The organism is Arcicella aurantiaca, assembly GCF_003148625.1.
GTDB classification, from domain to species: Bacteria; Bacteroidota; Bacteroidia; order Cytophagales; family Spirosomataceae; genus Arcicella; species Arcicella aurantiaca.
Genome location: NZ_QGGO01000004.1, coordinates 1 through 57,671, shown reverse-complemented (window position 1 = coordinate 57,671; position 57,671 = coordinate 1). Strand labels below are relative to the sequence as shown.

Annotated in this window: 42 protein-coding genes and 1 pseudogene (1 of these 43 running past the window's edge); 27 read left to right on the top strand and 16 right to left on the bottom strand. The window is 34.8% G+C overall.

What is annotated here, in order from left to right:
- The 6 genes from LV89_RS04735 to LV89_RS04710 all read right to left on the bottom strand — a co-directional run.
- On the bottom strand, positions 1–180 hold the beginning of the coding sequence (locus tag LV89_RS04735) for a CotH kinase family protein (RefSeq protein WP_109741725.1). The gene continues 1,467 nt to the left of window position 1, outside the view; the window shows 180 of its 1,647 coding nt (coding positions 1–180); the start codon lies at positions 178–180; its stop codon lies beyond the left edge, outside the window.
- Positions 181–496: 316 nt separating this feature from the next.
- Positions 497–3,733: a hypothetical protein gene (locus tag LV89_RS04730; RefSeq protein ID WP_146199077.1), complete on the bottom strand. Its 3,237-nt coding sequence runs from the start codon at positions 3,731–3,733 to the stop codon at positions 497–499.
- Between the two features lie 98 nt (positions 3,734–3,831).
- On the bottom strand, positions 3,832–4,893 hold the full coding sequence (locus tag LV89_RS04725) for an NAD(P)/FAD-dependent oxidoreductase (protein ID WP_109741723.1): 1,062 nt from the start codon (positions 4,891–4,893) through the stop codon (positions 3,832–3,834).
- A gap of 63 nt (positions 4,894–4,956) precedes the next feature.
- Positions 4,957–5,880 carry an RpnC/YadD family protein gene (locus LV89_RS04720; protein ID WP_109741722.1) on the bottom strand — a complete coding sequence of 308 codons (924 nt, stop codon included), beginning with the start codon at positions 5,878–5,880 and terminating at the stop codon, positions 4,957–4,959.
- Between the two features lie 48 nt (positions 5,881–5,928).
- Positions 5,929–6,612, bottom strand: a complete 684-nt coding sequence (gene cmk / locus LV89_RS04715; RefSeq protein WP_109741721.1) for a (d)CMP kinase — start codon at positions 6,610–6,612, stop codon at positions 5,929–5,931.
- A 110-nt stretch (positions 6,613–6,722) separates the two neighbouring features.
- Complete coding sequence (locus tag LV89_RS04710; protein ID WP_109741720.1) at positions 6,723–7,676, bottom strand: hypothetical protein; 954 nt, start codon at positions 7,674–7,676, stop codon at positions 6,723–6,725.
- A 266-nt stretch (positions 7,677–7,942) separates the two neighbouring features.
- Between LV89_RS04710 and ade the strand changes: the two genes are divergently transcribed.
- The 13 genes from ade to LV89_RS04640 all read left to right on the top strand — a co-directional run bounded on the left by ade (position 7,943) and on the right by LV89_RS04640 (position 28,354).
- On the top strand, positions 7,943–9,589 hold the full coding sequence (gene ade, locus LV89_RS04705; RefSeq protein WP_109741719.1) for an adenine deaminase: 1,647 nt from the start codon (positions 7,943–7,945) through the stop codon (positions 9,587–9,589).
- A 364-nt stretch (positions 9,590–9,953) separates the two neighbouring features.
- Complete coding sequence (locus LV89_RS04700) at positions 9,954–13,190, top strand: SusC/RagA family TonB-linked outer membrane protein (RefSeq protein WP_109741718.1); 3,237 nt, start codon at positions 9,954–9,956, stop codon at positions 13,188–13,190.
- A gap of 24 nt (positions 13,191–13,214) precedes the next feature.
- Entirely contained in the window at positions 13,215–14,654 is a 1,440-nt protein-coding gene (locus LV89_RS04695) for a SusD/RagB family nutrient-binding outer membrane lipoprotein (protein ID WP_109741717.1), read from the top strand.
- Positions 14,655–14,697: 43 nt separating this feature from the next.
- Positions 14,698–15,639 carry a DUF1735 domain-containing protein gene (locus LV89_RS04690; protein ID WP_109741716.1) on the top strand — a complete coding sequence of 314 codons (942 nt, stop codon included), beginning with the start codon at positions 14,698–14,700 and terminating at the stop codon, positions 15,637–15,639.
- 124 nt (positions 15,640–15,763) lie between these two features.
- Positions 15,764–16,891 (top strand): MBL fold metallo-hydrolase, encoded by a 1,128-nt coding sequence (locus LV89_RS04685; protein WP_109741715.1) that lies wholly within the window; start codon positions 15,764–15,766, stop codon positions 16,889–16,891.
- 362 nt (positions 16,892–17,253) lie between these two features.
- Positions 17,254–17,604 carry a hypothetical protein gene (locus tag LV89_RS04680; RefSeq protein WP_109741714.1) on the top strand — a complete coding sequence of 117 codons (351 nt, stop codon included), beginning with the start codon at positions 17,254–17,256 and terminating at the stop codon, positions 17,602–17,604.
- 153 nt (positions 17,605–17,757) lie between these two features.
- Positions 17,758–20,283: a YbcC family protein gene (locus LV89_RS04675; protein WP_109741713.1), complete on the top strand. Its 2,526-nt coding sequence runs from the start codon at positions 17,758–17,760 to the stop codon at positions 20,281–20,283.
- A gap of 11 nt (positions 20,284–20,294) precedes the next feature.
- On the top strand, positions 20,295–22,166 hold the full coding sequence (locus LV89_RS04670) for a proton-conducting transporter transmembrane domain-containing protein (RefSeq protein ID WP_109741712.1): 1,872 nt from the start codon (positions 20,295–20,297) through the stop codon (positions 22,164–22,166).
- Positions 22,167–22,313: 147 nt separating this feature from the next.
- A complete protein-coding gene (locus tag LV89_RS04665; RefSeq protein WP_109741923.1) occupies positions 22,314–23,105 on the top strand; it encodes a DUF2490 domain-containing protein in 792 nt (263 codons plus the stop codon).
- A gap of 47 nt (positions 23,106–23,152) precedes the next feature.
- Positions 23,153–24,739: a SulP family inorganic anion transporter gene (locus tag LV89_RS04660; protein WP_109741711.1), complete on the top strand. Its 1,587-nt coding sequence runs from the start codon at positions 23,153–23,155 to the stop codon at positions 24,737–24,739.
- A 538-nt stretch (positions 24,740–25,277) separates the two neighbouring features.
- On the top strand, positions 25,278–25,646 hold the full coding sequence (locus LV89_RS04650; protein ID WP_146199076.1) for a hypothetical protein: 369 nt from the start codon (positions 25,278–25,280) through the stop codon (positions 25,644–25,646).
- Between the two features lie 190 nt (positions 25,647–25,836).
- Positions 25,837–27,105 (top strand): TolC family protein, encoded by a 1,269-nt coding sequence (locus LV89_RS04645; protein WP_109741708.1) that lies wholly within the window; start codon positions 25,837–25,839, stop codon positions 27,103–27,105.
- A 157-nt stretch (positions 27,106–27,262) separates the two neighbouring features.
- The gene (locus tag LV89_RS04640; RefSeq protein WP_109741707.1) at positions 27,263–28,354 is read left to right on the top strand and encodes an efflux RND transporter periplasmic adaptor subunit; all 1,092 of its coding nucleotides are present in this window, start codon (positions 27,263–27,265) and stop codon (positions 28,352–28,354) included.
- A gap of 1 nt (position 28,355) precedes the next feature.
- On the opposite strand, the gene LV89_RS04635 is transcribed toward LV89_RS04640, so the two are convergent.
- Positions 28,356–28,712, bottom strand: a complete 357-nt coding sequence (locus LV89_RS04635) for a DUF5615 family PIN-like protein (RefSeq protein WP_109741706.1) — start codon at positions 28,710–28,712, stop codon at positions 28,356–28,358.
- The gene (locus LV89_RS04630) at positions 28,713–28,940 is read right to left on the bottom strand and encodes a DUF433 domain-containing protein (protein ID WP_109741705.1); all 228 of its coding nucleotides are present in this window, start codon (positions 28,938–28,940) and stop codon (positions 28,713–28,715) included.
- A 38-nt stretch (positions 28,941–28,978) separates the two neighbouring features.
- Between LV89_RS04630 and LV89_RS04625 the strand changes: the two genes are divergently transcribed.
- The 4 genes from LV89_RS04625 to LV89_RS04610 all read left to right on the top strand — a co-directional run bounded on the left by LV89_RS04625 (position 28,979) and on the right by LV89_RS04610 (position 35,314).
- Complete coding sequence (locus LV89_RS04625) at positions 28,979–32,074, top strand: efflux RND transporter permease subunit (protein ID WP_109741704.1); 3,096 nt, start codon at positions 28,979–28,981, stop codon at positions 32,072–32,074.
- Positions 32,075–32,159: 85 nt separating this feature from the next.
- Positions 32,160–32,516 carry a hypothetical protein gene (locus tag LV89_RS04620; protein WP_158279510.1) on the top strand — a complete coding sequence of 119 codons (357 nt, stop codon included), beginning with the start codon at positions 32,160–32,162 and terminating at the stop codon, positions 32,514–32,516.
- A 487-nt stretch (positions 32,517–33,003) separates the two neighbouring features.
- The gene (locus LV89_RS04615) at positions 33,004–34,575 is read left to right on the top strand and encodes a SulP family inorganic anion transporter (RefSeq protein ID WP_109741702.1); all 1,572 of its coding nucleotides are present in this window, start codon (positions 33,004–33,006) and stop codon (positions 34,573–34,575) included.
- 73 nt (positions 34,576–34,648) lie between these two features.
- A complete protein-coding gene (locus tag LV89_RS04610; protein WP_109741701.1) occupies positions 34,649–35,314 on the top strand; it encodes a carbonic anhydrase in 666 nt (221 codons plus the stop codon).
- Positions 35,315–35,360: 46 nt separating this feature from the next.
- Here LV89_RS04610 and LV89_RS04605 read toward each other — a convergent pair whose 3' ends face one another.
- Entirely contained in the window at positions 35,361–36,131 is a 771-nt protein-coding gene (locus LV89_RS04605) for an NUDIX hydrolase (RefSeq protein WP_109741700.1), read from the bottom strand.
- A gap of 317 nt (positions 36,132–36,448) precedes the next feature.
- Here LV89_RS04605 and LV89_RS04600 point away from each other — a divergent pair, with 317 nt between their 5' ends.
- Positions 36,449–37,195: a hypothetical protein gene (locus LV89_RS04600; RefSeq protein ID WP_109741699.1), complete on the top strand. Its 747-nt coding sequence runs from the start codon at positions 36,449–36,451 to the stop codon at positions 37,193–37,195.
- A 177-nt stretch (positions 37,196–37,372) separates the two neighbouring features.
- On the opposite strand, the gene nagB is transcribed toward LV89_RS04600, so the two are convergent.
- Both nagB and LV89_RS04590 read right to left on the bottom strand, forming a co-directional pair.
- Entirely contained in the window at positions 37,373–39,274 is a 1,902-nt protein-coding gene (nagB, locus tag LV89_RS04595; RefSeq protein ID WP_109741698.1) for a glucosamine-6-phosphate deaminase, read from the bottom strand.
- A gap of 84 nt (positions 39,275–39,358) precedes the next feature.
- Positions 39,359–39,559, bottom strand: a complete 201-nt coding sequence (locus LV89_RS04590; protein WP_109741697.1) for a helix-turn-helix transcriptional regulator — start codon at positions 39,557–39,559, stop codon at positions 39,359–39,361.
- 579 nt (positions 39,560–40,138) lie between these two features.
- Between LV89_RS04590 and LV89_RS04585 the strand changes: the two genes are divergently transcribed.
- The 6 genes from LV89_RS04585 (at position 40,139) to LV89_RS04560 (ending at position 46,675) form a co-directional block, all read left to right on the top strand.
- Positions 40,139–42,550: a TonB-dependent receptor gene (locus tag LV89_RS04585; RefSeq protein WP_109741696.1), complete on the top strand. Its 2,412-nt coding sequence runs from the start codon at positions 40,139–40,141 to the stop codon at positions 42,548–42,550.
- A 103-nt stretch (positions 42,551–42,653) separates the two neighbouring features.
- Positions 42,654–43,619 carry a DUF4249 domain-containing protein gene (locus tag LV89_RS04580; RefSeq protein ID WP_109741695.1) on the top strand — a complete coding sequence of 322 codons (966 nt, stop codon included), beginning with the start codon at positions 42,654–42,656 and terminating at the stop codon, positions 43,617–43,619.
- A gap of 209 nt (positions 43,620–43,828) precedes the next feature.
- The gene (locus LV89_RS04575) at positions 43,829–44,365 is read left to right on the top strand and encodes a DUF8685 domain-containing protein (protein WP_109741694.1); all 537 of its coding nucleotides are present in this window, start codon (positions 43,829–43,831) and stop codon (positions 44,363–44,365) included.
- Positions 44,366–44,529: 164 nt separating this feature from the next.
- The gene (locus tag LV89_RS04570; protein WP_109741693.1) at positions 44,530–45,126 is read left to right on the top strand and encodes a Crp/Fnr family transcriptional regulator; all 597 of its coding nucleotides are present in this window, start codon (positions 44,530–44,532) and stop codon (positions 45,124–45,126) included.
- Positions 45,127–45,189: 63 nt separating this feature from the next.
- Positions 45,190–46,095, top strand: a complete 906-nt coding sequence (locus tag LV89_RS04565) for a DMT family transporter (protein WP_109741692.1) — start codon at positions 45,190–45,192, stop codon at positions 46,093–46,095.
- Between the two features lie 82 nt (positions 46,096–46,177).
- Positions 46,178–46,675: an acyl-CoA carboxylase biotin carboxyl carrier protein subunit gene (locus tag LV89_RS04560; protein ID WP_109741691.1), complete on the top strand. Its 498-nt coding sequence runs from the start codon at positions 46,178–46,180 to the stop codon at positions 46,673–46,675.
- 344 nt (positions 46,676–47,019) lie between these two features.
- Here LV89_RS04560 and LV89_RS04555 read toward each other — a convergent pair whose 3' ends face one another.
- Together LV89_RS04555 and LV89_RS04550 are read right to left on the bottom strand one after the other, a co-directional pair.
- Positions 47,020–50,151 carry an SdrD B-like domain-containing protein gene (locus LV89_RS04555; protein ID WP_109741690.1) on the bottom strand — a complete coding sequence of 1,044 codons (3,132 nt, stop codon included), beginning with the start codon at positions 50,149–50,151 and terminating at the stop codon, positions 47,020–47,022.
- Between the two features lie 176 nt (positions 50,152–50,327).
- Positions 50,328–51,026 carry a fatty acid desaturase gene (locus tag LV89_RS04550; protein ID WP_109741689.1) on the bottom strand — a complete coding sequence of 233 codons (699 nt, stop codon included), beginning with the start codon at positions 51,024–51,026 and terminating at the stop codon, positions 50,328–50,330.
- Positions 51,027–51,170: 144 nt separating this feature from the next.
- Here LV89_RS04550 and LV89_RS04545 point away from each other — a divergent pair, with 144 nt between their 5' ends.
- On the top strand, positions 51,171–51,737 hold the full coding sequence (locus LV89_RS04545) for a hypothetical protein (protein WP_109741688.1): 567 nt from the start codon (positions 51,171–51,173) through the stop codon (positions 51,735–51,737).
- A gap of 108 nt (positions 51,738–51,845) precedes the next feature.
- Positions 51,846–53,021, top strand: a complete 1,176-nt coding sequence (locus LV89_RS04540; RefSeq protein WP_109741687.1) for a class I SAM-dependent methyltransferase — start codon at positions 51,846–51,848, stop codon at positions 53,019–53,021.
- A 218-nt stretch (positions 53,022–53,239) separates the two neighbouring features.
- Here the strand turns inward: LV89_RS04540 and LV89_RS04535 are convergent, their stop codons facing one another.
- Together LV89_RS04535 and LV89_RS04530 are read right to left on the bottom strand one after the other, a co-directional pair.
- Positions 53,240–54,535, bottom strand: coding sequence for a DUF2851 family protein (locus tag LV89_RS04535; RefSeq protein WP_109741686.1), 1,296 nt, complete (start codon positions 54,533–54,535; stop codon positions 53,240–53,242).
- 273 nt (positions 54,536–54,808) lie between these two features.
- Complete coding sequence (locus LV89_RS04530) at positions 54,809–56,131, bottom strand: alpha-L-fucosidase (RefSeq protein ID WP_109741685.1); 1,323 nt, start codon at positions 56,129–56,131, stop codon at positions 54,809–54,811.
- A 192-nt stretch (positions 56,132–56,323) separates the two neighbouring features.
- On the opposite strand from LV89_RS04530, the gene LV89_RS04525 reads away from it, so the two are divergent.
- A complete protein-coding gene (locus tag LV89_RS04525; protein WP_109741684.1) occupies positions 56,324–57,418 on the top strand; it encodes a hypothetical protein in 1,095 nt (364 codons plus the stop codon).
- Here LV89_RS04525 and LV89_RS25015 read toward each other — a convergent pair.
- Positions 57,384–57,671 (bottom strand): annotated as a pseudogene (locus tag LV89_RS25015) (IS4-like element ISLpn9 family transposase); the annotation flags it as partial. The gene LV89_RS04525 and the pseudogene LV89_RS25015 sit on opposite strands and share 35 nt — an antisense overlap.

The window sequence follows — 57,671 nt, the reverse complement described above, 5'->3', positions numbered from 1 at the left end:
ATTGGTGCTTGAACCATTGTTAATTATCTCTAAATCTGCCAAAATTTTAGGTTCATCGTATATTACATTTCCGTTTGTATTTACCTTGATAATGGGTAAGTTAGTTGATACTTGGCTTTGTGCATTTGTTTTTAAAATACAGAAGAATGCCAAGATAAAAAGGGTATAAAATAGTTTCATAGAGTTGTTTTTGAATATGATAAAATGGTATAAACGAAGGTAATTGACTGAATGCGAACCTTTATCCTGTTGAGCGGGAAGGGAAAATCTATATATTGAAAATGGAGTAAATAAAAATAGGAAATGGATTATTTTCGAAACGATGTTCTACAATAATTCATTTCCTATCATTAATAATACAGACTTAATACACTGTTTAATAAGTTATTTCAACTTCCCGAAAGTAGAAATAACTTTCGGGAAGTCCCCTAATCAAACATTTTAGGATAAAAATTATTCAGAAAACTTATTAAACAGTGTACTAAAGTCTGTGTTACTAAAAATCGTAACCCAAAGTAATATAAGAAATTGGAGCTTTAACTTCTTTGTTTTCCCAACCCCAACCAATGTCATATTTGATGAAATAACCCAACAATGTGGTTCTTGCACCAACGCCATAACCAATCAAGAATGGGTTTCTGAAATCTGTAACCGTTGCTTGAAAAGGTAACGTTCCTCCTCCAATTACACTGGTATTGAATCCATTTTTACGTGCAAATGGGCCAACGCCCGTCCAAGCAGTTCCAATATCTGTAAAGGTATTTATCTGTAAATTTTTGAAGAAATTATTATAGATTGGTCCGTTGTAAAGATATTTTGCAATCGGAAATCTTAGTTCAATATTCATCGCTAAATGGCTCGTTCCTGATAATTTATTGACATTAAAGCCTCTTAATGGTGTTGAATAATCTAAAAAGAAAACATCTTTATTGTCAATTCTTGAGCTACTAAATGGATTATTAACGTCGGTTCTGTTTTCGTATTGACATTCTAACCAATTATCCATTCCGCCCATAACAGTTTGTTTTGGGGCATTTCCGAAAGAATGTCCACCCGAAACACGACCAGCTAAAATAACCCCTCTGCCAAAACGAACATAATGACGAAGGTCTGCATAGAAGCGATTGAAGCCATCTTGGCTATTGGTCAAACCTGTGTAATGGTCGAAACGAAGGCGGAAACGAGTACCTTCCAATTGATTTATGCCATGACTAATCGTATTGTCATACACAAATTCGGCTCTTCCGCCTGCATAATCTGCAAAGCCGTCTGGAGCAGGGAGATTTACCAAATCTAAAAAGCGGTTGGTTGTATAAGAGGGCGAAATCGTTATTCGGGTATTTGTATTGATTGGATACGAAGCCGAAAGGGTAACTTTATTGAATCTATATTTCTTAAAACTTTGCTCATCTTCTTCAGCAATGGTGCGGCGGTCATAACGAATACTATAATCAATTCTGTTAGCTAAATACGAATATTGCCCCCACAAATCAGAGTTTTTTAAGTTGGGTGTAATAAAAATACCTCCTTGCAAATGATGATTTTCGAGCAAATCATTCATGTTGATTGTTCCTTTCAAGCCAAAACCACGTTGTGGAAGTGGGTCAATCATAAAATCAAGGTCAGTGTTATTGACAACGAAAGGATTGTTGTAGTCAATGGGACCTCGGAGCTTAATATTTTCTTTACGATTTTGTTTAGAAGCAATGATTTTCTCAACCTTATTCTTTTTATCATTTTTAGAAGAACCACTAATTGAGCTTTCGCTTTTCTTCGAGAACGTACCTGAATCAAACTGATAATTGTCTGTGTCTATTTCTCCAGATTCTAAAATTATTTTAGATTTTACGGGTGTTATTACTTCGGCAGCAACAATTTTATTCGTTGCATTTTCAGTTTTTGTTTTATCATTAACAGGTGTAATGTTATTAGAAAGTCCAAATAATTTGATATTTCTTCCTGTATAAATCAAATCGTTTTTAGGGCTGAAATTTGCGTTTGCTTTAAAAGCAATAAATTCGGCATTTGGCTCTAATGCTTTAAAAACCAATCCTTTTGAGATGGGAGAATAATCAAAATCGTCAATGTCCGTTTTAGAATCCGTCATTTGTACTGCCGTCGAATCACCTGCATTTAGTCTATAAACGTTACGGATTCCTTTTTCATCACTCAAAAAATAGACTGAATTTCCGTCAGCAACAATTGGGTTTGTGATATTCCCGAAAGAGTCAACTAATCGTTTTACGACATCAGGTTTAACTTTCCCTTCGTGAAGAAACAAGTTGAATTTATTGTTTAAGGTTTTATAAGAACCTTTATCAATTTCTAAAGAATCTTTTAAACGATTTGACGTAAACATGAATTTGCCTGCCGAACCTACAAATCGAGGACTTAAATCATCATAAATATCGTTAGTCAATTGTTGTTCTTTTCCTCTGGCAATATCATAAAGAAATAAATCATTTTGACCTTTACTGATAGCACTCAAAATGAGCGTAGTACCATTGTCTGAAATATCAAAATCTTGAACTTGGTCGAAATTTTTGAAAACCTTTTTCGTTGCAAATTTTCCTGTTAAATCCTTTTCGGTAATATCATTATAAACATTCAAAATTACATTTCCCTGACTTTCATAAACAACCGCTAAACTTCCGCCTTTTGTCCATGATAAAAGTGGCGTATTATAATCAATTGATTGGTGAAGTGTTTTGTAGCCCGAAGTGAATAAAGTAACGTTGTTTTTGGTTTTCAAATCCATGATTTCTACACTGGCACGACCTAATTCATTTTTTGAATATGCCAAAAACGCACCATCTGGACTTATTTTGAATTTGTTGATTCTTTCAGGATTATTAAATTTTGATTCTTTAACCTTAAAATCATAGTTGATAGAAGTGTATTTTGAAGCAGTAGTTTCTGCCATTGCAGCATAATATTCACGCCATTCTTTCAAAAATTTGCTAAATGGCATTCCGATTGTACTTGAAATTGAGGTTTGTTCATTTCGGATAATTCTGGTAAGATTTAGAATATTCGCAATATTATCTTTTCCATATTTTTCAGCTACAAAATTCCAAATGGCTTGTCCAACTAAAACCGATTCTTTCCCATTGGTTTGGCTTGGGCGTTTGAGGTTTTTGGTCAGGATAACGTCTCTCAGATAAGAATCCATTTCTGTACTCCAACCTTCTGAAATATAGGCTGTTATTCCATTCATAAACCAGTCAGGGACACTTAAAAGTAAAGAATTTTGCAAGGATTCTTTGATACTCCCACCATAAAGCATATCATGAACGAAGACATGAGAAATTTCACGAACTAAATCTTTTCTGAACGAAACAGAATTGCCCGCATAAGCAATTTCAATGCGTGATTTAGCCAAATTTTCTTCTTTGATTTCTCTTTCACTTGATAAATTCAAGCCAACATTGCTTTGGTTGAGGTCTTGTGTAGAAGTGTAAATAAATATTTTGGTACGACTAAAAGGCGAGTATCCCAAAACTTCTGTGATACGGTCAAAATCTGTTTCAGCTAATTGAGCAGCCAATGTAGCCGTTTGTTGCCCGCCATCATAAAAGTAAACTTCAAAGTTTTGTGAAGTTAAAACCTGCCATTTAAAAGGTCGGAATTGAATCCTGTTCTTTCCAAATGGTTCTTGGGAAGGGAAATAATTCTGAGCCTCAGTAAAGAAGGTCGTCAAAAACAAGGATATGAATAGTAAACTTTTTTTCATTGCAAAATAATTCAGGTATTAGGTATCAGAAGATAGGTTTGATTATTTTCTAAGTTTTAACATTACGTAATAATTTTCAGAATGGATGCTTTTAAAAATTAAACCTTATCAACGCCTAAATATAACGAAGCAAAACGATTTATATTGACTTCGGACTGAAGTTCTTTTTGATAGACTAAAAAATCGACAAATTGTTTGGCAAAATATGGTGCAAGAGATACCCCTTTTGACCCCAATCCATTAAAAATACCAATATTTTTAATCTCTGGATGTAAACCAATTAAAGGTCGGCGGTCTTTGGTGGCAGGGCGTACACCTGCATTATGGGCTAATATACGCATAGAAGGCTTCATTAGTTTTTGATATTTTTCTATCAAATCGTTTTTGCCTTGTTCGGTGGGCGTAAAATCTAAATCATGCCAACTGTATGTTGCACCAAGTCTAAATTTATTTTCACCCAATGGAACGACAAATGCACCTTGATTAATGATTTCTTTTAGTTCGATATTTTCAATTTCAATATCTAAAATTTCACCTTTTACGGGATTGAATGGAAGGTAGTTAAAGTGTGGATTATTGCGTCCCTCAAAACCTTCACAAAATATGACTTTTTGATTTTCGTACTCGTTTTTTAGCGAAAAATTTTCCTCTTTCAAAATTCCTTTTTCTAAAAAATAGCTTCTAAAAGCCGACAACATAACTTTTAAATCTACCCAACCCGAATGTTTGGTAGTAACACCGCCCAATTGACTATTGACAATGTTTTGATACTTCACATTATCGAAAGTCAATGTTCCAAAATCAGAAAAATCGTCGGGAACGTGGTCGCTTTTAAAATATTTTTGAGAATCCTCATTCACGAAAGGTCTATAAATGGCTTGTGGGTGAAAGAATTTAGCGTTTAATTCTTTTTCTAATTGAGCGTAGAAATATTCTAAAAAAGGGAATAATTTATCAGCTAACCATGTTTTTACTAATTTTCTACCCGTTACAGGATTATAAAGTCCAGCCGCAACTTTTGAAGAAGAAGGAAATTCTGGTGTATCAATAATTTGAACTTCTTGTCCTTCCTGTAAAAGAAAATATGCCAAAATAGACCCCGCAAGTCCTTGTCCGATAATGATAAATTTTGCTGATGAATTAATTTGAACGTCGTTCATTAAAGATTAAATTAAATGCAAAAAGCCCAATTTATGGTTGGGCTTTTAATGTTGAATATTTTTTTATGAAATGAATTTCTTAACTGTATCAATTGGATAGTCCAACATTTCTGCAATAGATTCTGCCGAAAAACCTTTATTAAAAAGTTTCTGACAACTTTCTTGCATAAACTCATTCATTACTTTCTGAGTTACTTCTTTTGTTACTTTTTTAGTAACTCTTTCAGTTGCTTGTCGAATTCTTTCTTCCTGTATTGCTTCTATTATACCCATTGGTCTTGCTGTTTGATTAATGGAGTCAATTTCTGAGTCCAATTTAGGTAATAATTCGGAATTTTCAAATGTCACATACGTTTTGATGAAAGAACAGAGTTTTCCAAAAGTATCCTTGTGAAATCCCTTTTTGTTGAGTCTTCTCGCTAAATCAAGTTTGAGTGAAAATAGATTTTCATCTGTCAATTTATTCTTTTTCAAACCATACCACGCTGTTTCCATTACGATAGCAAAAGGGTTTTCACTCATTTGAAAATCGTTAGGTTGATGGTCTGAAAGTTTAAATGTTTTATATGAAAAACGAATATCCGTCTCTAAAAATGAATTTTCGAAATTATTAGGTCTGAAATTGGGAATATCATCGGTAAATAACGCTAATGCTCCAATTCGTTGTTTGTATTTATCAAAAATTCTGTAATAGTAAGTGAACATTCTTTCAGAGAAATGTTTGTCTTCATAGCCCTGAACTTCAATATGAATTAGAATCCATTTTTCTTTTCCTTCGTTGGTAAATACTTTCACCAACTTATCTGCAATTCGATTTTTACTTGGAGATGGGATACTAATCTGTTCCAGTTCTTTATCCAAGAAAATAAAACCTTTCGAAAAATCAAAAAGGTGGAAATCGTTAGGATAGAAATATATTAGGAAATCTTCGAATAAATCTTCAATAATTCCTTTCCATAAAATATCTCTACTGATACTTTCTTTCATAGAACAATGTTTAAATTTTTATTAGGTGATGACTTTGGGGGTATTATTCTACAACCGAGCCAAAACAGAATCATGCAATTGAATTACAAAATCGACTTGCTCGTCGATTGTCATAAATGATGTATCCATTAAAACGGCATCATTAGCTTGGCTTAGAGGTCCTTCTTCTCTTGTTGAGTCAATAATATCTCTTTTCTTCAGATTTTCTATGATGACATCTAAATCAACCATTTCGCCTTTTGAGAGCAACTCTTGCTGACGACGCCCTGCACGAATTGTTGGGTCGGCAGTCATAAAAACCTTTACTTCTGCATCTGGAAAAACCTTTGTGCCAATATCTCTTCCGTCCATTACAACGCCACGATGTTTTGCCATTTTTTGTTGTTGAGCCACCATTGCTTTTCTTACAACTGTAATTGCACTCACTTCTGAAACCATTTGAGAAATGTACATTTTCCTGATTTCTTCTTCAACATTCAATCCATTCAAATAAACGTCACTCGCCCCACGATGTTCGTTAAAATGGAAAGTTATATGGACTTCCGAAAGTGCTTTTTCAACTTCTTTAGGATTGGTAAGTGTGATGTGATTTTCGTGAAAATATAAGCTTACCGCTCTATACATTGCTCCTGTATCAATAAAAGCGTATCCTAATTTTTTAGCTACTTGCTTTGCGGTGGTGCTTTTGCCACAACTCGAATGACCATCAAGAGCAATAATTGTTTTCTTCATGTTTGTGATTTTTGTTTGCAAAGATAGAGGAAAAGGGCAATTCGGAAAATTTACGCATTAAAAAGCCAAACCTTTTTGGGTTTGGCTTTTCGTATTTCATAAAGAAAAATTTACTTCTGAACTTTCAAATCAAAGGTAATAGTACCGTTGAAATCGGTAGTTCCCGCTGTAATTTTGGTTACTTTTATCAAGCCTTTCTTATTTCTACCATTCAAGAATGCGTATGTTTTTCCAACTTCAGCTACAATGTCTTGTGCTGTTGCTGGAATTGTTAAACCTCCCAAAATTGCATCATTCGCTGTTACGAAATCAACAGTAGTTGGAGCTAATACAAAATACGTTGCTAAACCTCCCGCAGTGCTTCCGCCTCCACAAACTGTATTTGATGTAGGAATTGTAGTAGAAAGACCTAATGCTGCTCTACGTGGGTTTGATAAAAATGTAGGTTTAACCGACGGCGAACCTAAAGCTGCATAAGTAATATCTACGTATCTGATATTTGAATCTAAGTCACACACTTTGTATAAATCACCTGTGGCAGATGCAAGTCTTGATGCTGCGGCATTTGACTGAGCTCCGAGTGTAACGTTTTGCCAAGAAGCAATTTGAGCTTCCGAAGCAATATTTACAATCAAAGTCTTACGAGTTACCTTGTCCTTATTGTCATAAACATCACAATGAATATACACTTTTCCAGAAGTTGGCGAAACTGTATAATCAATTGTTTGGGTTTGTTCATCAATGTTTTTCAACTTGATTTCAAACAAAGGTTGGTCTGTTTTTCCACGATAATTTGCCTTGTCAGTAATGAAAATACGCATAATACGTGGTTTTTCACCTGTTGGCGTTTTTTTGATGATTAAGGAAACATTTACATTGTCGCCACTGGCAGCGGTTACCGTTCCAGTTTTGTTAGTCAACGAATCGGTAAATGCGATGTCTAATGTTCCGTCTGCAAGGGGTAATGTTAGGTCGTCGGTTACTGGTTGTACATCGGGAGTAATTCCACAAGAAGTCATCAAAGCAACAATAATAGCAAGGAATAAAAATGATATTTTTTTCATAATGCAAGAGTAGTCCCAATTGATAAAATAGAGTTTTTGTTAAAAAGACCCATGCTTCGGGACAGTGAAAAGCATGAACATTTATGATTATTTTAATAGAATAACGTGTTGAATATTAGGAGATTAATTTATTCTCAATCAGTAGTTGACGATTGATTTGGCGTGCATTAGCGAAGAATTTAGCTACGAAATTAACAATTTATAACGTAAAATAGTGTATTTATGCAATATAGGATTCAAACTTCATCTGGAAAACATCATTTAAAATGCAAGTAACAGCGAATATTATTAACATTTTTGAACGTACAATTCAATACGGTACTATTACAATTGAAAATGGATTTATCCAAAAAATTGAGATAGAATCCACAACGGAAAAATCAGATTGTCCATATATTCTTTCGGGCTTTGTAGATGCCCATGTTCACATAGAAAGTTCAATGCTTACTCCTGCACAATTTGCTCGTTTAGCGGTTGTTCATGGAACGGTTGCAACCATTTCTGACCCTCATGAAATTGGCAATGTGTTAGGAAAAGCAGGCGTTGAATACATGATTGAAAATGCTCGTCAAACACCTTTCAAATTTTGTTTTGGAGCTCCTTCATGTGTACCTGCAACTATTTTTGAAACGGCAGGAGCAACCATAACGCCCGATGATATTGAGGATTTATTTAAGAACTATACAGAAATTGGCTATTTAGCGGAGGTGATGAATTTTCCAGGTGTGTTGAATCAAGACCCTGACATGATGGCGAAAATTGCTTTGGCAAAACGCTACCAGAAACCTGTTGACGGTCATGCTCCAGGTTTGCGTGGAGACGATGCTCGAAGATATATAGAAGCGGGTTGTGAAACTGACCACGAATGTTTTACGGCAGAAGAAGCTTTAGATAAATTGAAATACGGCATGAAAATCTTGATTAGAGAAGGTTCGGCTGCCAAAAACTTTGAAGCATTAATAGGACTATTGCCCGACCATTACCAAAATATGATGTTTTGTTCAGACGATAAACATCCTGATAATTTAGTAGAAGGACATATCAATCAATTAGTAAAAAGAGCTTTAAGTAAATACCCAGAATTATTATTTGAAATTCTGCAAGTGGCATCTGTCAATCCTATTTTACATTATCATTTACCCGTAGGGTTACTCCGTGAAGGCGACCCCGCCGATTTTATTATGGTGGAAGATTTAACAGCGTTTACCGTTTTGCGAACTTATATTAATGGAGAAATTGTTGCTGAAAATGGAAGCTCTAATATTTCAAATTTGCCAAGTAAGATTGTCAATAACTTTAATTGTAAGCTAAAACAAATCAAAGATTTTCAAGTTTTGACTTCGGAAGAGGGTACGAAAATCAAGGTAATTGAAGTGCTTGATGGACAATTGATAACGTTAAAATCAGAAGCTAATTATAAAAGTGTAGGAAATAATATTGTATCTGATGTAGAAAATGATATTCTGAAAATAACTGTCGTAAACCGTTATCAAAATGTTCCGCCAGCGGTAGCATTTATTAAAAATTTTGGATTAAAACAAGGTGCAATAGCCTCATCAGTTGCACATGATTCTCATAATATTATTGCGGTAGGAGTGGATGATGCCTCAATTTGTGAAGCTGTTAATTTAATTATAGAAGCACAAGGGGGAGTTTCTTGTTTTGATGGACAAAATCAAAAAAGTGTCTTGAAATTACCAATAGCAGGCATAATGAGCGGTGAAGACGGCTATGAGGTCGCCAAAGAATATTCTGCAATTGACCGTTTTGCCAAAGATTTAGGCTGTACTTTACAATCACCCTTTATGAGTCTTTCGTTTATGGCATTATTAGTGATTCCGAACCTCAAATTATCTGATTTAGGATTATTTGATGGAGAAAATTTTTCATTTACGAGTATATTTGTGAAATAATTATTAATTTTAAATCTGAAAGCTTAACATTATTATAAAATAATAAGTTAAAACAGATTAATATTTTCATTAACTAAAACTAAAAATTCCCCAAACATCTCCTTTATTGGTATGTGTAATCTATATGATTATATATACATCTCTAAATCCTTGTATTTTATAAATTATATGAATTTACCATTTAACAGGTTGTAATTTATCTACTACTTATTAATTAGATTAACATATCGTAAAATTCTGCAATTTAAACATTAGCGTAATGATACTGCCATCGTTAGGTCATGACGCCTGTATGCTGTTTAGTCAAGATTACACTTTCAAATTTGTAATATTTCAAAATCAATTAACTTAAACCAAACACAAAATGAGAAAACTCTTACTCATTATTACTGTGCTATTTTTTGGGCTTGCGTTACACACCAACGCTCAGGATAGACAAGTTTCAGGAAAGGTGGTATCTGCTGAAGATAATTCGCCATTACCTGGAGTTAGTATTGCCGTGAAGGGGACTTCACGAGGAACAACGACTGGTGCAGACGGTAGCTTCAAAATCAGCGTGGGTAGTGGTGCTTCACTTACATTTTCTTTTGTTGGCTTTGATAGTAAAACCATATCGGTTGGTAATCAGACTGTTATCAATGTTGCTCTTGGCTCAAATGCGTCACAGTTACAAGAAGTTGTAGTTACTGCTCTTGGTGAAAGACGTTCAGAAAAAGCTCTTTCATATTCGGTTCAGAGTGTTAAAGAAGAACAATTAAACACTATTCGTCAAACCAACTTAAACAATGCTTTAGCGGGTAAAATTGCAGGTATTCAAGTAAGAAGTCAGTCTTCTGTTGCCTTAGGACGTGATGCTTCTATCAGAATTAGAGGTGCAGGTTCTCTTTCGGATAAAGCTCCATTGTATATATTGGATGGAACACCAGTTGGTTCTTCAGATATTAACTTAGATGACGTTGAGTCTGTTTCTGTATTGAAAGGACCAAGTGCAACAGCTCTTTATGGACAAAGAGGTGATGCAGGTGTTATCTTGATGACTTCTAAAAAAGGAGTTGTTAAAAAGGGAATTGGGCTTGAAGTAAATCAAAGTGTTTATGTAGATAATGTTTATATTTTACCAAGTTATCAAAACTCTTATGCTGGAGGTTCTTCTGCTGATTTGATTAAGTTCAATTATCAAGATGGTATGCCAACAGCTTGGAAAGCATTGGATGGTAAATATTATCATGATTATTCTGATGATGCTTCATGGGGACCAAGAATGGTAGGTCAAGAATATATTCCTTGGTATTCGTGGTATCCGGGAACTCAATATTCTGGAAAAACTGAGAAATTGACACCTCAGCCAAATAATATTAGAGATTTCTTCGAGTCTCAGGTAGCGACAAATACAAACTTGAACTTCTCTAAAGCAGGTGAGAATTTTTCAACTCGTATTTCATTGACAGGTACAAATCAGAATGGTATGTTGTATAATTCAAAAGGTACGAAATATACAATTGCTTCTCAAACAACGATTGATTTAAGTAAAAACTTAACGGTAGGTATCAATTTCAATTATGTTGATTATACCATTAATGGTCAATTTGATGATGCTTATTCAAATCAATCAACTGGGTCTTTTAACTCTTGGTTTCATAGAAACGTAGATATGGGCAAAGTGAAAGAATTGAAAGATTTACGTTCTCCAGAAGGAATTTTGGCAAGCTGGAATCATAATAACCCTTCTTCGTATGATGCAAGTAATCCTGTGGCATTTTACGGTGCAAACTATTGGTATAATTTCCATAGTTATTTTGACAATGTTAAATATACTGAGAATAGAAAAAGACTTTTTGGTGATATTAATTTGACGTATAAATTTAATGACCATCTTAAAGTAGCAGGTTTTGCACGTATTAATAGAGGAGCAACTACTTTTGAAAGTGCTATTCCAAGTATTTTACAAACAAGTGCTACTCAAACGGGTCTTAAAGCAAGTTATGCTTTAGTTGAATACCAAGGGAACTTTGTAAACAATAGATGGACTCCTAATGAAAATAACTATGAATTAATTGCTACTTACAACAATAAATTTAATGATACTTATAGCGTTGATTTAATTGCTGGTGGAAACATTCGTCAGGATACATACCGTGTATTATCAAGTAATACTGTTGATGGTTTAATTGTTCCTGATTATTTTGCTTTAAGTAACTCGGTTTCAACACCAGTTGTGTCTTCTTTTAGATCTAAAAAAGAAGTAAGAAGTATTTATGCAAGAGCATCATTGGGTTATAAAGATATGATTTTCTTAGAAGGGTCACTTCGTAATGATAATAGTTCTGCTCTTCCAGCGGGTGCAAATTCTTATACTTATCCTTCTATTGGCGGTAGTTTTGTAGCAAGTGAATTATTGAAAGATAAAATTCCTGCTTTATCATTTGCAAAAGTAAGAGGTAGCTGGGCTCAAGTTGGGTCTGACTTAGACCCTTATTTATTATCATTAAATTATACTTTAGGTACAGATAAATTTAATGGTAATGCAGTTATGGGTACACCAAATGCCATTGTTGATGCTAATATCAAACCAGCTTTATCATCTTCTTATGAATTTGGTATTGACTTGAAATTCTTTAAGAATAGATATGGTTTGGCCGTTACTTATTATAATGAAGACAAAATTAACGAAATCTTAAACGTACCTGTTTCTGGAGCAAGTGGATTTACTTCAAAATTGATTAACGCTGGGCAATTAACAAGAAATGGTTTAGAAATCAGCATAGATGCAACGCCTGTGAAGACTAAAGATGTTACTTGGACTTCTACTTTGAACTTTGCTAAAAATACCTCTAAAATTGTTTCTTTAGCTGACGGTGTAGAGACTGTTACAGCTCGTGATGCAAGTGGAAGCTTGGCTAATGGTGCATTCTCTGCAAGTTCTGGAGCTTCGACTATTCACCAAATTGGTTTAGGTTGGGGACAAATCAGAGGTGGTGGATTTACTTATAAAGATGGCGTAAAAGTGGTAGATGAAAGCGGTCTTTATGTCCAAAATCCTGCACAATATTTAGGTAGTGTTCTTCCAGACTTTACGGGTGGTTGGGTAAACCAAGTGACTTATAAAGATTTTACATTGAGTGCCAATGTTGAGTTCTCGAAGGGTGGTAAATACTTCTCTCTATCTGATAGCTGGGGTACTTATTCAGGTTTGTTAGAAAAAACAGCAGGAATGAATGATAAAGGAAATCCAATTCGTGATGCTGTTGCTGATGGTGGTGGTGTACACGTAGTAGGTGTAACCAAAGAAGGTAAAGCCGTTGATACTTATGTAGATGCTCAAACGTATTATCATCAATTCCGTAATAGAAACATTGCAGAAGAGTTTGTCCATGATTTAGACTTTATCAAATTACGTGAAGTGAGTATTGGTTATAAAATTCCATTGAAAGGTAAAAAAGTGTTACAAACTGCAACTGTTTCATTTGTGGCTCGTAACCCTTGGTTAATCTATGCAAAAAATAGAAATTATGACCCTTCTGAATTGTCAACAATCTATGGTGAAAATGGTCAGTTCCCAGGAACAAGATCATTCGGTGTTAACGTAAGATTAGGATTCTAATTATTTCTTTAAAATTTTAGTAAAATGAAGATAAATAAAAACATCATAAAAACGTTAGGTCTTACTTCTGTGCTTTTTGCTGCATCAAGTTGTAGTCTAACTGATTTTGGAGATATGAATGTAACTCCAAATGCAATTGCCACGCCTGTAACATCTGCTTTGCTAACGAACTCATTAATAGCAATGGATGGTCCTGCTACAACAGGAGGACTTTTAGGCTCTTTGTATTGTCAATATATTTCAGAAACTCAATATACAGAATCATCAAACTACTCTACTCAACAAGTAGCTTGGGATGGTATATATGCAGGAATGTTATATGACTTACAAAATATCATCAATCAAAACTCAAACGCTGCTACGGCTGTTTATGCCTCTAATAATGGGTCTAATAAGAACCAAATTGCGATTGCAAGAATTATCAAGGCTTATACATTCTTAACCATGACTGACCGTTGGGGTGACATTCCTATGTCGGAGGCATTGCAAGAGAAAATCAATCCTAAATATGATTCTCAGCAGGAAGTCTATACAGCTCTATTTAAAGAATTAAAAGAAGCTGCTGCTCAATTTGATGGCGGTGTTGCGGTAAAAGGTGATATCCTTTTCGCTGGAGATGCTACTAAATGGAAAAAGTTTGCAAACTCTCTTCGTTTGGTTATGGCTTTGCGTATTTCTAAAATTGACCCAACAACAGGTAAGGCTCAATTTATTGATGCTTTATCAGGTGGTGTAATCGATGCAAATGCTGATAATGCTGCAATTACTTATCCGGGTGGAACTTTCAAAAACCCTTGGTTTTCTTTATATGATGGACGTAAAGATTATGCTTTGAGTTCTCAATTTGCTACAATCTTGAGTGATAACCAAGATGCAAGGTTGCAAACTGCCGCTGCTCCAAATGGTAAAGGACAAATTGCTCCAATGCCTTATGGTTTGACTCGTGATGTGGCAACTTCTGCAACTTATGCTGACTTTTCTTTTGTATTAGCACCTGCTCTTCGTGCAGCTACTTCTCAATCTTTCATTCTGACAGCCGCTCATGCTTATCTTGCAAGAGCTGAAGCTGCTCAATTAGGTTGGACAAGCGAGAACGTTAAGGATATGTATAGCAAAGGAATTGAAATGTCTTGGAAACAATGGGGTGTTTTTGACCAAACTAAGTTTAATACTTTCATGACTTCTGCTAATATTGATTTGGCTTCTAACGCAATGACGAAAATCCAGACACAACGTTATGTAGCATTTTTCCCAGACGGAAATATGGGATGGGCTGAATGGCGTAGAACAGGAGTGCCTGCTTTGAAACCTTCTGTAAATGCAACGAATAGTAGTAAACAAATCCCTCGTCGTTATGCTTATGGAACAAACGAATCAACAATCAATGGTGTTAATTATAAAGCAGCTGCTGCAAAATTAACTGGTGGCGATACACAAGATTCAAGAGTTTGGTGGGATAAGTAATAGGGTATTATTATAATTTATATCAAAATAAATTTGTAAAAAAATGAGAAAATATTTCAAATCAATCAAAATTTTACCCCTTGTAATGCTTGCATTAACATTTGCTTGCGTTCAAGAAGGTTCAGATATTATATCAGGGAAAGGCGATAATTTTGTGAAAATTCCTACGGGAGGCGAGGAACTAAATATCGTAGGTGTTGATTTGGTGGCAGGCGATAAAACTATTGATCTTTTTGAAGTAGTTAGAGAGGCAAATTCAATCTCTGAATTAGCTAATAACTCGCTTAACATAAGTTTACAGCTTAATGATGCCGCTATTACGGCATACAATACTGCACATCAGACAACTTTCACTCCACTACCTACCAATTTATATAAATTGTCGGAAACGGAGGTTGCTATGAAAGGTGGAGATTTTGCCAGAACAATCAAATTAACATTTGACCCAACAAAATTAGACGCTTCTAAAACGTATGCAATTGCAGTTAAAATTGCAAATGCAGGAGCTTATAAATTAAGAAATGGTTTGTCAACTGCTATTTTTCAGGTGATTGCTAAAAACCGATTTGATGCCGTTTATACAACTACTGGTACAATGGTTGACTTGGCTAATGCAGCTCTTACAGGTAACTATCCTACTGAAATGGAGTTAGTAACTGATGGAGCGTTGAAAGTAATTATGAGAGATAAGGCTTTGTCTTCAAATCCATTCCATTCTATCTTGAATGCAGGTTCTCTTTCATATTATGGTGCTTTTGGTTTAGCTATTAATTTCAAAGAAGATAATACTGTTGCAAGTATTATTAATGTGTATGGGCAGCCAGCTTCTAATGGTCGTTCTGCTGAATTAGACCCATCTGGTGTAAATAAATGGGACCCTGCGACAAAAACTTTGAAAATTAAATATTGGATGAACCAACCATCTGTAATTACTCCTCACCGTGTAAGTTTTGATGAAACATTCACTTTCAAAGCTAAACGATAGATTTCAAAGAATTAGCTATTAAAAAAAGGCTCGTCGAAAGATGAGCCTTTTTTGTTGCTAAATGGGATGAAAAATATGTCTTTTTTGTTAGCATTTAAAACACGCTAAAAATGTGTAGTTAATTATGAAACGAAGAAAGTTTATTAAAAATACTGTTGCGATAACGGCTGTTTCCACACTCGGAGGGGGAATCCTTTTATCTCAAAAAAGACAAATGAAACAAATAACTAAAAACGCTGCATTAGAAACAGTTTGGGGAGAATGGGAGAAAAACGGTGGAAACCCCACTGATGAAAATGGATTATTCTTGAATATGGATACCGTTGGTTATGAGAAAGCTTCATTTGGAAATGTATTAAAATGGCAGACTTCTAAAAACCCTTTCAAAGAACGAAAAAACAACCAAACACAAGGAACACAGGTCATTAAAGATGATTCATTTTTGAATGGTACAGATGATGTTATTGTAATGTTGGGTCATGCCACAATTTTTATTCGTTTAGCAGGAAAACGCATTTTAATTGACCCACTTTTAGGAAATGTTCCTGTGCCTTATATGGAATTTCTGTCGTCAAGCAAACGGTTTTCTGAATTCCCGATTGACCCTCAGAAACTAACTAATCTGGATTATATTCTCATTTCTCATTCGCATTATGACCATTGTGATAAGAACAGCTTGAAACTACTTCAGAAGCAAAATCCAAATGCGAAGGTTTTGACAGGTTTGAAAATGCAATCATTACTTCAAAATTGGATGCCAAATCATGAAATTCAAGAAGCTGGTTGGTTTCAGAAATATAAAACAGATAATAATCTTGAAATCGTATTTGTTCCCTCATGTCATTGGTCGAACCGTGGAATGAATGATGCCAATGAAACGCTTTGGGGTGGTTTTATCTTAAAATCAGCGACTAAAACCATTTATTTTGGTGGAGATTCGGGCTATGGAAATGGCACACATTTTAAGAAAATAGGAGAGTTGTTTCCCAATATAGATGTTGCCATAATTGGTGCAGGTGCTTTTGCTCCAACTTGGTTTATGAAATATAATCACCAAGAGCCTAATGACACTGTTCGTGCTTTTAAAGACTGTAAAGCAAAGCATTTAATTCCTTTTCATTTTGGAACATTCGATTTATCTGATGAACCTCTGAACGAACCTGCCATCGTTTTAGAAAAACTCAAAGCAGAAAATAAAATTGGAGCTGATGAATTAAAAATTGTAAAGTTTGGAGAAGTTGTGTTGGTGTAAATGGAGATAAATTTTAATGGGAAATCCTCAAAATACTCCATTTTAAAAGATAGCTTTGAAATCCTGCATCATCCACCTGAAATGATAGAAGCATTACCATTTATTTGTCCTTGACAATACGACGATACTATTAACAGAAGAGTAATCGTTTGTTTCATAATTCGATAGGTTTATTGACTGATGATGTAAAATAACCTAAATATTGAAGGACTTAAAAACTGTAAACTCAATAGTAGAATTGAAAAAAATGTTAAAAAGGATTCTGTTTCTCAAAAAAATTATATCTTTGTATTAGAAAAATATCAACATTCTTTAAATAGTACAATAAATTATCGGCTGAGTATTAAATTTGGCTTTTTTGAATGAATAAATTTAGAAACATATTCGTTTTGCTTATCTCATTATTATTGATTAATAATGGAATAGCGAAGAATTTGTCGAATAATTTTTCAGAAAAAAAGACTGTTGTTGTCAACGAAAATCATCACCCAACTACGTTAAGCACTTTTGTTGATGATACATTTCCTGATGAAGACTTTGACCTTGAAGAAGATTCGGACGACTCGGATGATGATGACTACGTACATATTTTAACGACAAAAAATGTTGTTATTTTTGATGAACATACCAACACACATTTATATTCTTATTCCTTTTCCAATCATTCCGTAAAGCGTTTTATCCTTTACTGCTCGCTTAAATTACACTGCTAATTTTTCTCGATTTCTTGCTATTCTTCAATTCATAAGAGTTGAAGCACTTTTCTCGTTATTTTCATTTGGTGTTTAGCCACTTATAACCACATTATAAGGCTAAAAACCGTTTGCGAAAATAATTGTGGTTAATTTCTAAACTGCTGATTTTCAATGAGTACAAAAACGGTATCTCACAACAAACACGTGTTTGATGAAAAAGAAGTGATTCATGAGTTAAAGCATTTTTTGCCTGCTCAAAATCCTTTAAAAGACTTTGTTCATCATAATACACTCCATGCTTTTCAAGATATGAAATTCTTTGAAGGCATAAGAAGAGCATCTGAAATTTTTGGGTATAATGTGTCTTTATCGTTGGATGAATACAGAGCATTATATGCACAAGGGCGTATCAGAGAGGATGTTCTTGATAAAATTTTATTAGAAAAATTTGGGGCAAGTAATGTCAAAAATTGGAAAAATAAATTGGTTTCAGAAACCTATGAAGCCAATTTTTTACCAAGAATTGGGAATTTAAGAGCCAATTGGAAAAAGTCTTATCAAATAGATTTGGATTCAATGGTGCATCCAACGCTTTTTAGAATAATCTGTGGTTTTCTTGACCAAGGAATTGCTATTTGGGGTTTTCCAGAAAAAGATAAAGGCTTTTTAGATTCTCTCAAAGAAATGGAGAGAAATAGCTATTCGAGTTATTTTAGAGGAAAAAGAGCCAAAGATTTATTGTTAAAAACGGATTGTAGAATTAAAGATTTACTCCAAATTTTGGTAGGAGACGAATCTCTCTATACGCAATATTTATACGACCAACAATTTGCTCATCAAGGTTGGTCTGGGATGGTTTCTGCGGTGGAAGATTTTCCAGAAACGCTTTTGGATTCTCGTAAAATTTCATTGCAAGATGCTATCACGTTTGAGTTATTGCTTGAAATTGACGCCATAGATTTTCATTGTGGAAATAATTGGTCGCCTTTATCTCAAAATTTGAGTGATAAACCAATTGATTTATTTGCAGACGTTGAAGAAACTGAAGTTCATAAAGTCTTGAAAATTTGGCAAGAAGCTTTTGAATGGACTTATTATGATGAAGTTTTAGCAGGAATTAAGCTAAAGAACGCTACAAGTAAACCTGCTCACGAGCTTACTTTTCAGGCAATGTTTTGTATTGATGATAGAGAGTGTTCAATTCGTCGATATTTGGAACAGTTTGATACTTCTTGCGAGACTTTTGGAACACCGGGTTTCTTTGGTGTTGAATTTTTCTTTCAACCAGAAGGAGGTCAATTCTATACAAAAGTTTGTCCAGCTCCTGTAACGCCTAAATATTTGGTGAAAGAGAAAAATGAGGTTGCATTTAAAGGTGTTAAACTTAAAAAAGACCTTCACTTTTCTAAACATTCTCATTCATTTTATAGTGGTTGGTTGATTTCACAGACTTTAGGTTTTTGGTCGGCTGTCAAACTATTTGGTAGTATTTTCCGTCCATCTATGAGTCCAGCAACATCTTCGTCCTTCAAACACATGGACAAACACGCTGGCTTGACGGTACAACATACACATCATGAGCAAGAAGAAAACGGTTTACAAGTAGGTTTTGAAATCAACGAAATGGTTGACCGTGTAGAAGGTACTTTGAAAAGTATTGGATTGGTCAAAGATTTTGCTCCTATTGTTTATGTGGTTGGTCATGGGGCAAGTAGTGTCAATAATCCTCACTTTGCGGCGTATGATTGTGGTGCTTGTTGTGGACGTGCGGGTTCTGCCAATGCACGTGTATTGAGCGAAATGGCAAATAAACCAGAAGTGAGAACTATGCTGAGAGAAAGAGGTATTGACATTCCTGACACAACACAATTTGTGGGAGCATTGCACGATACCACTCGTGATGAAGTTGCCTTTTTTGATGAAAAATTGCTTTCAGAAGCCAATTATGCGAATCATTTGAAATACGAGAAAATTTTTGAAAAATCATTGGACTATAATGCCAAAGAGCGTTCAAGAAGATTTGAGTCAATTGCTACGAATTTGACTCCTGCGATGATTCATGAGAAAATCAAAATTCGTTCAGTTTCCTTGTTTGAACCACGTCCAGAATTAAATCATGCTACCAATGCTTTGTGTATTGTGGGTCGTAGAAATTTGACCAAAGGCTTATTCTTGGATAGGCGTTCGTTCCTTAATTCTTACGATTATTCTATCGACCCAGAAGGAAAATACCTTTTCAATATCATGAAAGCCGCCGCTCCAGTTTGCGGAGGTATCAATTTGGAATATTATTTCTCAAGAGTGGATAATCAGAAGTTGGGAGCAGGAACAAAATTGCCACATAACGTAATGGGTTTGATTGGTGTTGCCAACGGAATTGATGGAGATTTAAGACCGGGATTACCAAGCCAAATGATTGAAGTGCATGACCCTGTGAGAATCCTTTTTATCGTTGAACATTTCCCTGATGTGGTTTTGGATACCATCAAGCGTTTGTACGCAACTTACGAATGGTTTATCAATGAATGGGTGAATTTGGTAGTGGTAAATCCTGAGACAAAAGAGTTGTTTTCTTTCCAAAAAGGGGAATTTGTACCCTACAATCCTTTGACGAAAGACTTACAAAAGATTTCAGACATCACGCCTTTATTGGAATCAACACAGGATAATTTCCCAGTTTATCTCATTGGTGCATAAACATTAATTTCATGACTCAATTACTTAATTATTTTATATTATTGCCAGTTTTCGGGTTTTTAATAAGCTTATTAATTCCTGATAAAAAAGAGACTTTTATTTCGTCTGTGGCATTTGGAACGGTTGGTTTACATTTAGTGAGTGCTATTCTTTTTGCCATTTCGTGGTTTATAAAAGGTTGTCCAACGCTAAATGTGAAAGATATTGACGTTTTCAGAACAACAGGATATGACTTTTTTGTGGATTTATATTTAGATAAAATCACGATAGTTTATCTTCTGGTTGGAGCGTTATTGACTTTCATGGTAACTATTTACAGCCGTTATTATCTTCACCGTGAAGCTGGCTATAAGCGTTTTTATAATACCATTTTATTTTTCTATGTGGGTTATAACGTAGCGATTTTCTCAGGAAATCTCGAAACGCTTTTCATCGGTTGGGAAGTTTTAGGTTTGTCTTCATTCTTATTAATTGCTTTTTATCGTGAGCGTTATTTGCCCGTTAAAAATGCGGTGAAAGTATTCTCAATATACCGAATTGGCGACGTAGGTTTGATTTTAGCTATGTGGATGAGCCATCATTTATGGCACGAAAACATCACTTTTTTGAAATTGAATAATTTTGAATTAGTCCACGAACACTTACAAAGTCATTCGTTTATAGGTGTTTTCATTTCGTTAATGATTTTGATAACTGCCGCTGCCAAATCGGCACAATTACCATTTTCTTCTTGGTTGCCAAGAGCAATGGAAGGTCCAACGCCTTCAACAGCTATTTTCTATGGTTCGTTGTCGGTGCATTTAGGCGTGTTTTTATTGATGAGAACCTTCTCTTTTTGGGAACAACAAACTTCTGTAAGAATTCTTATCGGACTTTTGGGTTTATCTACGGCAATTATTACAACGGGTATTGCTCGTGTACAGTCATCTGTGAAAAGTCAAATTGCCTATGCTTCGATTTCTCAAATTGGTTTAATTTTTATAGAAGTCGCTCTTGGGTTTGAAAATTTAGCTCTTTTTCATTTTGCAGGAAATGCCTTTCTAAGAACATACCAATTATTGGTTTCTCCGTCGGTGGCGAGTTATTTGATTCGTGAACAATTCTATAATTTTTCACCGCATGAAAGCTCAGTTGAAGTATCTATTTTCTCGAAAAAATTGCAAAACACTTTTTACATTTTGTGTACCAAAGAATGGAATTTAGATTCTTTTATGTATCGCTTATTGTGGAATCCTTTGAAATGGGGAGGCAATAAACTCAATTTCATGACACTCCGTCGGGTTTTGATATTCTTCTCGGTTGTGTATGGCGTGGGGCTTTTCTGTGTGCATCATAAAGAATTAATTTCACCAACTATTCAAGCGTATTTGCCTGTCACTTTTGCAACTATTGGTTTAATCATGGTTTTGAAGGCGTTTACAGAAAGAAGACGTGCCACGATGAGTTGGGTTTTAGTGGTGATGAATCACTTTTGGATTGCTTTGGCGGTTTCGTTCAATGAGTTATTCACTTTCAATCAAGTCTATTTGTATTTGAGTGGCGTTGTGGTGGCAGGTGCTTTTGGCTTTTTCTGTTTACGAAAACTAAAATCGCATGAAAACACCATTGACTTAGACCAATTTCATGGACATTCATACAAACACCCAAAATTAGCTTTCTTGTTTTTATTAGCCTGTTTGGGTATTTCGGGCTTCCCAATTACGCCAACATTTGTGGGCGAAGATTTAATATTTACACATATTCATGAAAATCAAATCGTCTTAGCCTCATTTGTTTCTTTGAGCCTAATTATCGACGGTTTGGCAATTATCAGAATTTACGCAAGAGTATTTATTGGACCACATACAAAATCTCAGCATGAGGTAGCGTATAGAAGTAGTTAAAAAATAAGGGAGGTTTTGCATATCAAAAATTTAGATAGTTCCAGTTTCAACGCTGTCAGAGTTCAAAATCCTGCCAGCGTTAGGGGATAAATTTCTTAAGTTGATAGCAATGATATGCGATATGCTCCTACAAAAAATCAAAAATTCATGCAAACTCACATAAATAAGTTTTTAATTATCAGCGTATTAGCGTTAACGATATCATCAAAAACCTATACGCAAACGTCAAGTCAAAATAATGACATTTGGTTACATTATTTCGGTAAAAATATGCTAACTAAAAAGTTGTCATTCACCCTTGAAGGAGTTGCCAGATTTGCCAATGGATTCAGTGAAAAACAACAATATTTCATTCGTCCATCCATAGATTATCAGCTTACGAAGCATTTGGTTGGAAGTTTAGGGTATTCGCATTATGCAACTTATGTGTATGGAAGCCCTGCTATTAATAAAACAACCATTCCTGAAAATCATATTTGGTTACAAGCACAGTTTACGCATCAGTTTGGAGATTTGAAAATTACGAACCGATTGAGAGATGAAAATAGATACGTAGGAATTGCCGTAAAAGAAGCAGATGGTAGCTATGCAATCGACCGCTATGCGTACAGAAACCGTTTTCGTTATATGCTTTTATTGAATTATCCTTTGATAAAAGATGAGAAGAAAGCCACCAAATTATTCGGGATTTTGGGCGACGAAGCATTTTTCAATTTGGGTTCAATTAAGTCAACACCCAATGCAGATTCAGACGTTGGAGCAACTTTTATGAATCAGAATAGAATTATTGCAGGTTTTGGGTACAACATCAATCCGCATCATCAAATTCAGTTGAGTTACATTCATCAAAACGTTTGGAATTTCACTGATACTATTGAAGAAAGTAACCCAACGGTTAGATTATCTTATTATACCAATTTTTCATTTGCCAAGAAGTAAGTCATTGAAATTCAGTCACAAAATAGAATATTAAACAAACAACATTCATGGAAATTAAAAATAAATTAACATTGCCTAAAGATGGTATCGAAGGGCTTAAAGAGAATTTCTCGACAGATGCCATTTCTGGCTTTATTGTATTTTTATTAGCATTGCCTTTGAGTTTGGGTATTGCCAAAGCATCAGAATTCCCGCCAATTATGGGACTTATCACGGCTATCATTGGTGGTATTGTGGTGAGTTTACTTTCGGGTTCTCGCTTAACGATAAAAGGCCCAGCGGCAGGTTTAATAGTCATTGTAGCAGGGGCAGTATCTGAATTTGGCGGTGGCGAAACAGGCTGGCACTTAGCTTTAGGAGCAATGGTGGTTGCAGGAATTGTCCAAATCCTTTTTGGGGTTTTCAAATTGGGTAAATTAGCCGATTTCTTCCCGCTTTCAGCTATTCACGGAATGTTGGCAGCTATTGGTTTAATCATTATTGCCAAACAAATTCCTGTATTATTAGACGTAAATCCAGCCATGACTAAAGGAAAAGGTCCATTCGGATTATTGGCGTCTATTCCAGAGTTTTTATTGCATCTCGACCCAAAAGCTACATTAATTGGCGTGATAAGTTTAGCCATTATGTTGGGTTGGCCTTTTATCAAAAATCCATTAATCAAGAAAATTCCTGCTCCTTTGGTAGTGTTATTGATTGCCATTCCTGCCGAATTAATGATGGATTTCCAAACAACAGAACCTGCTTATGCCCTTGTTCATATCGGAAATTTATTGGATAATGTAAAAGTAAACGTTGATTTTTCTGGATTTGCTCAAACGGGTGTTTTTGTGAAATATGTAATTATGTTTGCCTTAGTTGGAACATTAGAATCATTATTGACCGTAAAAGCTATTGATATGTTAGACCCATATCGTCGTAAATCTGATACAAATAAAGACCTTATTGCGGTAGGAATTGGAAATACTTTAGCGGCTATTTTAGGAGGTTTACCAATGATTTCAGAAGTTGCTCGTAGTTCGTCAAATGTGGGGAATGGAGCTAAAACTCGTTGGGCAAATTTCTTCCACGGATTTTTCATTTTGGTATTCTTATTATTGGCTTCTCATCTTATCGAATTGATTCCAAATACTGCTTTGGCAGCCATGTTGATTACGGTTGGTATTAAGTTGGCTCACCCAAGAGAATTTATACAGACCTTCAAAATCGGTAAGGAACAATTAGCTATATTTTTAGTGACAATTTTCTTTACACTTTATGAAGATTTATTGGTTGGTATTGCCGCAGGTATTGTCTTACAAATCTTGATTAATATTGTTGATTGGGATTTATTAAAAACGCTTTTTGTTACGCCTACGGAAGTTTCATTTACGGATGATGAATATTTAGTAGAAATTGATAAATCGGCAGTTTTTAGTAACTATATGGGCATTAAAAGCAAATTGGAGGCTATTCCTCCAGGATTTAACGTAACCATCGACCTAAAAAATACACGTATGATTGACCACTCTGTGATGGAAAATTTACACCATTTTGAGCATGATTATGCGGCTACTGGTGGTAAAGTAACTATCATTGGTCACGAAAATCATACGCCTGTTTCAGACCATAAATTGGCTGCTCGAAAAGGATAAAATATTTAAAATTAACAAATAAGTAAGGCTTGTAATTCAGCGATTAATATTGCTAAGTAAGAGAACAAATTAATTGATAATATAGATATTGTCATTATGACGTAGGGGCGTATCGCATACCAATGCTGTCAACTTAACAAATTTATCCGCCTAACGCTGACATGGGTTTGAACCCTGACAGCGTTGAAACTGGAATTATCTAAATTTTGGAACAATTCAAAAGACACTAAATTGACTGCATTGGTATCGCATACGCCCCTACACAATATCAATTTATTTATTTCAAATATTTATGTGTTTGGTTTTTAGCGAATTATAAAATTTAAAATATAGTTTAAATTTCGAACGTTTATCCTTATTGACGCAATACAAATAATGACTTCAATAATCGCAAGACGGCGGTTTTTCCCCGTCTGCAATTTACGTTGATAAGTATTAGTTAAAACCTCATCTTTACTTAATTGTATTTTTTGAATAATATTTGTACTTTTGTAATACGAATTAATGCCCAATATTTGGGGTAAAATGGTAACAAAAAATGAAACTCCCTGTTTTTCAAAAATATTTCTTCTCATTGTTATTACTCATCGGAGTGATAACTGGAAAAGACGTATTAAATTCTGGGAGTGAAGGTTTGCTAAAATCTTCAAAAAGCATTTTATCGTTACAAATAAATCATCAAAAACATACGCCCATTATTGCGGTGGCGGCTTGTAATTTTGTTGAAGAAAATGAAAATACTGAAGATACGGAAACGCATTTTAGCTTTCCATTTGATGTTCAAACTTCAGATTTTTTAACTTTTGCTGGCTCTGAAATTAGTGGCAGCGTATCATCTCCTTATTATTCTTTCCCAATTAGTGCCAATCAGAAAATCCACGTTCTGAATTGCACATTCTTGATTTGATTTCTCAAATCATTTCTCATTCTTTTTACAATTATTTAAACTCTCAAATTGACTTTTGAAGTGTGTAAGTTGTTGATTTTTAATTGATTGAATTTTCGTCCTTGTCGAAATAATTTTGCTTGGCTCATATTGTTAGCCAATTAATTAAAGGTCAATTTTACGCTCGCTTCACAAGCTAATCCTCTCATTCATGAAATTCTTATTGGTAATGTTCGGAAGTTTTATGCTTCTGGCACAAGGAATTTATGCTCAAAAGGCAGATTCTCTCAAACTGACTTTACCCGAAGTGGAACAACAGTTTACACAAAAAAACTTCTTTTTGTTGGCACAGAAATACAACATTGAAGTTGCAAAAGCGGCTATCATTCAGGCTAATTTATTGCCGAATCCAAACGTAAGTTTAGAGCAAACCATCATTCCCAAATCTACCATTGCCAATGATGTGCAAATTGGAGCTTTTGGACAAAGAGCCATTCAAATTCAGCAGTTAATTCAAGTGGCTGGTAAGCGTAACAAACAAGTGACAGTGGCTAAAATTGGGGCGGAAATCTCGGAATATCAGTTTTCTGAAATCATAAGAGAATTGCTTTTTCAACTGAGAAGTAGTTTTTACCAAATTCACTTTTTGGAGAAAACACTTTTAATGTACGATGAAGAAATTTTGAGCATCAGCCGTTTGGTAAGTGCCTATCAGGAGCAAGTTCAGAAAGGAAATTTACCACAAAAAGAATTGATTCGTTTGCAATCTTTTTTGATTACACTTCAAACTGAGGAAAGTAATATCAGAAGTCAAATTGCTGACAATGAGACAACTTTGAGGATTTTGTTAGCTGAAAATACTACCCAATTCATTGAACCTGTTGTAGATGATGCCAAACTAAGAACGCTCGATTTGGCAGGAATGAATTTAGAAACATTAATTGGTTCAGCCAATGAAAATCGCCCAGATTTAAAAATGCAAGAAGCCTCAACACGTTTGGCAAATGCCAATTTGAATTTACAAAAAGCCTTAGCTAAACCCGATGTAACCGTTGGGTACAGTTATGACCGTGCAGGCAATTACGTTAATAATTACCACGCATTTACGGTTTCAATGGATTTACCTTTTTTCAACAAAAATCAAGGAAACATTAAAGCTGCCGAAAACCAAATAGAAGCCAACAAACAGTATTTTGCTCAAACCACCAATCAACTTGAAAATGAGGTTTTGCAAGCATTTACGAAAGCACAAGAAGGCGAAAAACTATTCCGTAAAATCGACCCAACTTATCAAGATGGTTTTGAAAAATTAATTGAAGGAGTTTTAGAAAATTATCAAAAAAGAAACCTAACGCTTATTGAGTTTACCGATTTTTTGGAATCATACAAAAACACAGTGAGCCAACTAAATACCCTTCAAAGTAACAGAATGCAAGCTTTTGAAAACTTGAATTTTGTGGTTGGGAAAAAAGTAATATAAGAATAATTGCCACCAAGTCACGAAGACACTAAGTAAGTGTAAAACTGACAAAGCAATATTTTATAGAGAAACAAAAAAATAGAGTCTTAGAGCCTTCGTGGCAAAACGAAATAAGAGCAAAAAAATAGAGTCTTAGAGCCATCTTGGCAAACAAAACATGAAAACAACACAATTAATCTTCTCAATCATATTTCTAACAAGCTTAATGTCTTGTACGAAAAAAACAGAATCTGCAAAAGTTGAAAATGCCAATTTGGAGCTTTCAGAACATACCAAAAGCGAGTTGTCTTTAGCTCCAGCAGTATCTGAGAATGTCCAAAATACGCTTGTATTAACTGGAAAAGTAATGCCTTTTGAAGACCGTCAGGTAAAAGTTTCACCTTTGGTAGATGGAATTATCGAAAAGCTTTCTGCCAATTTAGGCGACTATGTTCAGAAGGGAAAAGTGTTAGCCGTTGTTCATAGTACAGACGTAGCAGACCTTGAAAATCAGACCATTGGCTCAAAATCAGATTTGTTATCGGCACAGAAAAACCTACAAGTTCAGCAAGATTTATTTAAAGCAGGTTTGGCTTCAGAAAAAGACGTAACACTCGCTCAAAACGATGTTACCAAAGAAAAAGGAGCGTTGAATCGTGCGAACGAAGTATCAAAAATTTACGGAGTGAAAGATTCATTTTATACCTTAAAATCGCCTATTTCTGGATTTGTGGTTGAAAAAAATAGCTCAATTTCTGATAAAATGGCTTATCATGAAGGGGAAACAGGAGCATTTTTTACCATTGCAGATTTGTCAGACGTACAAATTGTAGCAAATGTCTATGAGTCGGATATTGCAAAAGTAAAATTAGGTTATCCCGTAAAAGTAACTTTGATAGCCTATCCTGATAAAGTTTTTATGGGAAAAATTGATAAAATCAGCAATGTTCTCGACCCACAAACTCGTACAATGAATGTAAGAATCAATCTTAAAAATCAAGCAAATTTATTAAAACCCGAAATGTTTGCTCAGATTAAAGTTGATTTTGACCAAAACAAAAAAATGGTTTCAATTCCTGCCGAAGCCGTGATTTTTGATAAGAATAAAAACTACGTGGTTGTTTATAAAAATCCTAAAGACGTAACAACCCGTGAGATACAAATTGCCCAAACCACCAACGGTAAGTCGTACATTTTCAAGGGTTTAAATGAAGGAGAGCAAGTAATGTTGCAGAATCAATTGATGATTTATAATGCTTTGAATAATTGAGTTAATCGGGATATAATACGAAAGAACTTCCTATTTCAACAAAGAATGCTTCTTCGTTTTCAAGGGATTGAATTAAGGGTAAGTATTCATCAAAAAGGTCAATCATCAGTTTATTTGATATATTTCCTAAGATGATTCTGATAAGTTTTTTAGGTGTATTACGAAAGATATGACTATCTCTAAAATCTTCATCTTTGGTAATAACGACAAAATCATTGGCATCTGCATATTGACAAATTATATTGTCGGGAGTATGCCATTTTTCAAGAACCTTATTGATATGAATACACTCAAAGCCCTTACTTTCAAAAAACTTACATAGTTTGTACGATATATGAACATCACAGAGAAATTTCATTTACGCAACATTTTGTAATGCACGTCCAGATACCAATAATCTGGCATAACTCAAAGATGCAATAATGTCTTCTCTTTCAAGTTCTGGATGGTCGGAAAGGATTTCTTCAAAAGTCATTTCTGATTCAATCATATCCAAAATTACTTCAACAGGCCACCTCATGCCACGTACACATGGTTTTCCGTGGCAAATTAAAGGGTCAATTGTTATTCGATTTGATAGTAACATAATTCTTTTTTTAAGTAAATATAAATAAAAATAAGATAATGAAAAAACTATTGGGACTTTCCCTTAAATATAAATTTGCCGTATTCTTTTTCACGGCTCTCATTGTGGTAAGTGGTGTTTTGAGTTTCATGAATACTCCCATTGATGCCTTTCCTGACGTAACCAATACGCAAGTAACTATTATTACGCAATGGCAGGGTAGAAGTGCCGAAGAAATTGAAAAATTTGTCACTGCTCCGCTTGAAATTGCGATGAATGGCGTTCAGAAAAAGACTTCGGTACGCTCTACAACCTTGTTTGGTTTATCGGTTGTGAACATTATGTTTGATGATGGCGTAGATAATAATTTTGCTCGAACTCAAATCAATAATGCTTTGCAAGGCATTGATTTACCCGATGGCGTTGAACCCGACATTCAACCGCCGTATGGGCCAACAGGCGAAATTTTTAGATATACGCTCGATTCAAAAACCTTATCAGCTCGAAAATTAAAGGAAATTCAAGATTGGGTAATTGACCGAAATATTCGTTCTGTACCGGGTGTAGCGGATATTGTGAGTTTTGGTGGCGAAGTAAAAACGTATGAAATTAGTGTTAATCCAAATTTGCTTCAAGATTATGACATTACGCCGTTAGATGTTTTTCAAGCCGTTCAAAAAAGTAATATTAACGTTGGTGGAGACGTAATCACGAAAAACAATCAGGCGTATGTAGTGCGTGGAATAGGTTTATTGACCAATATCCATGACATTGAGAATATTTTAGTACAGAATATCAAAGGTGTCCCTGTTTACGTAAAAACGGTGGCAACAGTTTCTGAATCTGCTTTGCCAAAATTGGGGCAAGTGGGTCGTGATAATAATTCAAATGCCGTTGAGGGAATTGTGGTAATGCGTAAAGGTGAAAACCCTTCGGAGGTTATTAAAAATCTGAATGATAAAGTAGAGGAATTGAACACTAAAATTTTGCCCGAAGGCGTAAAAATTAAGGAGTTTTATAATCGCCAAACACTTTTAGATTTTTGTATTGAAACCGTTACGCACAACTTAATTGAAGGTATCGTTTTGGTGACTTTAATCGTGTTGATATTCTTGGCTGATTGGCGAGCTTCACTCATTGTGTCAATGATTATTCCTTTGGCTTTATTATTTGCGTTTACTTGTCTGAAGTTATTGGGCATGAATGTAAACTTACTTTCATTAGGGGCTGTCGATTTCGGAATTATCATTGATGGAACGGTGGTAGTAGTGGAAGGTTTAATGGTTGTTTTGGCAGAAAAAGCCCATGAAGTAGGCATGGAAAAGTTTAATGGTTTAACCAAACTTTCAATGATTCGTCGGACGGGTTCAAGCATGGGAAAAGCCATTTTTACTTCTAAAATCATTATTTTGGTAGCTCTATTGCCCATTTTTGCTTTCCAAAAAGTAGAAGGGAAAATGTTTACGCCTTTAGCTTGGACGCTCGGTGCGGCTCTTATCGGAGCATTAATTTTCACACTTACGCTTGTACCCGTAATGGTTAGTATGATGATGAAAAAGAATGTTAAAGAAAAGTCTAACTTCTTTGTTGACGCTATTTTGAAATACTCAATGAAGTTTTTTTATTACTGTTTTGGACATAAAACTCAGACTTTCATTGCTACAATTATCATTACGGTGGTAGGTTTTTGGACGCTCTCTTTACACGGAACAGAATTTTTACCACAACTCAATGAAGGCTCAATTTATGTACGTGCCAATATGCCAAGAAGTATCAGTTTGGACGAATCTGTGCGTTATGCCAACCAAATGAGAAAGGTTTTTGAGGGTTATCCAGAAGTCAGAAAAGTGCTTTCACAAGCTGGTCGCCCGAATGATGGAACTGACCCAACGGGTTTTTATAACGTTGAGTTTTTCGTAGATATTTACCCACAAAAAGAATGGAAAAGTGGATTGACAAAAGCCCAATTAATTGAAAAAATGGAACAACGTTTGTCTGTTTTTCAAGGAGTTACTTTTGGTTTTTCTCAACCAATTATGGATAATGTTGAAGAAGCCGTTTCGGGTGTGAAAGGTTCAATTGCTGTAAAAATTTATGGAACAGATTTTGAATTTTTAGAGAAACAAGCCGAAAAAGTAAACGAAACATTGTCTAAAGTACAAGGAATTGAAGATTTAGGAATTATTAAAAACTTAGGACAACCAGAACTCCGAATTGAACTTGACCAACAAAAAATGGACTTGTACGGTGTGCAAACTGCCGATGCTGATGCCGTAGTTTCAATGGCAATTGGTGGGCAAACGGCAAGTCAATTGTTTGAAGGTGAACGTAAATTTGACATTCGAGTTCGTTTTCAGTCAGATTACAGAAAGTCGGAAGTGGAAATTGGGAATTTGATGGTTCCTACGATGAATGGTACTAAAATCCCGATTAAAGAAATTGCAACGATTAAATCTTTAACAGGACCAAGTTTGATTTTTAGAGAAGATACTCGCCGTTTTATAGCCGTTAAATTCTCAGTTCGTGGACGTGACATGGGTAGCACCATTGAAGAAGCCCAAAGTCAAGTTTTAAAGGTAATTCCTTCGTTACCAAAAGGTTATGAGATGAAATGGAAAGGTGATTTTGAAAACCAACAACGTGCCACTAAGCGTCTTACCCAAGTAGTACCACTTTCAATGATTGGTATTTTCTTTATTCTTTATTTACTTTTCGGAAATTTAAAAGATGCGGGTTTAGTATTTACCAATGTGCCATTTGCTATTATTGGTGGTTCGATAGCTTTATTGGTAACGGGAACAAATTTTAGTATCTCGGCGGGTATTGGCTTTATTGCTTTATTCGGGATTTGTATTCAGAATGGCGTAATTATGATAGAAGTTTTTAAGGAAAATATAAAGAAAAAAATGACCCTGCAAACGGCTGTGATAGAGGGTGTTAAGTCGAGAGTTCGCCCCGTTACGATGACGGCTTTTATGGGGATTTTCGGGATGTTGCCTGCTGCAATTTCATCAGGAATTGGCTCAGAATCGCAAAAACCTTTAGCTATTGTAGTAATTGGTGGCTTGATTGGAGCAACAATTTTAACGCTTTTTATTTTCCCGTTAATCTTCGAAAGATTCTATCGTAAATATTTTGATTTGATTAATCATTAAAATATAATTTACAACATAAAACAAAGCCCCAAGCAATTCATTAGAATTACTTGGGACTTTTATTTTTTATCTGCAATTTTGTGAAATGAATACGAAATTTTACAAAATATTTAAAACATTGTGCCTAATGCTTTCGTTGCATTTGCTTGCAATGAATATTTGTGATAATTATTATTTAAAATTGATTGGACAAACGTCTAAATCTGGGATTACAAAAAATGTAGATTTAGAAGAGGAAGAAGCAGACGCTAATGGAAAAACCTCAGAATCTGATTCTTTTGATGATATAGACGACGATTATTTAGTTGAATCGTTTTTTTCCTACAATGCCCAGATTAACCATGAATCATTGGTTTTTCTTCCCAAACAACGCTTTCATTTCTTCTCTGTTATTTTACCTCAGTTACATTACGATATACAAATTCCTCCTCCCCGAGCTTAGTTTGTTGTGAAACTTCTTTTTTGCGAAAGAAGCAGTTTCGTTATGCTCAAAACTTCATAAAACGTATCGATTATTCTCTTTAAACTAAGTACAGTGTTTAATAAGTTTCTTCAACTTCCCGAAACAATATCCATTGTGGGTAAAAAAAACTTTCGGGAAGTGAACCTCTCGACTACTTCCCGAAAGTTCTTTCTACTTTCGGGAAGTTCTACAAGATTTTGGAATAAAAATTATCCAGATAACTTATTAAACAGTGTACTAAGTTGTACAGATAAAGGAAATTTCTCCTTTTTTCTGCAAACTATTGTAAGTCAGTAGTTTCTGAAAATGTGTGCAATGCTTTCTCCCAAAGCTTTAAAGGCTAATCCAATGTTTTAACGATTAATATTATCAACTGAAATTATCGGGATTTTTACCTGAAATTGATTTGATATGATTTTGAGGAGTATCCAAAACCCATTATTAAACGCTGTTTTAAAATATATAAATGCAAGACTTTAGCTATTATCAAAAATCATTATTGAAAACAGACTGGAAATCAGGGATTTCTGTCTTTTTAGTTGCCCTTCCGTTATGTTTGGGAATTGCCCTTGCTTCTGGAGCTCCACTTTTTGCGGGATTAATTTCTGGAATTATTGGTGGAATTATCGTCGGAGCTTTATCTGGCTCTGAGATTTCTGTGAGTGGTCCTGCGGCGGGTTTAACTATCATTGTGGCTACTGCCATTAAAGATTTAGGTTCGTATCAAGGGTTTTTAGTTGCCGTAATTTTGGCAGGAATTTTACAATTAGGCTTTGGCTTTTTGAAAGGAGGTCGTTTTAGTGCTTATTTCCCAGATAGTGTTATTAAAGGAATGTTAGTGGCTATTGGCTTAGTAATTATTTTGAAACAAATTCCTCATGCTTTGGGTGACGACCAAGATTATGAAGGAGAATTTGAATTTGAACAAGTAGCTGATAGTCAGAATACGATTACTGAATTAATACGTTCTTTTGTTGATTTTAATTATGGAGCTGTCAATATTACTATTGTTTGTTTGATTTTAATGATAGTTTGGGATAGACTTGCCAAGAAGAAAATCGCATTTTTTCAGAGTTTCCCCTCTTCATTGGCTGCGGTTGGAGTAGGTATTTTAATTAATGAATTGTATGCCAATTTTCGCCCAGAATATTATTTAGGAAACTCCCCAATTCACATGGTTTCAGTGCCATTGTTTAAGAGTTTTTCAGATTTTACAACCACCCTTATTTCTCCAGATTTCACCTTTTTAACTAATCCCAAAATTTATACAGTAGCCATCACGCTGGCTATTGTTGCCAGTTTAGAGTCATTATTAAGTTTAGAGGCTGCTGATAGTCTTGACCCCGAAAAACGGATTTCTTCATCAGACAAAGAATTGGTTGCACAAGGAGTTGGTAATATTATCGCAGGTTTTTTAGGAGGTTTGCCCGTAACGTCAGTAGTAGTACGAACGTCAGCTAATGTTTATTCTGGAGGTAAAACCCGAATGTCAACCATTGTACATGGTTTACTTTTAGTGATTTCTGTTATTTTAATTCCTACCATTCTTAATAAAATCCCGTTGGCTGCTTTAGCCGCTATTTTGTTGATGGTAGGCTATAAATTAGCAAATCCAGATATTTTCAAAAAAGTTTTTAAGGAAGGTTTCGACCAATTTATTCCCTTTGTAATTACCATTTTGGTTATTGTTTTCAAAGACTTATTGTGGGGAATTTTCATTGGTACTTTGGTAGGTTTAATATTTGTTTTAAGAACCAATTTCAAGAATGTTATTTCCTTTGTGCGAGACAACCGTAATGTGCTAATTAAGTTTAATAAAGATGTTCATTTTTTGAATAAGCCTAAAATGAAAGAAATTTTAATGTCTTTGGAAGAAGGTGACGAAGTTTTTATAGACGGAACTAAAGCCACTTTTATTGACCATGATGTCTTGAAAATTCTTTTTGAGTTTAAGAAAAGTGCAAAAAAGAAGGGAATGATTGTAGAATTTAAAAATATAAATAAAAGTAGTAAATACGAAGAAATTGCGGAAGAATAGCAAATCTTCAAATGGATAATCCATCATTTTAAACCATAATTTCAAAAATAACAGTATTAAATTATAACAGTTTATGAAAGAATATAACAGATTATTATTAGCCAACAAGGCATGGGCAAAAGAACGTTTGGACTTAGACGAAGATTATTTTACAAATCTTGCAAAAGACCAAAAACCGCTTTTCCTCTGGATTGGTTGTGCTGATAGCCGTGTACCTGCCGAAGAAGTAACTAACACCCAACCCGGTGAAGTATTTGTGCATAGAAATGTGGCAAATATGGTGGTGCATACAGATATGAATTTATTGTCAGTTTTGCAATATGCAGTGGAAGTTTTAAAAGTGAAGCACGTAATTGTATGCGGTCATTATGGTTGTGGTGGTGTAAAAGCAGCAATGGGAAATGACGATTTAGGCTTGATTAACAAGTGGTTACGTAATATCAAAGAGGTTTATGATAAACATAATTATGAACTCAAAAATGTATCTGATGAGCAACTTCGTTTTGATAGATTGGTTGAACTGAATGTGGAAGAACAAGTGAAAAATCTTTCTAAAACAACAATTGTACAAAGAGCTTGGGCAAATCGTAACTTTCCGCATTTGCACGGTTGGGTTTTTGATATGAGAACTGGAATTATTAATGAAGTTATCAATATTGAAGCCAATGCAGAGGTAGATGAAATATTTAGATATAATTTCCATACCAAAGAAGAAATATCTAATAGCTCAATTCATTAAAATCTAAGTCCTAAGTATTAAGTTGTTGATACTTAGGACTTAAAGCTCAAAATTTATTAGTATTCATTTCTTCTTTTTGCATTTCATTGTATTTATTTTTATCAAAACGATATAAATAAGCGGCTTTATGAGCTCCGCCTGTCCAATGTTTATCTAAGCGTTCCAAAATTCCCAAACTCAACATTTTTCTTTGAAAATTGGTACGTTGTAATTTTTTGCCCAAAATGGTTTCGTACAAGCTTTGCAAATCATTCATCGTAAATGATTCGGGCATTAAATTGAATACCGCCAATTTCAAATCAAGCATCATTCGTAAAGATTCAAGAGCCTTTTCAATAATACTTTTATGGTCAAATGCCAAGGTTGGAATTTCATTGATGTCTATCCAACCACAAAAATCTGATACATCGTCAGGATTTGGGACGGTTTCTTTGAGATTTACCAAAGCATAATAGCCAACCGTTACAAAGCGTTGTGTTATCCACGGATTTAGTTCGGTCGTTTTTCCTGCTGATTCATGAATATGTTTGTGGGTTGCACCAAAAGCTCTTTTTTTCGACCCAAAAACCCCAAATTGTTCCAAATAAATATCTTTGATACCTGTCCTTTCTGTCAAAACTCGCTCTACGGCTTCTTCAATATCTTCCTCTTCTTCATTGATAAATCCACCCGGTAAAGCATACAAGGATGTATTTTTAAAACGAAGTAATAAAATTTTTAATTGCCGATTATGAAATCCAAAAATGACAATATCAACAGAAATATTTGATAGGAACTTTTCGCCTAATAGGTCTTCGTCTGCTATTTTTTTGTGCATAAAAATTGATAAAATGGCAAAGCTTATTTGCTTTAGTGTTGTTGTGGTTAGAAATTTCTTAAATAGAAGTGTTAGATATAAAATTACATTTTTTGTCCTTAAAATACGTTGTTTTATCCTTCCTGAAATTAAAATTACCTTAAATATGGCTGAATTATTTTAATCAGAATGAAAAAAGGTCTAATATTGTATCACTTTGATACAATGGTTGCTATTGTTGAGTGATTATCCCAATCTTAAATATCTGAGTACATACATATATAAATAGCTTGGTCAGGGCGACAGTCTTGACCAAATTGTTATCTAACCACTAATTAATGAACCCAATTTTACTATTAATAGGAATGTACTTTTTGTGCATTCCTTCTTCTTTTTCGGAGGTACAGAAAGATACAATACCTCAAAGTGCTAAGTTTTCGGGAGTGCTTCAAGTTACGAATAATGGTATTTCGTTAGTGCCTGCTTTTTCTCTCGACAAACCCGCTTTACTTGCTTTTTTAGACGTTAGCAAGAAACGTTTTTCGTACAGTCCACAATTTTCTTTTGATTATAAAGCTCGTCCGTGGTTTATGAATCAATGGTTGAGATACAGATTGATTGAAGGAAAGAAAATTGATTATCGGACTTCGGTAGGTTATGCTTTTTTGTATAAAACTGGTGAAGAATTAAAGGCGGGGAGTGTCAATGAAATTATCAAAATTGATAGAAATGTTATTACTGAGCAACTTTTTACTTACAAAATGACCAGTAAGAATAGCTTAACGCTTTCACATTTACACGGAATCCCAACATCAAGCGATGGTATTTCACTTGATTTACTAACTGTTGGAGCAACTTTTGGCGGAATTAATATTGGAAAGCAATTTGAAATGACTTTATCACCGTCTGTGTTTTATTTAAACTATACAGGTGGAAATGAAGGCGTTTTTACCACGCAAAATATTATGATAAAAAAGCCTAAAAGTTCATTTGGATTATCATTTCAAGCAACTGAACCTTTGATGAAAAGAAATTTGGTTGTGAAAGATTTTAATTGGAATGTCGCTTTGGTGTGTTTTTTATAAAAAACTCCTAATGCTACTTCTTTTTCCCGAAATAAATTTCGGGGCTACAAAATCTCCCGAGCCTACGGCTCTGGTAAGTTTTAAAATGTCAAAACCTCCTAAGAATCGTAACTCTTAGGAGGTTTTGACATTTTTACTGCAATAAGAACTTTCGGGAAGTTGAGCCGAAATATTTATTTAAAATTTCCATCTCACAAATGCTTCCATTGCTTCGTATTCTGCCAAACCTAATTGGTTATATAATTTAGCAGTGTTACTATTTCGGTCTTCGGCACGTTGCCAGAATTCACGAGCATCTGTTCCTTGGAATGGCACACCGTCTTTTTGAGATTGGTGTTTGAAAATACCATAACGTTTCTTCAAAACTTGGTCTGGCGACATTGGAACAGCCATTTCAATTTGGTCGATGTCCCATTCTTGCCAAGCTCCTTTGTATAACCACACCCAACAGCTATTCATGTATTCACGGTGTTTTAATTTTTGAACGGCTTCCATAATGGCATCCAAACAAACTTTGTGTGTTCCGTGTGGGTCGGCTAAATCTCCTGCGGCATAAATTTGATGCGGTTGAATTTCGTCGATAATATTCATGACAATTTCCACATCTTCTTTACCAATTGGGTTTTTCTGAACCGTTCCTGTTTCATAAAAAGGCATATCCAAAAAGTGCATATTTTCTTTTTTGATTCCAACGTAGCGACAAGTATTTTTGGCTTCTCCTCTACGAATCAAACCTTTAATATATCTAACTTCTTCAGTATCAATTTCAGAATCCTTTTTAGCTTTCAAGAATTTGGCTGCCTCTTTATAAATTCGGTTTGCTTTTGGATTATTTGCTTCAAATTTTTCGTTAAAGTCAACCACAAATTCTGCAAAACGTAAAGCCTCGTCGTCAGCTACGGCAATGTTTCCAGACGTTTGATACACTACATGAACATCATGCCCTTGGTCGTGAAGTCTTTGAAAAGTACCCCCCATTGAAATAATGTCGTCATCTGGGTGTGGACTAAAGATAATAACTTTTTTCTTGGCAGGATAAGCACGCTCTGGACGGTTAGAATCGTCAGCGTTTGGTTTTCCACCCGGCCAACCCGTAATAGAGTGTTGTAAAAAGTTAAATACCTCAATATTAATATCATACGCCTGACCATAAAGTGCTAAAAGGTCAGATAAACCATTTTCGTTATAATCAGAATTTGTTAATTTCAAGACAGGTTTATTCACCGTTAAAGCCAAGTGAATAACCGCTTTCTTAATCATCGGTCTGTCCCAATTTACAGCATCAACCATCCACGGAGTACGCATACGAGTTAATTGCGATGCTGCCGAAGTATCAATAATGAAAGATGCGTTTTCGTGTAATTGTAAGTAAGAAGCAGGAACATCAGAAGAAACTTGACCTTCTACGGCACGAGCCACGTTCATGGCTTTGTGTTCACCCCAAGCACAAAGAACCACTCTTTTTGCTTCCATGATTTTCTGAACCCCCATTGTGATAGCCTTTTTAGAAACTTTGGCTAAACCTCCAAAATCTCCTGCGGCATCAATCTGAGTTGTCAAATCGAGGGTCATTAAACGTGTACGAGAATTGATAAGCGAACCCGGTTCATTAAAACCAATATGTCCATTTCTACCAATTCCTAATAATTGAAAGTCTAAACCTCCGTAACGTTCAATTTGTGTTTCATAATCTTTACAAAATTCCCCGATTTTATCAAGCGATAAAGTTCCGTCTGGCAAATGCCAATTTCCCGCAGGAATATCTACGTGGTCAAACAATTGTTCCCGCATGAAACGCACATAACTCTGCACGGCATCAGCTTCCATTGGATAATATTCATCAAGGTTATAAGTTACTACATTCTGAAAACTCAAGCCTTCCTCACGGTGCATTCTGATTAATTCAGAATATACTTTTTTAGGAGATGACCCCGTTGCTAAACCCAAAACTGCTGGTTTGTCTTCATGGGCTTTTTGACGGATAATTGCGGCGATTTCATGAGCAATAGCTTTTGATGCTGCATCAGAATCTGCATAAATACTGGTTGGAATTCTTTCGTAACTAATAGCTTGTTCCATGTTTGTTGTAAATCAAAGATGATTCTAATTTGTTGTGAGTCTGTTATTGATAGGTATTCGGTAATATATTTCCTGTTTTGCGATTTATTTATTCACTACTATTATTTGTAATCCTAAATTATCAAGGATTCTTTCGAGTGTTTTTACAGAAGGATTCGCTTTCCCTAATTCTATGGAGTGAATTGTTTTGATGGCAACATCGCTTTTATTGCTTAAAACTTCCTGACTGAATGAGAGTTCGTTTCTTCTTTCACGAATAATATTGCCTAATTGTTCAAGGTTCATACATATTTGAGTTATGTTGCTGATTGTTTTGCAAAGGTATAAGTAAAAATTGAAATAAAAAATGTAATTCGGAATTATAATTCCGAATTGATGAAAAATATTTGAAATTTTCTAAGTATTTGTAAAATATTACTGAAAATGGAGGGGTAAATACCGATGCGTTCAATGAATTTATGATAAATGACTGAAAACTTTATACTGCTTTACGCTTCAAAAATGAGAAATGGCTAAATTAATTTAATGTTAAAAATGAAGAATCGAGTAGGGGGGATACCAATCGTGTTTGTCAGAGTTATACGTTTATAACCGTTTATCAAATAATTGAGGTTTGTTGTGATGCTAAAAAGTAATTTTGTACTATTCAAATGTAGGTTTATTATGCTTAAATCACTGTACTACATTAATTATAAAGTTGGAGTTAATATCTTGGTTTTTTAAGTATTTGAAAATCAATAAGATGAATTTTTTGATTTATCTATTGTTGAAAAAAAGCATGAAAATGATAACTAAATCTATTTGATAAACGTTTAATATTAAACTGCAATAAAAAATAATAATTTTAACTATTCTAATATTCAAATGCTAAAATTTATTCAAAAACCTCTTTTAATGTTATTGCTTTTTCCTTTAGGTCTGTTTGCTCAAAATGAAAAACTAACGGTTAGTGGTTATGTAAAAGACAATAAAAACGGAGAAGGCTTAATTGGAGCGTCTGTTTTTGTGAAAGAATTGCTGACGGGTACTACCACAAATACCTACGGTTTTTACTCGCTTACTTTACCAAAAGGAAATTACACTTTGGTGATTACTTCGGTTGGTTACAGAAAATCGTTTAGAGATATTAAACTGAACGACCAAAATATTACACTCAATGTAGAGTTGCAAGAAGACGGACAAGAGTTGGAAGAAGTGGTCGTAACAGGCAAACGTGAAGACGATAATGTAAAAGAAATTGAAATGTCGGTCAACAAAGTTGAAATGAAAACCATTAAAAAGATTCCTGCTTTGTTGGGGGAAGTCGATTTGGTTCGTGCCATTCAATTATTACCGGGGGTTTCTACGGTAGGAGAGGGAGCAACGGGTTTCAACGTGCGTGGTGGTGCGGTTGACCAAAACTTGGTGCTTTTAGATGATGCTCCTGTGTATAATTCTTCTCACCTTTTTGGTTTTTTCTCCATCTTCAATCCTGATGCGGTAAAAGACGTAAAACTGATTAAAGGTGGAATTCCTGCTCAATATGGCGGTCGTGCGTCTTCTATTTTAGATGTAAGAATGAAAGAAGGGAATGCTAAAAATTTAGAAGTAAATGGAGGTATTGGCTTTATTTTCAGTCGTTTATCTATTGAAGCTCCAATCATAAAAGACAAAGCTTCGTTTATTGTGGCAGCTCGTCGTTCGTATGCGGATATTTTGGCAAAACCATTTTTGACGGGCAATAACGCCAATACAAAGTTTAATTTTTATGATTTAACGGCAAAAGTAAACTACAATATCAATCAGAATAATACCGTGTTTTTATCGGGATATTTTGGACGTGATGTTTTCGGAAATCAATTTGGTTTCAATTGGGGAAATAGCACTTTGTCGGCTCGTTGGAATCACGTTTTCAGTTCTAAATTGTTCTTGAATACCACGGCATTTTATAGTAATTATGATTATTTATTGGATTCAGACTTGGAGAATGTTCGTCCAAATAACCGTTTCCGTTGGACTTCAAATATCGAAAATCTAAGTTTTAAACCTGATTTTACGTATTATATTTCTCCTAATAATACGCTTACTTTCGGCGGACAAGTTTTGACGTATAGTTTTACACCGGGTTCAGCTACGGCGAGTTCTCAGAGTGATGTTCGTTCTTTTGGTTCTCCTCCAAAAGATGGGGTTGAATATTCTGCTTATATCGGAAATGAATGGAAAGTTTCGCCTAAATTATCGCTTCAATACGGTATTCGTTTTTCAAAGTATGATTATAAAAGTAGCGAAGATGTTTACTACGAAAGAAAATTTGTTGGGTTTTCGGATACCTACCCTTCGGGCTATGACCTTGTGACGAAAGTAAACGACAAAAATAAAATTTTGCAGTCGTACAGTAATTTTGAACCACGTTTCAATCTGAAATTAGAAACAGGAGAAAACAGCTCAATCAAGGCAAGTTATAACAGAATGACTCAGTACATTCACTTGATGTCGAATACCGCAGCGGCTACTCCTTTGGACGTTTGGACTTCAAGCACCAATAATATTAAGCCTCAATTAACTGACCAAGTGGCTTTGGGATATTTCAAAAATTTTGGCGAAAATGAGTACGAAACCTCTTTGGAAGTTTATTACAAGGATTTTCAAAATCAAATTGATTATGCCGACCGAGCCAATCTTTTCTTGAATCCTACTTTTGAAAAAGATTTGATGTTTGGGAAAGGTCGTGCGTATGGGGTTGAGTTATTCGTGAAGAAAAATAAAGGAAAATTAACGGGTTGGACAAGCTACACTTTAGCTCGTACAGAACGCCAAGTGGAAGGTTTGAACAAAGGAAATTGGTATCCCAATCGTTTTGACAGAACGCATACTTTAAACGTAGTTGGACAGTATGAACTGAATAAAAAATGGAGTTTTGGAGCAAATTTTGCCTTTATTTCGGGTGTTCCATATTCTTTACCAGAGCGTCAGGGCGTTGTAGAAGGCTTAACTTATGGTATTACAGAAGGTGGTGTGCGTGGCAATATTCGTGTGCCTGTTTATAATCGTTTGGATATTTCGGCAACCAAGAAAAACAAGAAAGCATTATTTGGCAAGGGCGAATCTGAATGGGTATTTTCTATTTATAATTTGTACAATCGTCGTAATCCTTTCTCAATTTATACGCAACCTAAAACATCAACTGCAACGGCTGGTTCTCAACAACAAGCTGAAGAAGTGGTTAAAAGTGAGGCGGTTAGGCTGTCAATTATTGGCTCTTTAATTCCTTCAGTAACGTATAATTTTAAGTTTTAAATGAAAAAATGGCTGAACTTGGATTTGCATGATTTGAGAATGTTAGGAATATTTTTTTAAATCCTTCACTCTTAAAAATCATAGTTCAGATAAAATAATTATCATGAAAATATCAAAACAATATATATATCAAGAAGTGAATACAACCTTTAATTCATTTATTCGTTATTCATTATTCGCTGTTTCTGCTCTTTTTCTAATAAGTTGCGAAGACGTAATTTCGTTGGATGTACAGAAAACAGACCCATATTTAGTGGTGGATGGTTCAATCACTAATTTGGCAGGTGAACAAGTAATTCGACTTACCAAATCGCAAGACCTTTTGAGTGAGGCTACGCCAGAAGGGGTAAAAAATGCTACGGTAAAAGTGACTGACAATTTAGGAAAAGTATATGAATTCAAAGATTTAAAAAATGAAGGAAAATATGTGTGGACACCCACAAATGCCACTGAAGTGATGGGAGTAATTGGTAAAACTTATTCGCTTGAAATACAGTCAGAAGGAGAAATTTATAAGGCTTCATCTAAATTAAATAGAGTTCCTAAAATTGATTCTATCGTCTATAAATTAGATGATGCCAATGTCCGTCAGACAGGCGATGGAAAACCTAAAAAGGGCTATGATGCTCAGTTTTATGCACGAGATTTGAAAGGCGTAGGAGATTGTTATCGAATAAAAGTTTATCAAAATGGCAAACTCAGAAATGGTGCTGATAATATTGTGATTGCCTATGACGGCATTGCCAACAAAAGCACATTTGGTGATTCATTAGCATTTATTACACCACTACGCCGTTTGGCAACCACAGAATTGTTTAACGAAAATGATAAAATTAAGGTAGAATTATTATCAATTACTGAAGCTCATTTTGATTTCTGGACACAGTTGCGTCAAGAACTAAACAACGCAGGATTGTTTGCTCGCCCTGCTGCTCGTGTTCCATCAAATATTATTAATGTCAATACAAATTCAGCCAAACAAGCCGCAGGTTGGTTTGGTACTTCAGCCGTTACGTCGATGGAGGTTGTAGTTGATAAAACAAAAGCAGTTAAAGATTTTACGGATTAAACACTGTATTAAATCAATAACAGAATTATCATTTAGAAAGGGACGCCATTAAGCGTTCCTTTTTTATTTTGAAAATGCTGATTGTTAGTGGGTTACGGAATATATTGTATTGAAGGAATCCTAATTTCTATTTGCTCATCATAAATGGCATACCCTTTGTAAAGACTATCAGTATAATCCTTACTTTAATCTAAAAATGTAAATTTGCTATGTCAAAAATATTAGGAATAGGCTCACGTATTCGTCATGCAGACTATGGTGATGGAGTAATTGTCAATGTAAAATCAAGTGGTTATCATATTACTTTTATGCAATCGGGCATGAAGGTTATCAAATTAGATTTTCCGTTGGAAATTATCGAAGAAGTTGAACGAGATAATGACCTTGTGAGCCTTTTAGATGTAGAAATGTCTCTTTCCAAAATCTTACAAAAATGGTCGGATTTTACTGAAAATGTACCTTTGGGCGATAAATGGAAAGGTGGAAAGATAATATTGAAACCGGGCAGACAAGATTTATCAAACAAAGAAATGCCCATTGATGCGTTTTTTCATAAAATTGTGATGGTACGTGACCGCCTGCGTGTGATGGAACAAAGAATCAATTCGAGTAATTTGGAAGACGAAGAAAAAGTAAATCTTCAACAATATATTACCAAAATTTACGGAACACTCACTTCATTTAACGTTCTCTTTAAGCACCAAGAACATATTTTTGTAGGTGAAAAAGCAATGGCAGAAGCGTAATTTTTTGCTAACATAGATTTCAAAATATACTACCGTTTGTTAAAAACGCTCAATTTTTTTGAGACTATTAGCAAACGGTAGTTTTTTTATACCCGTAAAAACCTATATTTGTCAGGAAAACTATAAAACGCCGCCCTTAAAATCCATAACCAATAATTTAAAAAATGCCCTTATCAGCTTCCAATAAGATTCATCTTGTAAAAGAATCTATTTTTAGATTAGCCAATTTTTCATCGGAAGAATGGAATTTTTATCAAAATATTATTGAAGAAGTTTCATTCAAGAAGAAAGCGTTTCTAACAAAAAGAGGAGACGTAGAAAAGTATGCTTATTTTATTCTGGAAGGTGCAGTAAAATACGAAGCAATTACTGAAGACGGCAAGGAAATTTGTGTTGATTTAGGTTTTCAGGGAAATTTGGTAAGTTCATTTGCTTCTTGCTTAGCACAGATTCCGTCTGCCATATCAATTCAAGCGGTAACTAATATTAAAGCTTATCGATTATATTATCCTCCAGTTTTAGAATTATTAGAAACCTCCAAAAATGCAGAACGCTTTCATCGTCATATTGCCGAACAACTTTATATTCGGGAAACTCGCAGAACATATACTTTAATTTCAAAAACCGCCGAACATCGCTATTTGCATTTGCTTGAAAATCAGCCAGATGCCTTACGATTGATTCCAATAAAAGACTTAGCATCGTATTTAGGGATTCATCCAGATAGTTTGAGCAGAATTCGGAATAGTATTAAGGGATAGATTTAGTTATGGGGTATCTCACCTACCATGAAACTTTCCTGAAACTGAGGTGGTTATATTTTTATGGAAACAAAAAATACGAATCAACAAACCATTTCAAAACTTCAAAATCCTACTTTAGCTTGGAGTTTATTAGCTTTATTAGCCGTTATTTGGGGCAGTTCATTTATTCTTGTCAAGAAAAGTCTTGTTGTTTTTGATGCCTCACAAGTAGGCTCATTACGTATTGGGGCTGCATTTCTTTTCTTTTTACCTTTCGTTTTAACAAATCTCAAAAAGATTCCTTTTCAAAAGGCTCACATTTTTTTATTGGTTGGCTGTTTGGGCAATTTATTTCCCGCTTATTTATTTTCTTTGGCAGGGGCAAAATTAGACAGTGGTGTTTCGGGGGCATTAAATTCAACCACTCCGCTTTTTACGCTGATTGTTGGAGGTCTTTTCTTTGGTAATAAAATAACTTCTAAACAGACAATTGGTATTGTATTGGGTTTTATTGGAGCTTTATTATTGATTTTAGCAGGAGCAAAAGGGCTTAATTTTAACGTGTATGCTCTTTACGTAGTAGCAGCAACGGTTTTCTATGGCTTAAATCTTAACATTACCAAAAAATATCTGACAGGCTTAGACCTAACGCCATTTCAAATTACTTCTTTCATATTTACCACCATTGGGCCAGTAGCTTTAATTGTACTATTTAGTGGAGATTTTTTACAAAAAATGCAAAGTTCAGACGCTATTGCTCCACTTTTCTATGGTGTTCTTTTAGGTGTAATGGGTTCAGCTATTGCTATGGTTTTATTCAATAGATTGATACAAATGACCAGTGCAGTATTGGCAAGTTCTGTAACGTATCTTATTCCAATTGTAGCAATTATATGGGGAATTATTGACGGAGAAACTATACAAATTCAGCACTTTTTAGGTATGGGAATAATTTTAGTTGGTGTATATTTGGTGAATAAATCATAGAAAGTTATGAGTTATAAGTACTCAATAATATGAAAATACTTGTGGCTTTTTACTTATCATTCATCATTTATTCCTCAACGATATGCTCAAAGCCACAGTTAATAACCAAACATTTGATATTCAATTAGATAAATCTGGAATCTCGGTAAATGCTCAGCCATTCAATTGGGATATGGTTGAGATTAAAGATGGTAATTTCCATATTCTGTACAACAATCGCTCATTCAATGCGGAAGTTTTAGAAACAGATTATCAATCAAAATCATTTTTGATTAAAATCAATAAAAGTAAATATTCAGTTTCAGTAAAAGACCGTTTTGACATTTTGCTCGACCAATTGGGAATGGGAAATGCCAACGCTACAAAAGTAAACGACCTAAAAGCTCCTATGCCAGGTTTAATCGTGGACGTAAAAGTAAAAGTGGGGGACTCTGTAAAAAAAGGCGATACCATCTTGATTTTAGAAGCCATGAAAATGGAAAATGTATTAAAAGCCGTTGGCGAAGGAATTGTAAAGACCATCAAAGTTTTACCAAAACAAAACGTAGAAAAAAATCAGATTCTTATTGAATTTGAATGAAAATAGGGGAGAATAAAGAAAAAGCGAAGTTAGTCACGTAAATAAAGAGGGGATTCCCTAAAATGTGTCAAGTTAGATTTTCAGTTTTTGTATTTGAATGCTATCTCCAAAAGTAGAATAGACTTCCTGCGAAAGTGTTTTATGATTGAAAAATGGTATATTTTCACTCGAAAAGATGTTGTTTTACGACTTAAAACACTTTCGCAGGAAGTCTAATTAAATAGGGATTAGGGTTTACGGAAATCGTCGTTCAAAACGACGATTTCCGTTGAGATTCAGATACGCAATACCTTTTTAAACAGGTTCAGTATAAACTAACCTATTCATCTAAGCCCTAAAACTTTTTATTTTTTGGTAATACTCACGGGTAAACAAATATTGTCTTTACATACTATCGTAAAAGGGTCTGCTTGAACTGTAATGGTTTCAAAACAAGCAGGTTTATTCATATCTCTTACGGTTAGTTTTACGGGTTGGCTATTTGCCTTTAACTCTTTCCCTAAACCTACACGAATAGTTGAACCATAAGCTGTACCTCCTATATTCAATACTGTACCTCCTGTACCATTGGCATTGGCATTTACAACTACTTCGTATAAACCTGATGCTCCAGCACTAATCACATTTGTTGATATTAAGGTTGTAAAATAATCATCCGTAGCATCATAGAGTGTTCCGTTATGATAGACTTTAATTGAAGGAGCTTGTATGTTTGCAGTTATTTTACAAGGAGTACAAATTGTTCCATCAATAGTCACTTGGACGTCTCTTGAGCAGCCATCACTGGCATTGAAAACTCGTACTGTATAAACTGTTGCAGTAGCACCTCCTGCCAAACTATCAAGTACAAAATAGGTTTTGCCATTTAGGTCTGTTGCATTGGCAAATGATGGTCCAGTGTAAGTTGTACCAATTGAATAACCTACTTTTTGGGCAAATTCTAAGTTTGACAATATAATTTTAGCATTATTTTTAAGTTGGTCAGTGATAGAATCACAAGTTGCTTTTTGAGCAACTAAGTCTAATTTTGGTAATGGACAATAGGCAAAATCATAAGAGTGATTTGACTCTCCCACTCCACCTGTTGTAACAGTAATAGAACCATCATTACCAATAAGAATACCATCTGAATCTAATAAATCTTGATTGGGACCAGAACCAGCATTGACATTTCCTAAAACACTATCATCAATTTTCCAACCTCCATTATTGGTGGTAGTATCCACAGCTACTTTATTTCCTCCCGTAATAATCGACCCAGAATATAAATCATTAGGTGTATTTACTAATGCTTTTTTCTTAGATACCAACGTAGGAGCAACATTAATTGCTTTCCCTTTTACTAATATTCTATATTGAGTTCTTGGTTGTGGACCTAACCAATTAGGACGTAAAACCCCAAGTGTATCTACAACATTGAAATGATTAAAAGCATAAACCCCATTTATATCTGTGGTGTCTTTTCCAACGGTTTTATTATCAGAGTTTACCAAATGTAGTATAACAGATGCAAGACCGGGTTCTCCCGCATCTTGGATACCATTACCGTTATTATCTTTCCAAAGTAAATTTCCGATTTCAAGTGGAGCTGGGTCACATATCATATTCATATCTCCTAATGAGCTGGCTTTTCCATAATATACTGGAGCATTGTTGATGATATTATTCAACTCCTCAATTACCTCAAAGGCTCTTCTTTTCGCTCCAGTCTCATTACTAAGCCAAGTTACTCCCGCTGAATATGGTCTAATTGGGTCAGTAGAAGCAAGTAATATCTCACGTGAGCCGGGTTTGAAAGCTAATGAACCAACGCTTAGTTCATAATGCCCGAGAGGGTCGTTAGAATCTCCTATATAAAACTCTCCTCCTCCAACACCTTGATTGTTATTTTGTCCGAGAGTAGAATTACCACAAACGGTACCGTTATTTTCTAAGGTCCAATTGATACCATCACATTTGCCAATTCTGAGAATGTCTCCTCCCAAACGTGGGTCAAAGCCAAATGTTCCATGATGTTCTCCATGTGCATCAACACCTGCAAAACGTATTTGATGACTAAAACGGTCTGTAAAAGCAACAATCAGCGAGCCATCAGAGTCAAATTCAATATCTGAAAGCAACGGCATTGAGTAAGCTATATATTTATCTACTGTTGGGTCTGGTCTTCCACGCATAAACTCAGGCAAACCAGCTACATACCAATCTGAAATCCAAGGATACCATTTTCCTGATTCTGGACGTTCGCCAGTAGCAAGCCCTTTTTTATAATTGAGGGGAAATTCAATCATTAAATTCCAATTAGGAGTTGAAGCGTCAGGCTCAAATTCATAAATTCTTGCTTTTAAATCTGTACTATCTTTTGAAATGGAGGCATCACAAGTAACACCCAAAAGAACTTTATTTTGTCTTACACAAAGCCCAAATGGACGACCAATTCCTTTGTTCAATTCATCAAATCCACTTGGAATATCCCAAGAAGTAATATCTGAAGCGGTAATACTTCCCGAAGGTTTATGAGGAACGTCGATAAAGATTCGGTGTAATTTTCGTTCTTTTAAATTCACGACAAATAAATATTTACCATCGCTGGAAATATCTAAATCTCCCAAAGACATTTTACCTACTTCATCAAAAGGGTTTCCATTAGCATTAATAGTATCCATTTGAAAATTAGGTATTGAATGGGGGTCATCTCCTGTATTAATACCAAAATCAGACAGTTTGAGATACAACTCAGTAGAAGACTGAGTGGGATTCATCACATTTTTGGTAACATAAATTGCACCAGTACCACCTATACCAAAACCAGCGTGCCTTTTCATGAAAGCAGATGCAAAAAACGAACCTGTTTCTCGCTGATATGCTCCTCCCCAAGTAGAGCCAACCATAAAAATTGATGAATTGGGCATTCCTATCTGGCTATGGTCTGTACCTGATGCAGAATACTTAAAAGAAGCCAATGCGTCATTAGGGGTAAGATGGTCTCCGATACCAACTACATAACATGGAACTACCACCGAAGGGTCATCTCCACAGTAATCATCAGCAAGGTTCATTCCCAAATCTACTCCTGAAACAGGAGCATTAACCATTTGGATACTCGACTGACTACTATGCCCTGATTTGGTAATAAAACCATCGGTGTAATGCTCAGGTAAAATGAAATGTATTCTAAGGTTTCCTGTAACATTAGGAATTGAATACTTTCCTTGAGTGTTGGTAAGGGCAAATCCTTTCAAAACTCCTGCATTGTTGTATGCTTCAACTCTGACTCCAGCCCAGACTTGGTCAAGATAAGTTGCGGTACTATCCCAAGTACCATTAACGTTAAAATCCTTATAGACTCGCCCCGAAACTTGGGCGTGTAAAGGGAGGGTGAAAAATAGAAATAGAGGAATAATGGCAAACAGTCTTTTGGTGTGTTTAAATAGACGCAACTCTGCCCGTCTTCCACAAACGGGTACATAAATATTCATTTGTTTTTACCAATTAATGGCGGTTTAATTGTTGGAAACTGACGGTATGAACTGAGCAAAAATAGTGCCGAAGAATTCTAAAATTTGTTATAAAATTATTCGAAATCAGATAGGAAAATATTAAAAATGCCGAATTTGAAGTATTTAAGCGTATTTTTTATTTTTAAAAATTGGACTTAAACTTCATTTATTAAAGTAGCTTCTCGCTCTTTGGCATCTGCTAATTTCCACCAAGGAAGGTATGGATAAGCGTGATGTTCGTGATGATACCCAAAAAAATAACAGCTCATAAAGGCTACGAAATGATTGAGTTTTTGACTACGAGCTTTGTATTTATCAGTTGGTGCGTGTTCTCCCCGATGAGGTAAATAGGTACCAAAATAAAACAGTTGAAGAGTACTCAGAATGGCAGGAATTTCCCAAAAAACAATCAGATTTTCCATCGGGAAAAATAACTTCAAAATATTATACGTAATAGCCATGAAGAGAATTTGCCAGACAGTTACGTACTCTAACGCAAATTTCAAATACCACCTAAAGAAATTGCCATTATAATAATCGGGGTCATTTTCTGTTACCACATGAGCATGGTGCAAATGATGCTTGCGTGAAAGTTTTTCATAATTATTATACGCAAAAATGGTAGCACAAAGAAAGCCAATCCAATAATTTAACTTTTTGTTGTCGGGAGCAACCACTCCATGAATAGCATCATGGGCGGTGATAAAAATCCCTGTGTATAAATGCGTTTGTACCAATACAAATACATAAACAAGCGGATTATAAAAATCAATTTTATAGTTTAATAAATACACCAACGCCACTAACCAAAGTGAAATAATACTGATGGCATATAATATTCCTTTATTTTTCATAAATTTTTAATCAATAAAAACTTGAACCTTTGAAGTCTTTATATTGAAGCTGAAACTAAACACTGCTGAATTAACCCCTAATTCCTTAACTTTGTTACAAGTTATGTTTTAAAACGGCGGACAAGGCTGTCCGTGTTACATTTGATGGCAAAATTAGAAAAAGACTTACAGTTGGCAATTTTATCGATGCCACAAAAAGATAAAGATAAACTATTATTGAGACTTGTCGGCAAAGATGACATTCTGGTTCAGCAATTACAATTCACATTGGTTGAAGAAGGAACAAGTGTTGAGTTTAGAAGAGATGAGGTCAGAACTGCCATTGACAAACTTTACCGATTAGATGCCATGTCGTCTGGTTATTTAATGATGGATATGCGTTATTTAAACAGTGATATTTCTCGTCATGTAAAAGTGACCAAAGATAAATATGGCGAAGTAGAATTGACCTTAAAACTATTGAAAGACTGTTTTGAGAAGCAATTAAAATGGATTTCAAAATACAATTCAAAGACCGATACACTCACAAATTATGTCGTAAAAAGGACAGATTTTCTCATGAAGAAATTAGTAAAACTTCATCCAGATATTCAATTTGATTTTTATAGTGATGTCAATGTATTGTTAGAAAATATTTATAGCAACGGGACTTCCTTTTATGCCGTACAAATGGGGCTACCGAAGGTTTTTGAAATCTCAGAATCAGAATAAGTTTCATGGTGGCACGCAGAGGCTATATTTTAAAATTTCAGAAGTCATTGATAATCAAGTTCATGATGGTGCTAAATCTTAACACCTAAATTCCAACTCTTACTTACATTGCAAACTAACCAATTCATCAATGCTCTTTCCGAAAGTATCGCTCAAAATACTTTTGTTAAACTTTCTTTGGGCAATTATAAAGGCTCGGAAGAAGGACTGAAAAATATTTATATCAAGCGAATTTTGATAAAGAGAGAGGAAAAACTCAACTTTACCTATCGTTATAAAACTCGTGACATTACCAAAAATTTCACGATTGAAGAAGGCATAAATCTTATCCAAAAAGCATTAGAAGAAGGTTTTAAAGTTTCAACGCTTTTTACCAATGAGTTTGATTTAATTTGGGAACAACTTAATAATCAAAAGATTACGTTGCGGAAAATTAATCCAACTCAAAAAACACAAGTTTCGCTCGACCACGACCGTTCTAAAAAACGTTTGATTGAAACCAATGCAAAAGCTTATTTGCATGAACTAAAAATTACCGATGCGGAGGGAAATGTTTTCAAAAATGCTCAGGATAAATACAAGCAAATCAATCATTACGTTGATATTTTGAGTTCTTTAATCAAAGAAATTCCTGCCGAAAATCTGAAAAAAGTAGTTGATATGGGGTCGGGAAAAGGTTATTTAACTTTTGCTCTGTACGATTACTTGACGAATGTTTTGGCATTAAAACCATCGGTAATTGGCGTAGAATTTCGCCCCGATATGGTGGAATTATGTAATTCAATTGCCCAAAATACAGGATTTGACGGTTTGAATTTTGTGGAAGGAACGATTGAAAACTTCGACAGTACCGACACCAATATTCTCATTGCCCTACACGCCTGCGATACTGCAACCGACGATGCCATTTACAAAGGAATCACCGCAGAAGCTGATTTAATTGTGGTTGCTCCGTGTTGTCATAAACAAATCAGAAGAGAAATTGAGAAAAATAAAGCCTCTAACGAATTGGACTTTTTAACCAAATACGGCATTTTCTTAGAACGCCAAGCCGAAATGGTAACGGACGGCATCAGAGCCATGATTTTGGAATATTTTGGCTACAAAACCAAAGTTTTTCAGTTTATTTCCGACGCACACACGCCTAAAAACGTATTAGTGGTAGGCATAAAAGGCAAAGTAAATCCGAAAAAGCAAGTGGAGATTTTAGAGAAATTAAAAGCTACGAAAGCGTATTTTGGGATTGATTATCATCATTTGGAGAGGTTGCTTGCACTGATTTAAAATCAGTGCATTTTTGGTCTTGCGACTGTGTCGCATTTATTAGCGTTAAAAACGCAAGACCAAACCACGCCTGACAGTTCCACTGGGGTTACAAATCAGGGTGAGCGAGAACTTTAAAATTAACTTCCCGAAAGTTTTAGAACTTTCGGGAAGTTCCTCCAAACCTCGCTTGCACTGATTTAAAATCAGTATATTAATGGTCTTGCGAAATGTCATACTCAGCCTTTCCCCTTCAAAATATCCACGCCAACATTACATTCTAAACACTTTTTAGCCAAGCAAAAATGATTGTGCCATTCAATACTTGCTTGTGAATCGAAGGCTGATTTTATTTTCAAACCCATTGATTGCCAATGCTTTGTGATATTATTTTCTTCGGCGGAAATTTCTTCTAATAAACGAATGGCTTTTTCTAAATAATCCCGATTATCTTTTTGATTGGCATAAGCAACCAACAACGGCACAACCGTATTTATCACCACATTTTCTACCGAAGTATTTCCTAAAGTTGGCACTTTCCCTTCCGATTTTTTGCCAAAAACGTAATGCTCAATCCAATAATCAGATTGTTGTACTTTCAAGATTTTAGCTAAACTTTTTACATTTTCGAGATGAATTAATACCGAAAAAAGATTGGCATTTTCATGTATAAATTTAGCAAATTGAGCCAATCGAACCGTTGGAAAATTGGCAGGACGAAGCCTTAAATATTTCCATTCGTGATGACCCAAAATTTTATCGTGCAATTGATATTTTGAAGCTAAAAACTGAAATTCTTTTTGTAGATTTTTTCGATAATCGTCCCATTCAATTTCGTTATTTTCATTTTGTAGAAAACCCGCAACGCCAAAAATTAGGGCTTCAATTTGCTTTAAATTATCCCGATGTTTTTGCAGAATTTTCAAAGGAAGATTTTTAGATAGACTCAAAAATGGTTCAGCATTCAATTTAAAACCAAAATTTTTGGCTAAAATCTGATACGTTGTTTCTTCCCAATCTTGCTTATTTTCTTGCAAAAATTGGCTCACAATCAAAGACTTATCTTGCAGACGTTTCATCAAAACCTTGTCTAACATGGATAGTTTTTTAATGTCGTCCACTTCTCTAAATTGGCTTTGGCAAGGCATTTCAGCTCTGCTTTCCATTAAAGCTTCGTACTTTCGGAGGAGATTTTTATCAGCTCTTTCACGTAAAATAATCGTCGGAATTTTTGTGCCGTCTTTCCGTAAAATGGGTTTATCATCTTCCCAAACCACGTGCAGAATTACGTTTTGATAGGAAGTATCAAATTGGTGTTTATGAATATCCCAATCAGAAGATTTTAGGTGAATTTCAACGCTTCCTGCCCATTCAACATCACCAATAATAAGGCGAGCATCTTGGAAATCTGCTCCAGAATCGGAGTTCAATCGTCCAACTTTAACAATCTCAACTAATTCGTTATCAGCAGTTTGCAGATTCAATTTGTCGAAATTTTGGAATTGCCACAAAAAATGTAGAAATGATTCATTCATGTTTTAGTAGAATTAAGTACGAATTTATAAACTTGCCATTTTATATAAATCCGTTTTAAATATGATGATATTAATGGCAAAAATAAGGTGAATATGGAATGTTATTTCGGAATAAACTGTGTTAAAAACCAAATATTATTTTGAAACTATAAAGGGTTTGTCACAAGACAAACAATAGACCACAGATTGAACGGATTATACTGATTTTATCTGTGTAAATCAGTCCAATCTGTGGTCTAAATTTGTCTGCGACAAATAGTTGATACTTCCATTTTATTTTTCCAATTCAATGACATTATCCAAAGCATTTTTATCGAAAGAAGCCACATCAAAAACATAATAATCGTTATCCAATTTTTGGAATTTTACAGGCGATTTTCCCACAAAAAACTTAGCCGATTTTACATTTTGAGGGATTTTCAACATAAATTTATCGTCTTTATAATTCAAAAGATGAATGTACATTTTATTACCTTTTTCAGTAACAGCTCCCCATGCTTGCGGACGCACAAACCCACCTTTTGAGCCATAGATTGTTTCTCCATAAACCTTCAGCCAATCGCCCATTTGAGCTAATCTTTCCACAAATTCTGGTTGAATTTCTCCATTTGGCATTGGTCCAACATTCAACAAAAAATTAGCTCCAAAACCCGCCGCTTTTACCAAATAATCCACCAATTGTTTGGTTGATTTATATTTATGGTCGTTGATATTAAAGCCCCAAGCATCACTGATGGTTTCGCAAGTTTCGAGTGGTAACGGTGAAATATCGGCACCGCCAAAACCTGTTGAATTTCCTCCCGGTAAATCTTTCTCAAACATTTGAAAATCTTCTCCAGCAATTGGCATTAAATGGTGATTATTACCAATCATACATTGCGGTTGAAGCTTATGAATTAACGAGTAAATTTCTTCGTACTTCCAATCAATTTTTGAACTCAAAGTTTTGTCATGGTCATTCGCCAATTGGTCCCAATGTCCATCAAACCAAATCGTTGAAACTTCGCCGTAATTAGTCAAAAGTTCGGTTAATTGAGCTTTCATAAATTTTAGATAACTCGCATAATCGCTCTTTTTGGTGCGTCCTGTGCCTTTTCCTGTCTTTCCTGTTTCGTAAGGATAATCATCTCTGTACCAGTCTAATAGCGAATAATAAAAACAAATTTTAATACCTTGTTTATGACATTCATCTGCAATTTCTTTTACAATATCACGTTTGAAAGGCGTTTTCATAATATTCCAATCCGACTGTTTGGTATCAAAATTACTGAACCCATCGTGGTGGCGAGTAATCAACGTAATGTATTTCATGCCCGAATTCTTGGCAATTTCTACCCAAGTTTTGGCATTAAAATCAATAGGATTAAAGACTTTTTGTAGCCTTGTATAATCCTTTACAGGAATATTTTGGTTTTGCATCACCCACTCGCCATCACCCAAAAGGCTCGACAATCCCCAGTGAATAAACATTCCGTATTTCATGTTTTGGAATTCTTCACGGGCTTTCAGGTTTTCAGCTGTTGGCGTGTATCCCGTTTGTGCGAAAGTAAAAATTGAGGTAGCTAAACAAAGGAGAGATAATATTATTTTTTTCATAGTTTTTGATTTGGTTGAATGAAGAAAATTTCAACAGCAATATACTCAAATTTCATCTACTAAAATGTCCAGCATTGTGAGTATTTACAGAAAAAATATGATTATGATTAAACATTTTCAGATAAATATCTCAAACTATTTTATTTATTTCTTATAAAATGTGAATTTTGGGAATTCATAAAACTTATACGTATGCTACACAATTTTTATACAAAAACTTTATTCTACCTACTCTATTTTGTCATAATTATCCCAATCAAGACAAATGCCCAAAACATTGGTAATGAGTGGATTAATTATAAACAGTCATATTTTAAAATTAAAATCACACAGAAAGGCATCTATCAAATTGACTACGAAGAATTAAAATCTTCGGGGTTTCCAATCAATGTCAATCCTCAAAAAATACAATTATTTAGGAATGGGTATGAACAAGCTATTTTTATCAAAGGCGAAGATGACCAACAGTTTAATAACGGTGATTTTATAGAATTTTATGCCGAAGGAAACGACGGTTCTTTAGATTCTCTGCTTTATGCTCCTGCCAAATCTCAACCTCATCAGTATTATAGTTTATACACCGATACTGCTTCGTATTTCTTGACATATTCTACTGATAATCAAGTCGGTAAAAGAATGAAGGCTTTGCAGAAAACTAATGAAAGAAATCTAAAATTAGAGACTTTTCATCTCGAAGAAAGTCTGCAATTATTTACCCTATCATATTCAGAAGGGCAACCAGAGCCAATTGGAACGACCCTAAATTCAGGGATTTTAAATAGTAATTATTCGTATGGAAAAGGTTGGTCGGGTGAAATTCAGCAACCGAATATTTCTACAAGTTTTAATTTCATTCTTAAAAATATCATAAAATCGGATTCTATAAAGCCTACCTTAGAAATCCTTTTTGCAGGTCGTTCCGCAGGACAGCATTCGATTGAAACTTGGTTTAATGAAGACTCAAAACAAAGATTAATTGATACTATTTTCTTCAATAATTATTCTACTCACAAATCTTCTAAAATTGTAAATTTCCAAGATATTACAAATGATAAGCTACGAGTTTCAACACGTTCAAACGCTTCTTTAAATGACCAATATTCGGTGTCATATCTAAAACTGATTTACCCACAAAATTTTGATATGAATGGCACAACGGAAAAGGTTTTCAATCTTAATCAAAATGCTTTACCCGAACGTTTTATTAGTATTCCTAATGCTCCTGTGGGTGTACAATTATATGATATTTCAGCTAAGTACGTGTCAAAAGTTGTAAGTAATGTTTAATTATCTGACTATCAAAGGTTAATGCTTTTATTAGGTGGTCTAATCCATACCTAAAAATGCTAAAAGCTCTTCTTTGATGGGCTAAAATAGGGATTGTTTTTTGTTGATTTTCATAATCACCAATCAAATACACCCAAACAAAAGCAATGGCAATAACTGCTAATAGTTTTTCGAGGCGTTTTTGGTCTTTCAAGTGAGTATCTTCTATATTAAAACCAGCGGTTTTAATGGCTTTAAAAAAACACTCAATAGT

Excerpts from the sequence above, each read along its gene's own strand:
- LV89_RS04730 (WP_146199077.1), bottom strand. The coding sequence starts at position 3,733 with ATGAAAAAAAGTTTACTATTCATATCCTTGTTTTTGACGACCTTCTTT.
- LV89_RS04725 (WP_109741723.1), bottom strand. The coding sequence starts at position 4,893 with ATGAACGACGTTCAAATTAATTCATCAGCAAAATTTATCATTATCGGA.
- LV89_RS04720 (WP_109741722.1), bottom strand. The coding sequence starts at position 5,880 with ATGAAAGAAAGTATCAGTAGAGATATTTTATGGAAAGGAATTATTGAA.
- cmk (WP_109741721.1), bottom strand. The coding sequence starts at position 6,612 with ATGAAGAAAACAATTATTGCTCTTGATGGTCATTCGAGTTGTGGCAAA.
- LV89_RS04710 (WP_109741720.1), bottom strand. The coding sequence starts at position 7,676 with ATGAAAAAAATATCATTTTTATTCCTTGCTATTATTGTTGCTTTGATG.
- ade (WP_109741719.1), top strand. The coding sequence starts at position 7,943 with ATGCAAGTAACAGCGAATATTATTAACATTTTTGAACGTACAATTCAA.
- LV89_RS04700 (WP_109741718.1), top strand. The coding sequence starts at position 9,954 with ATGAGAAAACTCTTACTCATTATTACTGTGCTATTTTTTGGGCTTGCG.
- LV89_RS04695 (WP_109741717.1), top strand. The coding sequence starts at position 13,215 with ATGAAGATAAATAAAAACATCATAAAAACGTTAGGTCTTACTTCTGTG.
- LV89_RS04690 (WP_109741716.1), top strand. The coding sequence starts at position 14,698 with ATGAGAAAATATTTCAAATCAATCAAAATTTTACCCCTTGTAATGCTT.
- LV89_RS04685 (WP_109741715.1), top strand. The coding sequence starts at position 15,764 with ATGAAACGAAGAAAGTTTATTAAAAATACTGTTGCGATAACGGCTGTT.
- LV89_RS04680 (WP_109741714.1), top strand. The coding sequence starts at position 17,254 with ATGAATAAATTTAGAAACATATTCGTTTTGCTTATCTCATTATTATTG.
- LV89_RS04675 (WP_109741713.1), top strand. The coding sequence starts at position 17,758 with ATGAGTACAAAAACGGTATCTCACAACAAACACGTGTTTGATGAAAAA.
- LV89_RS04670 (WP_109741712.1), top strand. The coding sequence starts at position 20,295 with ATGACTCAATTACTTAATTATTTTATATTATTGCCAGTTTTCGGGTTT.
- LV89_RS04665 (WP_109741923.1), top strand. The coding sequence starts at position 22,314 with ATGCAAACTCACATAAATAAGTTTTTAATTATCAGCGTATTAGCGTTA.
- LV89_RS04660 (WP_109741711.1), top strand. The coding sequence starts at position 23,153 with ATGGAAATTAAAAATAAATTAACATTGCCTAAAGATGGTATCGAAGGG.
- LV89_RS04650 (WP_146199076.1), top strand. The coding sequence starts at position 25,278 with ATGAAACTCCCTGTTTTTCAAAAATATTTCTTCTCATTGTTATTACTC.
- LV89_RS04645 (WP_109741708.1), top strand. The coding sequence starts at position 25,837 with ATGAAATTCTTATTGGTAATGTTCGGAAGTTTTATGCTTCTGGCACAA.
- LV89_RS04640 (WP_109741707.1), top strand. The coding sequence starts at position 27,263 with ATGAAAACAACACAATTAATCTTCTCAATCATATTTCTAACAAGCTTA.
- LV89_RS04635 (WP_109741706.1), bottom strand. The coding sequence starts at position 28,712 with ATGAAATTTCTCTGTGATGTTCATATATCGTACAAACTATGTAAGTTT.
- LV89_RS04630 (WP_109741705.1), bottom strand. The coding sequence starts at position 28,940 with ATGTTACTATCAAATCGAATAACAATTGACCCTTTAATTTGCCACGGA.
- LV89_RS04625 (WP_109741704.1), top strand. The coding sequence starts at position 28,979 with ATGAAAAAACTATTGGGACTTTCCCTTAAATATAAATTTGCCGTATTC.
- LV89_RS04620 (WP_158279510.1), top strand. The coding sequence starts at position 32,160 with ATGAATACGAAATTTTACAAAATATTTAAAACATTGTGCCTAATGCTT.
- LV89_RS04615 (WP_109741702.1), top strand. The coding sequence starts at position 33,004 with ATGCAAGACTTTAGCTATTATCAAAAATCATTATTGAAAACAGACTGG.
- LV89_RS04610 (WP_109741701.1), top strand. The coding sequence starts at position 34,649 with ATGAAAGAATATAACAGATTATTATTAGCCAACAAGGCATGGGCAAAA.
- LV89_RS04605 (WP_109741700.1), bottom strand. The coding sequence starts at position 36,131 with ATGCACAAAAAAATAGCAGACGAAGACCTATTAGGCGAAAAGTTCCTA.
- LV89_RS04600 (WP_109741699.1), top strand. The coding sequence starts at position 36,449 with ATGAACCCAATTTTACTATTAATAGGAATGTACTTTTTGTGCATTCCT.
- nagB (WP_109741698.1), bottom strand. The coding sequence starts at position 39,274 with ATGGAACAAGCTATTAGTTACGAAAGAATTCCAACCAGTATTTATGCA.
- LV89_RS04590 (WP_109741697.1), bottom strand. The coding sequence starts at position 39,559 with ATGAACCTTGAACAATTAGGCAATATTATTCGTGAAAGAAGAAACGAA.
- LV89_RS04585 (WP_109741696.1), top strand. The coding sequence starts at position 40,139 with ATGCTAAAATTTATTCAAAAACCTCTTTTAATGTTATTGCTTTTTCCT.
- LV89_RS04580 (WP_109741695.1), top strand. The coding sequence starts at position 42,654 with ATGAAAATATCAAAACAATATATATATCAAGAAGTGAATACAACCTTT.
- LV89_RS04575 (WP_109741694.1), top strand. The coding sequence starts at position 43,829 with ATGTCAAAAATATTAGGAATAGGCTCACGTATTCGTCATGCAGACTAT.
- LV89_RS04570 (WP_109741693.1), top strand. The coding sequence starts at position 44,530 with ATGCCCTTATCAGCTTCCAATAAGATTCATCTTGTAAAAGAATCTATT.
- LV89_RS04565 (WP_109741692.1), top strand. The coding sequence starts at position 45,190 with ATGGAAACAAAAAATACGAATCAACAAACCATTTCAAAACTTCAAAAT.
- LV89_RS04560 (WP_109741691.1), top strand. The coding sequence starts at position 46,178 with ATGCTCAAAGCCACAGTTAATAACCAAACATTTGATATTCAATTAGAT.
- LV89_RS04555 (WP_109741690.1), bottom strand. The coding sequence starts at position 50,151 with ATGAATATTTATGTACCCGTTTGTGGAAGACGGGCAGAGTTGCGTCTA.
- LV89_RS04550 (WP_109741689.1), bottom strand. The coding sequence starts at position 51,026 with ATGAAAAATAAAGGAATATTATATGCCATCAGTATTATTTCACTTTGG.
- LV89_RS04545 (WP_109741688.1), top strand. The coding sequence starts at position 51,171 with ATGGCAAAATTAGAAAAAGACTTACAGTTGGCAATTTTATCGATGCCA.
- LV89_RS04535 (WP_109741686.1), bottom strand. The coding sequence starts at position 54,535 with ATGAATGAATCATTTCTACATTTTTTGTGGCAATTCCAAAATTTCGAC.
- LV89_RS04530 (WP_109741685.1), bottom strand. The coding sequence starts at position 56,131 with ATGAAAAAAATAATATTATCTCTCCTTTGTTTAGCTACCTCAATTTTT.
- LV89_RS04525 (WP_109741684.1), top strand. The coding sequence starts at position 56,324 with ATGCTACACAATTTTTATACAAAAACTTTATTCTACCTACTCTATTTT.